Genomic DNA, 56,162 nt, shown 5'->3' with positions numbered 1-56,162 from the left:
GATCGAGGGCGTCAGCCATCCACTGCTGCACGCCATGCATGCTGGCCGCGGAGGTGTCGAGCACCGGTTGCGGGTAAACGCCAAGCAGAATCAGCAGGGCGCCAAGGCCGAGTACCATGGCCAGCTCGCGGGCTTTGAGGCCCGGCAGCGGCGCGTCCTGCTGCACCGGGCCGAAATAGGCGCGGTGGATCATCGCCAGGGCATACACCGAGCCGAGCACCAGGCCGGTGGCGGCCAGCACCACGACCCAGGGCGCGCTGGGGAAGCTGCCGAGCAGAATGAGGAACTCGCCGACGAAGTTGCCGGTACCCGGCAGACCCAGCGCGGCGGCGGCGAAGAACAGGCTGATGGCTGGCAACCAGGGCATGCGCGCCCAGATGCCGCCCATCTGGCGCAGATCACGGGTGTGCACGCGCTCATAGAGCTGGCCGCAGAGGATGAACAGCGCGGCGGCCGACAGGCCGTGGGCGACCATCTGTACCACTGCACCTTGCAGGGCGATCTGGCTGCCCGAATAGATGGCGATCAGCACGAAGCCCATGTGCGAGACGCTGGAGTAGGCCACCAGGCGCTTGATGTCGGTCTGCGCGAACGACAGCAGGGCGCCGTAGAGGATGGCGAACACGCCGAGCCACTGAGCGATCGGCGCGAACTCCGCCGAAGCGTTGGGGAACAGCGGCAGGGCGAAGCGCAGCAGGCCGTAGGCGGCGGTCTTCAGCAGGATGCCGGCCAGGTCGACGGAGCCGGCGGTCGGTGCCTGGGCGTGAGCGTCCGGCAACCAGGAGTGCACCGGCACCACCGGGAACTTCACCGCGAAGGCGACGAAGAAACCGAGCATCAGCAGGTACTCGGTACCCGGCGCCAGCTCGGTCTTCAGCAGGTCGGCGTAGTTGAAGGTCAGCACGCCGGTCTGGTTGAAGTGCACGAACACCAGGGCCAGGATCGACACCAGCATGATCAGGCCGCTGGCCTGAGTGAAGATGAAGAATTTGGTGGCGGCGGTGATGCGGGTACGACCGTCGCTGCCGCTATGACCCCAGAGCGCGATGAGGAAGTACATCGGCACCAGCATCATTTCCCAGAAGAAGAAGAACAGGAACAGGTCGACCGCCAGGAATACGCCGACCACGCCGCCCAGAATCCACATCAGGTTGAGGTGGAAGAAGCCGACGCGGTTCTGGATCTCGTTCCATGAGCAGAGTACCGACAGCACACCGAGCAGGCCGGTTAGCGTCACCATCAGTACCGACAGGCCGTCCATCGCCAGGTGGATGGTGATGCCCAGGCGCGGGATCCAGTCGATGACGAACTCGTGGGCCCAGCGCGGCTCGCTGCCGGGTGCCGGGGCCAGGGTGAAGTCACCGCTGACCCACAGCCACAGGCTCAGGCCGAACAGCAGAGCCATGGTGATCAGGGCGATCCAGCGTGGCAGGACGTGGCCGAAACGCTCGGCTTGCCAGCACAACAGCCCGCCGATGAAGGGAATCAGGATTAGCCAGGGCAGAATCATCAGGCTGTTTTCCTTAACTCAAAAAGAGGATGGCGGCGAGCACCAGTATGGCGCCCCCGGCGATCGAGGCGGCGTACCAGCGCACCTGACCGTTCTCGCTGCGCACCAGCGCGGCATTGCCGCCGCGTGCAAGCAGCGGAATCAGGCCGATGCTGCGGTCGATGGGGTCGCGGCGCAGCAGGTGGCAGAGCGCCAGGTAAGGGCGCACGAACAGCTTGTCGTAGAGCCAGTCGAAGCCCCAGGCGGCGAACCACAAGGCGCTCAGCAGGCGACCCGGCGCGCTCTGCGCCACAGCCGAAGCGACGCGGCGCTGGCCAAGGAAGAGCAGGGCGGCGATGACAATGCCGGACACCGCGATCAGGCCGGAGAGCAGTTCCAGGCTGTGCTTGGCCTCGCCACCGGCGTGGCCGACGCTTTGCGGCAGCACGCCGGCCAGCGGCGGGTTGATCCAGGCACCGATGAAGGTCGACAACACGATCAGCACGATCAGCGGCAGGTTGTGGGCGATGCCATGACCGGCGTGCGCCTCGGTCTTCTGCTCGCCGTGGAAGGCGATGAAGATCAGGCGGAAGGTGTAGATCGAGGTCAGGAAGGCACCGACCAGACCCGCGTAGAGCAGTTCGCTATGGCCGCTGGCGAAGGCTTCCCAGAGAATTTCATCCTTGGAGTAGAAGCCGGCGGTCAGCAGCGGCAGGGCAGCCAGGGCAGCGCCGCCGACGACGAAGCTGGCGTAGGCCAGCGGCAGCTTCTTCCACAGGCCGCCCATCCTGAAGATGTTCTGCTCGTGGTGGCAGGCGTGGATCACCGCACCGGAGGCAAGGAACAGCAGGGCCTTGAAGAAGGCATGGGTCATCAGGTGGAAGATCGCCGCGTCCCAGGCACCGACGCCGATGGCCAGGAACATGTAGCCGATCTGGCTCATGGTCGAGTAGGCGAGGATGCGCTTGATGTCGGTCTGTACCAGCGCAGCGAAACCGGCCAGCACCAGGGTCACGCCGCCGACGATGCCGACCAGCTCGAGAATCTCCGGGGTCAGCAGGAACAGGCCGTGGGTACGGGCGATCAGATAGACGCCGGCGGTGACCATGGTCGCCGCGTGGATCAGCGCCGATACCGGGGTCGGGCCGGCCATGGCGTCGGCCAGCCAGGTCTGCAGCGGCAACTGGGCGGACTTACCCACCGCGCCGCCCAGCAGCATCAGCGTGGCGAGCCACAGCCAGGTGTCGCCGGCCACGTATTTCTGCGGTGCCAGCAGCATCAGTTCCTGAATGTTCAGGGTGCCAAGGTTGAGGAACAGCAGGAACAGGCCAATCATCAGGAACACGTCGCCGATACGGGTGACGATGAACGCCTTGAGCGCCGCGTTACCGTTGGGCACGTGCTTGTAATAGAAACCGATCAGCAGGTACGAGCACAGGCCCACGCCTTCCCAGCCGAAGAACAGCACCAGCAGGTTGTCGCCGAGCACCAGCAGCAACATGCTGAAGATGAACAGGTTGGTGTAGGCGAAGAAGCGCGAATAGCCTTCCTCGCCGCGCATGTACCAGCTGGCGAACAGGTGGATCAGGAAACCCACGCCGGTGACCACGCCAAGCATGGTCGCGGACAGACCGTCCAGGTGCAGGGTGAAGCTCGGTGCCAGGCCTTCGACGCTCATCCACTGCCACAGGGTCAGGCTGTAGGCGCCGCCGGCTGGCGGATTGCCGAGGAACGCGGCGATGACCCAGGCAGCGCTGGCGGCCGCCAGGCCGATGGAGCCGACACCGATCAGCGCACTGGTGTTTTCCGCGAAACGTCCGCGCGAGAAGGCCAGCAGCAACCAGCCGAGCAGCGGGAAGAACAAAGTCAGGGCTAGAAGATTCATCCGCGCATCTCGCTGGCAGCGTCGATATCCAGAGTGTTGAAGCGGCGATACAGCTGCAGCAGGATCGCCAGGCCGATGCTGGCCTCGGCGGCTGCCAGGGTGATCACCAGAATGAACATCACCTGACCGTCAGCCGCGCCCCAGCGGGCACCGGCGACGACGAAGGCAAGCGCAGCGGCGTTCATCATCACTTCCAGGCTCATCAGGATGAACAGGATGTTGCGTCGCACCATCAGACCGACCAGGCCGATGCAGAACAGCACGCCGGCCAGGGCCAGGCCGTGTTCCAGAGGGATGCCGGTCATATGGTTGGCTCCTTGGCGTCATGGCGGCCCAGGTGGTAGGCGGCAACCAGGGCTGCGAGCAGGAGCATGGAGGCCAGCTCCACGGCCAGCAGGTAAGGGCCGAACAGACTGATGCCGACGGCCTTGGCTTCGACCGTGGTGTGGCCGATGTGGGCGTCGCTGACGTGGTTGAGCAGCACATAGAGCAACTGGCCAAGCAGCAGGGCGCTGAGAATCGCCGGGCCGACCCAGATGCCGGGCGTCAGCCACGTGCGCTCCTGCTCGGCGGCTGCCGGGCCGAGGTTGAGCATCATCACCACGAAGACGAACAGCACCATGATGGCGCCGGCGTAGACGATGATTTCCAGCGCGCCGGCAAAGGGTGCACCGAGGGCGAAGAACACCATCGACACCGCCAGCAGCGAGACGATGAGGTAAAGCAAGGCATGCACCGGGTTGGTGTTGGTAACCACCCCGACCGTTGCTGCCACCGCCACACCGGCGGCGAAGTAGAACGCAAATTCCATCAGAAGCTCCTCATGGCGCCCATCTTCCGCTTGCGGGAAAGGGGCTGGGGGAGAGGGTAAGAACGAGTCATGGCAACAGACTCTTGACGTTGATCGGCTCGGCCTCGTTCTGCGCGGCGCCCTTGGGCTTGCCGGCGATGGCCATACCGGCCACGCGGTAGAAGTTGTAGTCCGGGTTCTTGCCGGGGCCGCTGATCAGCAGGTCTTCCTTCTCGTACACCAGGTCCTGGCGCTTGAATTCGCCCATCTCGAAGTCCGGGGTGAGCTGGATCGCGGTGGTCGGGCAGGCTTCCTCGCACAGGCCGCAGAAGATGCAGCGCGAGAAGTTGATGCGGAAGAACTCCGGGTACCAGCGACCGTCGTCGGTCTCGGCCTTCTGCAGCGAGATGCAGCCCACCGGGCAGGCCACGGCGCACAGGTTGCAGGCCACGCAGCGTTCCTCGCCGTCAGGGTCGCGGGTCAGGACGATGCGGCCACGGTAGCGCGGTGGCAGGTAGACCTGCTCTTCCGGGTATTGCAGGGTGTCGCGCTTGCGAAAGCCATGGCTGAAGACCATGGCCAGGCTGCGCAGTTGGGTGGCGGTGCCAACCAGGATGTCCCAGATGTATTTGAACATTGCTTTCTCCTTACTGGGCCGTGGCCAGCACGACGGCACCGGTCACCAGCAGGTTGATCAGGGTCAGCGGCAGGCAGAACTTCCAGCTGAAGGCCATGACCTGGTCATAGCGCGGGCGTGGGATCGACGCGCGCAGCAGGATGAAGAGCATGATGAAGAAGGCCGTTTTCAGCGCGAACCAGAAGAACGGAATCTGCGGCAGGATGCCGAACGGGCCATGCCAGCCACCGAAGAACAGGGTCACCAGCAGCGCGGACACAGTGACGATGGCGACGTATTCGCCAACGAAGAACATGCCCCATTTCATCCCGGCGTATTCGATGTGGTAACCATCGGCCAGCTCCTGCTCGGCTTCCGGCTGGTCGAACGGGTGACGGTGGGTCACGGCGACGGCAGCGATGAAGAAGGTACAGAAGCCGAAGAACTGCGGAATGATGAACCACAGGTTCTGCGCCTGGTAATCGACGATGTCGCGCATGTTGAACGAGCCGACCTGCGCCACCACGCCCATCAGCGCCAGGGCCAGGAACACCTCGTAGGACACCGTCTGCGCCGAAGCCCTCAGAGCGCCGAGCAGGGCGAACTTGTTGTTGCTCGACCAGCCGGCGAACAGCACTGCGTAGACCGACAGGCCAGCCATGGCGAAGAAGAACAGGATGCCGATGTTCAGGTCCGCCACGCCCCAGGTTGGGGTGATCGGGATGATGGCGAAGGCCATCAGCATCGCAGAGAAGGCGATCATCGGCGCCAGGATGAAGATGAACCTGTCGGCGAACGGCGGCGTCCAGTCCTCCTTGAAGAACATCTTGATCATGTCGGCGGCGATCTGGAACATGCCGAACGGCCCTACGCGGTTGGGGCCGTAGCGATCCTGCCACCAACCCAGCAGGCGCCGCTCGACGAAGCTCAGCAGCGCGCCGCAGACCACCACCACCAGCAGGATGACGATGGCCTTGAGTACCGCGACGACGATCTCGATCAGTTCGGGCGTCAGCCAGCTCATTGCGCGGCCTCCTGCAGCAGGGTCACGCTGGCACCGGCGAGCGTCGCCGCAATACCCGGCAGGCCAACCGGCAGGCCGACCAGGCCAACGGCCAGGTCGTCGCGCACCTGCAGCGGCAGACGCAGCGCCTGGCCGTTGACGCGCAGGGTCAGCAGCGCGCCGTCGTTCACGCCCAGGCGTGCAGCTTCATCGCGGGCCAGGGCCACATAGGGCTCGGGCATGCGCTCCTGGATAGGTTTGGCGCGCGCGGAGTTTTCCTCGCTGCCGAACAGGTGGTGCAGCGGCGCCACCTGCCAGGTGCCGGCTGCCGGGTTGAACGCAGCATTCACCGCGAACCAGGGCAGGGCGTTGCCGGCGGCTTCGAGCAGGCGCACACCGGGGTCGCCGGCGCGCAGGTGGCCACCGACTTCATCCTGGAACTTGTTCCAGGCCTGCGGCGAGTTCCAGCCCGGCGACCAGGCGAACGGAATCTGCTGACGGTCTTCCTTGCTGCCGGCGTAGCCTTCCATGGAGAAGGCGAAGGCCGAGTCCTGATCCTGCGGCTGACGCGGCTCGTGCACGCTGATGTTGGCACGCATGGCGGTGCGGCCGCTGTAGCGGTGCGGCTCGCGCGCGAGCTTGAGGCCCTTGATGCGGAACGAGGCGCCCGGCGCAGCGTCCGTGATACCGGCCAACAGCGGGTTGCTGGCGGCGCAGGCTGCGGTGACCTGGTCCAGTTGCGTCCAGTCCAGGGCCTTGCCCTGCAGGGTGCTGTGCAGCGCATGCAGCCAGCGCCAGCCTTCGCGGATCAGGATGCCGGCGTCGTAGTAGCTCGGCTCATAGACCTGGAAGAAACGCTGGGCGCGGCCCTCGAAGCTGACCAGGGTGCCGTCGCCTTCGGCGAAGGAGGCCACTGGCAACAGCAGATGGGCGCGTTCGCTGGTAGCGGTACGCTGGTGATCGGCGACGATCACCGTCTGTGCGGCGCTGAGCGCTGCATCGACCCTGGCGGCATCGGCGCGGCGGTACAGGTCGTTTTCCAGCACGATCACGGCATCGGCCTGGCCATTGCTCAGGGCATCCAGCGCGGCATCGACGGACTTGCCACCGAGCTCTTCACCCAGAAGCAGTGCCAGGCCCAGGCTGTTGGCCTCGGGCACCACCAGGCTCAGCGAACCGTTCTTCTCACGGTTCTTCAGCGCGCTGGCGATATTGGCGGCGGCTTCGATCAGCGCTTTGTCGCCCAGCGAGGCGCCGGAGACGATCAGCGGGCGGTTTGCATTGATCAGGGCATCGGCGATGCGCTGTACCAGCGCTTGCGCCTCGGCGTCCAGGCCGTCGACGGCCGGTGCGCTCGGGTCGATGGCGTGGGCCACGGCGAAACCGATACGGGCCAGGTCCGCAGGGGCGGCATGCACGCTTTCAGCGGCCACTTCGTCCAGGCGGGTTTCACCGACGCTGGCGATGAACAGCGGGTGCAGGGCGTGCTGGGCGACGTTCTGCACGGCCGCCATGTGCCAGTCCTGAATGCGTGCGCCGGCGGCGATCTCGGTGGCCTTGCCCTTGACTGCCTGACGCAGGGCCAGGGCCATGCGCGCAGCGGTCTGGGTCAGGTCCTCGCCGAGGACGAAGATGGCGTCGTGCAGTTCGACGTCGCGCAGGGTCGGCGTCGGCAGCGGGCCGTTCTGCAGGATGTCGCGGATCAGGCCGATGTTGGCCAGTTCGCAGGCAGCGATGCCACTATAGAAGTGCTCGGCACCGACCAGTTCGCGCAGGGCGAAGTTGGATTCGAGGCTGGCACGCGGCGAGCCGATGCCGATCACGCGCTTGCCCTTGAGCAGTTCGGCGGCCTTGTCCAGCGCGGCATCGATGCCGATGGCCTGGCCGGCCAGCAATGGCTGACGCGGGCGATCCTCGCGATTGACGTAGCCATAGCCGAAGCGGCCCCGGTCACAGAGGAAATACTGGTTCACCGAACCGTTGAAGCGGTTTTCGATGCGACGCAGCTCGCCGTAGCGCTCACCGGGGCTGATATTGCAGCCGCTGGAGCAGCCATGGCAGATGCTCGGGGCGAACTGCATGTCCCACTTGCGGTTGTAGCGCTCGGAGTGGGTCTTGTCGGTGAACACGCCGGTGGGGCAGACCTCGACCAGGTTGCCGGAGAACTCGCTTTCCAGCGTGCCGTCCTCGACACGGCCGAAGTAGACGTTGTCATGCGCGCCGAACACACCCAGGTCGGTGCCGCCAGCGTAGTCCTTGTAGTAGCGCACGCAGCGGTAGCAGGCGATGCAGCGGTTCATCTCGTGGCCGATGAACGGGCCGAGTTCCTGGTTCTGGTGGGTGCGCTTGCTGAAGCGATAGCGGCGGGCGTTGTGCCCGGTCATCACCGTCATGTCCTGCAGGTGGCAGTGACCGCCTTCCTCGCACACCGGACAGTCGTGCGGGTGGTTGGTCATCAGCCATTCGACGACGCTGGCGCGGAACGCCTTGGACTCCTCGTCGTCGATGCTGATCCAGGTGTTGTCGGTGGCAGGCGTCATGCAGGACATGACGATACGACCACGGGTGTCGTTCTCGTCGTTGTACTGCTTGACCGCGCACTGCCGGCACGCCCCGACGCTGCCTAGCGCCGGGTGCCAGCAGAAGTAGGGGATATCGAGTCCGAGGGACAGGCAGGCCTGCAGGAGGTTGTCTGCACCATCGACTTCGAAATCTTTGCCGTCTACGTGGATAGTGGCCATTTCTTCAAGTCTTCGTTTACCCGCTTGCTACAGCGGCTGGCTAAGGGAATTCGTCTGTTCAGCTCGCGCTTGCCGGCATGCGGGGCGTGCTCGCCACCTTGGCCACGCCGGCCTCGAACTCTTCACGGAAATATTTGATGGCACTGCCCAATGGCTCCACCGCGCCTGGCGCGTGAGCGCAGAAGGTCTTGCCCGGACCGAGGAAGTTGACCAGGCCGAGCAGGGTGCGGATGTCTTCGGCGGTGCCTTGCCCGCGCTCCAGCGCACGGAGGATCTTCACGCTCCAGGGCAGGCCGTCGCGGCATGGCGTGCACCAGCCGCAGGACTCGCGAGCGAAGAACTCTTCCATATTGCGCAGCAGTGACACCATGTTGATCGAGTCATCGACCGCCAGCGCCAGGCCGGTGCCCATGCGCGTGCCGACCTTGGCGATGCCGCCGGCGTACATCTGTGCGTCGAGGTGCTCAGGCAGCAAAAAACCGGTACCGGCGCCGCCGGGTTGCCAGCATTTGAGCCGGTAGCCGTCGCGCATGCCGCCGGCATGCTCCTCGAACAGTTCACGCGCGCTGATGCCGAACGGCAGTTCCCACAGACCGGGGTTTTTCACCTTGCCGGAGAAGCCCATCAGTTTGGTGCCGTGGTCTTCGCTGCCGGGGCGGGCGAGGCCCTTGTACCAGTCCACACCCTGGCCGACGATGGCCGGCACGTTGCACAGGGTCTCGACGTTGTTGACGCAGGTCGGCTTGCCCCACACGCCGACGGCGGCGGGGAAGGGCGGCTTGGCGCGCGGGTTGGCGCGGCGGCCCTCCAGCGAGTTGATCAGTGCGGTTTCTTCGCCGCAGATATAGCGACCGGCGCCGGTGTGGACGAACAGCTCGAAATCGAAGCCTGAGCCGAAGATGTTCTTGCCGAGCAGGCCGGCGGCCTTGGCCTCATCGATGGCGCGGTTGAGGTTGGCGGCGGCGTCGACGTACTCGCCGCGCAGGAAAATGTAGCCGCGATAGGCCTTGAGCGCACGCGCCGAGATCAGCATGCCTTCCACCAGCAGGTGCGGCAGCTGTTCCATCAGCATGCGGTCTTTCCAGGTATTGGGCTCCATTTCATCCGCATTGCACAGCAGATAGCGGATGTTCATGGATTCGTCGGCCGGCATCAGGCCCCACTTCACCCCCGTGGGGAAGCCCGCGCCGCCACGGCCCTTGAGGCCGGATTCCTTGACGGTCTGCACGATGTCGGCCTGGGCCATCTCGGTCAGCGCCTTGCGCGCGGCAGCGTAGCCGTTCTTGGCCTGGTATTCGGCCAGCCATACCGGCTGGGCGTCGTCACGCAGGCGCCAGGTCAACGGATGAGTTTCTTCGCTGCGGGTAACGCGGTTGGCTGGGCCAATGGAGGTGAGCGCTTTCATTTATAGGCCTCCAGCAATGTGGCGACGTCGGCGGGCTGGATATCGCCGAAGGTGTCGTCGTCGATCATCACCGCCGGGGCCTTGTCGCAGTTGCCCAGGCAGCACACCGGCAGCAGGGTGAAGCGGTTGTCGCTGGTGGTCTGGCCGAGGCCGATGCCAAGCTGCTTGTGCATTTCGGCGATCACGGACTCATGGCCGCCGATGTAGCAGGTCATGCTGTCGCACACGCGGATGATGTGGCGGCCAACCGGCTGGCGGAATATCTGGCTATAGAAGGTGGCCACGCCCTCGACGTCGCTGGCGGGAATGCCGAGGATCGCGCCAATGGCATCGGCGGCGCCGTCCGGCACCCAGCCGCGTGCCTTCTGCACGATCTTCAGCGCTTCGATGCTGGCGGCGCGCGGGTCTTCGTAGTGATGCATCTCGTGCTCGATGGCCGAGCGCTCGCTTTCGCTGAGGGTGAAACGATCGGTCTGAATGAGCGTGCTGCTATTGGTTGTCTGGATCATGTCAGCGGTCCACGTCGGCCATGACGAAGTCGATACTGCCCAGGTAGGCGATCAGGTCCGCCACCATGCTGCCGCGAATCACCGAGGGGATCTGCTGCAGATGGGGGAAGCTGGGGGTGCGAATCCGGGTGCGGTAGCTCATGGTGCTGCCGTCGCTCGTCAGGTAGTAGCTGTTGATGCCCTTGGTCGCCTCGATCATCTGGAAGGCCTCGTTGGCCGGCATGACCGGGCCCCAGGAAACCTGCAGGAAGTGGGTGATCAGGGTTTCGATGTGCTGCAGCGTGCGCTCTTTCGGCGGCGGCGTGGTCAGCGGGTGATCGGCCTTGTAAGGGCCTTCCGGCATGTTCTTCAGGCACTGGTCGATGATGCGGATGCTCTGGCGCATCTCCTCCACGCGCACCATGCAGCGGTCATAGGCATCGCCATTGACGGCCAGCGGCACCTCGAAATCGAAGTGCTCGTAGCCGGAGTAGGGCCGAGCCTTGCGCAGGTCGAAGTCGCAACCGGTGGCGCGCAGGCCGGCACCGGTGGTGCCCCATTCCAGCGCTTCCTTGGTGTTGTACTGCGCAACGCCAATGGTGCGGGCCTTGAGGATGCTGTTCTTCAGTGCCGCTTTCTCGTATTCGTCGAGGCGCTTGGGCAGCCAGTCGACGAATTCCTTGACCAGCCTGTCCCAGCCGCGCGGCAGGTCGTGGGCGACGCCGCCGATGCGATACCAGGCCGGGTGCAGGCGGAAACCGGTGATGGCTTCGATCACCTTGTAGGCGCGCTGGCGGTCGGTGAAGGTGAAGAACACCGGCGTCATGGCGCCGACGTCCTGGATGTAGGTGCCGAGGAACAGCAGGTGGCTGGTGATGCGGAAGAACTCGGCGAGCATGATGCGAATCACGTCGACCTTCTGCGGCACCTTGATGCCAGCGAGCTTCTCCACGGCCAGCACGTAGGGCAGGTTGTTCATCACCCCACCGAGGTAGTCGATACGGTCGGTGTAGGGGATGAAGCTGTGCCAGCTCTGACGCTCGGCCATCTTCTCGGCGCCACGATGGTGGTAGCCGATCTCCGGCACGCAATCGACGATCTCTTCGCCGTCGAGCTGCAGGATGATGCGGAAGGCACCGTGCGCAGAGGGGTGGTTGGGACCGAGGTTGAGGAACATGTAGTCCTCGTGCTCGCCGCCACGCTTCATGCCCCAGTCTTCGGGGCGGAAGCGTGCGGCTTCTTCTTCCAGTTGCTGCTTGGCCAGTGTCAGGCTGAACGGGTCGAATTCGGTGGCGCGCGCCGGGTAGTCCTTGCGCAGCGGATGACCTTCCCAGGTCGGCGGCATCATGATGCGGCTCAGGTGTGGGTGACCGGTGAAGGTGATGCCGTACAGGTCCCAGACTTCGCGCTCGTACCAGTTGGCGTTGGGCCAGATGCTGGTGGCGGTCGGCAGGTTGAGGTCGCGCTCGCTCAGGGCGACCTTGATCATCACGTCGCTGTTACGCTCCAGCGACATCAAGTGATAGAACACCGTGAAGTCGGCGTCCGGCAGGCCGCGACGCTGGGTGCGCAGGCGCTCGTCGACCCCGTGCAGATCAAAGAGCATCACATAGGGGCGCGGCAGGTTGCGCAGGCAGGTGAGCACTTCGATCAGTCGCTCACGGGCGACCCAGAGTACCGGCATGCCGGTGCGGGTCGATTGCAGGGTGAAACTGTCGTCGCCAAAACGGGCGCGCAGTTCGGCGACGACGTCCTGGTCGTCAGCCTTGTAAGGCGGTATGGACACAACGGTGTCTTGAGTCATGGTCTCGGTCGCTGTCGATCAACGTAGAAAGTGGGCGTGACGCTTGCGCAGGCAAGCATCGGCTCAGACTTCGTCGGGGCTACGCAGGTTGGTAACGGCGATTCGCTGCTCGCGCCGCTGTTCCTTCTGCGAAGGCATTTCGGCACGGTAGATGCCTTGATCGCCAACGACCCAGGATAGCGGGCGGCGCTCCTGGCCGATGGATTCCTGCAGCAGCATCAAGCCTTGCAGGAACGCCTCCGGACGGGGCGGGCAGCCGGGAATGTAGACGTCCACGGGGAGGAACTTGTCCACGCCCTGAACGACCGAGTAGATGTCGTACATGCCGCCGGAATTGGCGCATGAACCCATGGAGATGACCCACTTGGGCTCCAGCATCTGCTCATAGAGACGCTGGATGACCGGCGCCATCTTGATGAAGCAGGTGCCAGCGATGACCATGAAGTCGGCCTGGCGGGGTGACGCCCGAATGACTTCCGCGCCGAAGCGCGCAACGTCGTGCGGGGCGGTGAAGGCGGTGGTCATTTCCACATAGCAGCAGGACAGACCGAAGTTGTACGGCCACAAGGAATTCTTGCGCCCCCAGTTGACCGCGCCGTTTAGCGCGTCAGAGAGCTTGCCCATGTAGATGTTCTTGTGAACCTGATCCTCTAGCAGCGGGTCGGAGACGACCTCCCGCTGGCCGATCGGATACGCCTCGTTGGGCGCATTCGGGTCGACCCGAGTAAGTTTGTATTGCATCGCCAAAGCCTCATTGTTTCAGCTTCGCCTGCCGTTCACGACGTCCCTGGGGAGCCCAGTCGAGCGCCCCGATACGCCAAAGATAGACAAGACCTGCCAACAGAATTGCTATGAAAACTGTAGCTTCGATCAGGCCCGCCCAGCCGCTTTCGCGTACCGAGACTGCCCAAGCGAAGAGATAGAGGGCTTCAACGTCGAAGATCACGAAGAGCATCGCGACCAGATAGAACTTGGCTGACAGGCGCAGGCGCGCACTGCCGGTAGGAAGCATGCCCGACTCGAAAGGCTCGTTCTTGCTGCGTCCCCAGGCTTTGCTGCCGAGCAGACTGGAAACGCCGAGCATGAAGGCGATGAGCCCACAGACACCCAGCAAGAACACAGCGAAAGCCCAGTTATGGGACATGGTCGTTACCGCATCAGGCATGCCGGTACTCCTTGAATTAAGGAACGGCTTTTAATCTGGTAGCTGCCAGGCACCGTCAAGGGCGCTGGCGCGAAGTGTGTATACAATACTATGTGCAGACCAACTGTAAGTAAATTTTTCAGAGAAAAATTATTCGCGCAGTTCGATCGTTTCTGTCGAGCTTCTGATTGACTTGTCGCATCGATGCAATTCTGCGTCGAACCCTGTGGCCCGACGTTTCAGGACTATAGCTGACAGCTCTGTTCTGGCAATTTCCAACAGCCATTCATCTGACTAATCTGCCTCATTTCGAGCTCTGATGAGCTTCGGCGAGATAAGCAATTCACTGCCACTTTGGTGTTAAGGCCAAAGCAGCAGGGCCTCGCATTAAATTCCAATAACGCATATCGAAAGACTTGTTCTATCACCAAATTTTATTCATTCAGTGAGGTTGCCTCGCTGATTTTGTACTAGCGTGCATGAATCGCCAGAGCGCGATATGCCATCGATCGAGCAGTGCCCACCATCCGCTGGGTCTGCGCAGTTGCCCCTGCCTGGGTATGCCGACCCTTCGTACGAATAACAACATGAGGGGTTTTGCCATGCCTGTTGTCCAGTCCTTGCCGCGTATTGTCCCCACCGTTCTGTTGCTAGCCCTGAGCGCGCCTGCCAGCGCGGAGCTGGGGGATTACAGTTTCTGGCAGAGCTTGAGCAATCTGGTGGCCCCGCCCAGGGCCGATAATCCGGTGACGCCCGCGCAGCGTGTGGGGCCCTACCCGTTGTTGGCCAATCCGAGTGGTTTCAACAGCGGCTTCAACCCCGGCAATTACTACGGTTGGCAAACGATTCAGATGGCGCCACAGACCGGTGCGGTGTGCGGCAACGGCTCGCCCTACAAGTTCTTCATCAACCGTGTGCCGAACACGCGCAATACCATCGTTTATCTAGAAGGTGGTGGCGCCTGCTGGGACTACGCCAGTTGCAGCGGGCAGAGCGGCATACGTGGCGCGCGCAATCCTGATGGGATTGCCGATGACTACATGTCGCTGCTCAATCCCGGCGCCAGTCTGGTGAGTCCCTTCGTCGTGCGTCTGCACCCCTGGACGCGCGTCAAGACGCAGAACTGGAACATGGTCTACGTGCCGTACTGTACGGGCGATATCTACTCCGGCGACAAGGTGGCGGTCTACGAAGACCCGCAGGGGGAAAATCCCCCGCTGGTGTGGCACCACAACGGCTTGCGCAACATGCGCGCGGTGGTGGGGTGGCTGAAGGACAACCTGCCGCGACCGACCCAGATGCTCACCACGGGCTGCAGTGCCGGCGGCGCGGGCAGCCTGACCAACTACGCCAACCTGCGCCAGGACATTGCGCCGAACCGGGGGTACCTGATCAACGATTCAGGGCCCGTCTATACCGCGCTGGCTGGCGACAACCAGGCTTATCCTTCCTATCCGCTGCAGACGCTGATTCGTCAGGCCTGGGGCCTCGATGCCACTCAGGGGCCATTGCAGTACCTGCAGGCGCGTCTGCCCGGCTTCAATCGCAACGATCTGGGTAGCCTGTATCCGGCGCTTTCGAGCAATCTGCCAGGTGATCGCATGGGGCATGCGCATTTCTGGCAGGACCTGAACTATTCGTCCTATTCCTACGAGCGCTTCTACCCGGAGATCGCCAATGCGCCAAATCAGGCCGCCAAGGAAGCACTGATCAAGCAGCGCTGGGCGACGGACACCACGCGTCTGCGCAGCCAACTGGCCAGCCTGGGCAATGTCGGTGGTTATTTCCCGCAGGTGCGTAACGTCAATGAAAGTCACTGCACCAGCATCATCGAGTTCGCCAACTCCGATATCCAGGAGCAGAATCTGCAACTGGACAACTTCGTCAGCAGCGTTCTCGATGGTAGTGGGCAGGTGCTGGATGCGTCGGAAAGCAGCGATGTGGCCGACCGCAACAAACCATTCAATCTGCTCTATTACCTGCTGGACCAGTTGCTCTGAACAGGCGCGAAAGCAACGCGGCGACAGCTTGGGTTGTCGCCGCGTTCAGCTATCCGGGGCTTGTTGGTAATTACGCTCGCGAGCCTCTTGCAGGCGTTGCCTGAGGTATTGGTCGCGAGTGAGCCCTTCGGGAATGTTCTGCAGGCCGAGCACTTCTTCGACGATATTTTTTTCCTCGGCCTTGTAGCGTTCGAAGTTCGGATCAGATCGTTGCGCCAGTTTGGCCTCACGCTCAGCGCTGATTGCCTGGTAACGCTTGATCAGCGCTTCAGCGCGTCTCTTCTGCTCATCTTCGTCTTCGCTGACTGCCTTGATCAGGGCGATCTGCAGCAACAGGGCCTCGCTCAAGGCCACTTCACCTTGGCGCTGCAGTGCATCGATGCCCTCACTCAGCGTCTGCGCCTGAGCTTCGCGACTGCTGCTGTCGAGTTCCGTGGCGTGCTCGATGAAGTCTCTGTAGCGCTGATGAAAATCCAGGCGCCGTTGCTGTTGCCGGACTTCGGGCCTGGCGAGCAGGTGCAGTTGCTCGGGGCTCAGTTCGACTGGTGCTGGCGGGGCGCTGCCTTGAGTGGGGAGCTGCACTGAAGCTGGCCTTGGCGGCAAGCGTGCAGGTTCTTCGGCGTTGGGGCGTTGCCAGAACCAGGCGAGTGTCACGCTGCCAATCAGGATGCAACTGCCGAGCAGCAGAGTGGAACGGGGCATGGGCAGTCCTTGCGCGAGTCGACTGCCTTCCAGCGTAGAAGCTGCTGCCGCGCCTTGCCTGTCCACGCATCGAATTGGGGGCCTGCATCTTCTCGTCAGGAGCGAGAAGGTGCAGGCGTGTGGATCAGAACAGCGGTTTGCCGTCCTCGCGCGTGACGATCACGGTGGACGAGCGTGGGCGGCGACCGGGGCCGTCCGGCCAGGTGCTGCGAAAGTCCGTCGGGGTCGAGCCTTCGCCCGGGTGCTGGATGTTGACGAACAGCGTGCGGAAGTCCGGCGTGGCGGTGATGCCAGTGACTTCGCAGCCCACGGGGCCGACCAGGAAGCGCTTGACCTCGCCGGTGCTGGGCTCGGCAACCAGCATCTGGTTGTTGCCGAACGGGCCGCTGGCGAGCTGGCTGCCGCTCATGTCGGTCTGGATCCACAGACGGCCATCGTCGTCGAACCACAGGCCGTCCGGGCTGGCCATGCGGTTGTCGGCGGTCAGCGCTCTGCCGTTGGGGTCGAGGCTGTCGTTCTCCGGCCCCGCCAGCAGGAACAGGCTCCAGACGAACTCGCGGCCGCCATAGTCGCGGCTCTGCTCGCGCCAGCGGATGATGTGACCGTAAGCGTTGGCTGGGCGCGGGTTGGTCGCATCGACGACGGTGCGCGAGCTGTTGTTGGTGAGCGTGAAGTAGACGTCGCCATTGTTCGGATTCACTGCCCCCCATTCCGGGCGATCCATCTTGGTGGCGCCCACGATGTCGGCAGCCAGGCGGGTGTTGATCAGCACCTCGCCCTGGTCGGCGAAGCTTACTCCGGCAGCCCTGCAGGCGGCCTGGAACGCCTTGTCCCTGATGTCCAGTGGCAGCCACTGCCCCTTGCCGTTGGCCTTGAAGCGCGCCACGTAGAGCGTGCCTTCATCGAGCAGGCTGCCGTTGCTGCGACCCGGTATGTACCTGCCGCGGCTGACGAATTTGTAGATGTACTCGTTCTGCGAGTCGTCGCCGGAATAGCAGACCACCGGACGACCCGGTTTGACCGGGGCGAACACCAGGCCTTCGTGAGCGAAACGGCCCAGTGCGGTGCGCTTGACCGGCGCGGATTCCGGCGCGAAGGGATCGATCTCGACGATCCAGCCGAAGTGGTTCGGCTCGTTGCGATAGTCGCCTGTGGCCTCGGCGGCCAGGCGGGTGGCGTTGAAGCGTTGGAATTCGTCGCCGGCCAGGTGATCCCAGCCGTAGCGGCTGGCGCTGCCGACACCGTAGCGGGTCATTTCACGCGGGCGCTCGGAATCGCCGCTAGCGAAATAGCCGGCCCAGTTTTCCTCGCAGGTCAGGTAGGTGCCCCAGGGTGTGAAGCCATTGGCGCAGTTGTTCAGCGTGCCGCGAGTGGCAGTGCCGTCGGGACTGTAGCGCGTGCGGAGCAGGGCGTGACCGCGCGCTGGGCCGCTGATCTGCATCGGCGTGGCTGCGGTGATGCGGCGGTTGCGCGCACTGGGCAGCACTTCCCATTGGCCGCGCACGCGGCGTACTTCCACCACCGAAGCGCCGTGGGCATTGATTTCCTTGCGTACTTCATCGGCACTGCTGCGCTTGCCACCGACCAACGTGGGGCCGTTGGGGTGCAGCAGCGGAGCGTCGATGTACTCGTGGTTGAGTACCAGCAGGCCGTGGTCGCTCTTGCGACCGCCGCCGCGCTGGCCGTCGATGGGGAAGAAGTGCATGCCGTCATGGTGCATGCCGATCTGGTCGGCCTGGTCGGCGGCACTGTTGCCGGCGTTGTCGAGAAAGGCCGGGAAGCTGCCGCGGATGGGCGTACCCCAGGGGATGAAGGGGGTGGCTCTGTAACCGGCAGGTACGCTGATGGTGTCGGCGCGAGTCACCGCCACCGGGCTGAACGGCAGACGCTTGCCGCGTCTCTTCAGGCGTTCGAGCAGGTCCTTGAGCGGGTTGTCGGCGGCCTCGGCGCTGCCGGGCATGGCCACGCCGAGAAAGCCCATGACGCCGAGCGCGGCGCCGCCGGCGACCACCTGACGGCGGCTCAGGCCGGCCTCGATCAGGTCGTTTATGTGGGGGTTGCCGGAGGCGTTGCTGAGCGGCTCATCGCCATTGCCGAATAGCACGTCTTGCTCTTGTTCGTTGCGCATGGAGGGCTCCTGATGAGGCTGATCGACGGAGTCATGACGCTAACCAAGGAAAACGACGGAATAGTGACAGTGCCTGTGCGCTGTTGCACAAAACTGCACGGAGGGGGTGATGGCCACCCATCAGGTTGACATCGTTTCATCGGGTGCGGCGAGTCTTTGCAGGCCAGGAGGGTAGGCATTTGCGGCGGTATTGGTGCGCAGGACGCAAGCTGCGGCCAGGCATAAAAAAAGCCCCGGCAAAGCCGGGGCGGATTAGGCAAACAGACTGCTGCGGATGCGTGGTCCGCAGCAGGGGAACCGTTCTTAGTGGAACTGGTTCATGGTGTTGTCTTTACCGCTCGCCTTCAGAGCTGCTTCGCCAGCGAAGTACTCCTTGTGGTTGTCGCCGATGTCGGAGCCCGCCATGTTCTGGTGCTTGACGCAGGCGATACCCTGACGCAGTTCCTGACGCTGCACGCCTTTCACGTAGGCCAGCATGCCCTGGTCGGCGAAGTAGCCCTTGGCCAGGTTGTCGGTGGACAGCGCCGCAGTGTGGTAGGTCGGCAGGGTGATCAGGTGGTGGAAGATGCCTGCCTGAGCCGAGCCGTCGCGCTGGAAGGTGCGGATCTTCTCGTCGGCAACCTGGGCCAGTTCGGTTTCGTCGTACTCGACGCTCATCAGCTTGGCGCGGTCGTAGGCGGAAACGTCCTTGCCTTCGGCAACCATGGCATCGAACACCTGCTGACGGAAGTTCAGGGTCCAGTTGAACGAGGGGCTGTTGTTGTAAACCAGCTTGGCGTTCGGGATGGTCTTGCGGATTTCGTTGACCATGGCGGCGATCTGACCAACGTGCGGCTTCTCGGTTTCGATCCACAGCAGGTCGGCACCGTTCTGCAGGCTGGTGATGCAGTCCAGTACGCAGCGCGCTTCACCGGTGCCAGCACGGAACTGGAACAGGTTGGACGGCAGGCGCTTCGGACGCAGCAGCTTGCCGCCACGGTTGATCACGACGTCACCGTTGCCCAGGTCGGCAGCAGACACTTCTTCGCAATCGAGGAAGCTGTTGTACAGGTCGCCCAGGTCGCCCGGCTCGTTGGTCACGGCGATCTGCTTGGTCAGGCCGGCGCCCAGGGAGTCGGTGCGCGCAACGATCACGCCGTTGTCGATGCCCAGTTCGAGGAAGGCGTAGCGAACGGCAGCGATCTTGGCGAGGAAGTCGGCGTGAGGAACGGTCACTTTACCGTCCTGGTGGCCGCACTGCTTCTCGTCGGAAACCTGGTTCTCGATCTGGATGCAGCACGCACCGGCTTCGATCATGCGCTTGGCCAGCAGGTAGGTGGCTTCCGGGTTACCGAAGCCAGCATCGATGTCGGCAATGATCGGGACGATGTGGGTCTCGAAGTTGTCGATCTGGTTCTGGATTTCGGCAGCCTTGGCCTGATCGCCAGCTGCGCGAGCTGCGTCCAGAGCGGTGAACAGCAGATCCAGTTCGCGGCTGTCGGCCTGACGCAGGAAGGTGTAGAGCTCTTCGATCAGGTCGGAGACGGCAGTCTTCTCGTGCATCGACTGATCCGGCAGCGGGCCGAAGTCGGAACGCAGAGCGGCAACCATCCAGCCGGACAGGTAGAGGTAGCGCTTGTTGGTGGTCTTCAGGTGCTTCTTGATCGAGATCAGCTTCTGCTGACCGATGAAGCCGTGCCAGCAACCCAGCGACTGGGTATAGACGGAGGAGTCGGCGTCGTACTCTTCCATGTCCTTGCGCATGATGTCAGCGGTGTACTGAGCGATTTCCAGACCGGTCTTGAAGCGGTTCTGAGCGCGCATACGGGCGACGGACTCGGGGTTGATAGCGCTCCAGCTGCTGCCGAACTTCTCTTTCAGAGCGGCTACAGCCTTGATGTCGTTTTGATATGCGGACATGGTCAATCCTTCAAGAAATGTGTTGGTTGAGCACCGACTACCCACACAATGCGTGCACGGATGCAGCGGCTGCGGGAGGCTTCCACTTTGACGGCGAGAATACGGCTGGGGCGAGGATTGACCGCGAGGAGGGGGATGTGGCGAACAGTTCGAGAGCATCGCTTGGGCCGGTTGGCTCGTGGAAACCTTGGGCACTTGCTGGGCTTTCGATCTGTCTGACGCTAAACGCTTCCCCGTCCCTCAGGACAACTTCGTTCCAGTCGCAACCTCGTCGTACGGCCTTGTGGGCTGTTGGGACACGGACCGCTGCGAAGTACTTCGCGGGCGGTCTGGAGATCCTTTTCAGGACCCCTGGCTAGCGGGAGCGAGGCCATCATGCCTCTGGGGAAATGCTTCGTCAAACGTTTTGTAGTGCTTTTTTAAAACTACTACATATTCAGTAGGCGACTGACTGGTCACGCTTGGTAGCCCATGGGGCGGGCGTTTCAGGCATTGTGCGGGCTGCGCGAGTTGTCCATCGTTCCTGTGGGGGGAAGGGGTTCGACTTTGGTCGGGGGTGTCAGTCGAGAGCTTCGACTTTGACGCGCAGCGACATGTCTTCGCGACCCTGGGTCGTGTGCCGACGCAACACGTCGCGGCCGCTGGAGCTGGTTTGCTCGCTGACGCCACCCAGGATGATCCACTCGCCGAGACGACCGCTGACGCGCGTATCGGTGCTTTGCACGTCGATCACGCCGGGGCGGCTGTTGCTGACGCGATCACGCTGGCTGCTGATGGAAACATGGACCAGCTCGCCGGAGAGACTGGCGGTCACGTAGAAGCCGCGAGTCACGTCGCGATATTGAGTGTCCTGGTAGACCTGGCCGTACGGCCCGGTGCCGGTGGTGGTCAGCGGTACGCTCTGGCCGACCTGAATCAGTGCCGGATAGCCTTCGGTAGCCTGTACCTGCTGGGTGCCGCCACCACGGCTGTCGGTGCTGCGGCGGATGATGCGCACCTGGTCGCGACCGTTCACTTCGCCGCGGCCGACCTGTACTTCGGCATTGCCGGCACTGAGCGTGCCGTCGACGCGATAGCCACGGTCGTTCTGGTAGTTGCTGTCGGCGCTTTCCACGGTGATCAGCAGGCGACGAGGGCGGGTGTCGAGTTGCTGCAGCAGTACGCGCACCTCACCGATCTTGGCTGGGGACGCATTGACGATCAGCTGATTGCCGTAAGCGCTGACCTTGCCTTCGCTGCCAAGCATCGATTGCACCACGCCGAGCACGTCATCGGCGGTGCGGTAATTCAGCGGGATCACCTCGGTGGCCGCATGCAGCGGCAGGCACAGGCCGAGAAGCAGGGCGGCGAACAGCGTGCGCAGGGTCATAGCAGAAAACTCCGCAGATCAGGGTCGGTAATGCTGGTATCCCAGGCCTGGTCGAACTGGGTCTGGCGTTGGCGCACGCGCGCCGGATCGTTGTACAGGGTGTAGCCGGATTGTTGATCGAGTTCAGGCCGCAGGAACAGGCCTCTGTCGTCGGCGATCAGGTAGGCCTGATCGATGCTGGCGTAGTCCGGGTTGAGTTTGCGGATATGCAGGTTGGAGGGCAATCGGCGTGACAGGGCGAGCAGCCGGTGACCTTCCTTCACGGCACGGGTCGGGTCACGCAGCAGGATGCGCAGGCTCGCCCGTGGGCTGCTCAGCAAGAATCGCGTGCAGGCCTGCTGCACGCTGCTGTGATGATAGAGCCAGGGCTCCAGATCATCGCTGTACAGGCACAGATTGCGCTGGGCCTGCTGGATCAACGCCAGGATGTGGGCGCGAGCCTGCTGAGGCTGGCTGAAACGCTCCAGGTGCTCGTGCTGACCGAGTATGAACGGGGCGGGCTCCCATTGCGCCACATCGGGCGTAGCGGATTCTGGATTGTGCACGGCAAAACGCCCCGGCGACTCGAATTCGATCGCCGCCAGTTCGCTGGGCTCTGGCGTATCGATCGTTTCGACCGGGGCGTGTTTGTCGTTCATCGATGCCTCTACTGGCTGCTGCGCACCATGTCCACGTGCGAAATACCGGCGTCGAGGTACTCGTCGCTGACAATCCTGAAGCCTAGCCTTTCATAGAACGGCGTGGCGTGCACCTGAGCGGTGAGCATTTGCTGATGCAGCCCGCGTTTTTCCGCTTCGGCAATTACCGCCTGCATCAGTTTTTCGCCCACTTTCAGGCCGCGCCAGTCCTTGAGCACCGAAACGCGACCGATATGGCCGTCGGGCAGCAGGCGCGCGGTGCCCACCGGGTAATCGCCTTCCTCGGCAATAAAGTGCACGGCGTCGGTATCCTCGGCGTCCCATTCCAGTTCCGGCGGTACCGATTGCTCGGCGACGAACACGCTGTCGCGGATACGCCGAAGCTCGGCATTGTCCCTATGCCAGTCCGCGACACGGACGGTGATCTCACTCATCGGCAAATCCCAGGCTGCCTTGCTTGACCAGTTCCCACAGCAGGGTACGCCCCTCGTCGTCGGCCAGCCAGGCGCCGAGGTTTTCCACATGTAACGCATCGGCGCTGCAGATCAGTTTCAGCAGTTCGCGCAGGCGGGCCGAGACCAGGCGGCTCTGACCGCTGGCGAACAGCACCAGGTCTTCACCGACCTCCGACCAGGCCATGCGGGCGCTGGGGTTGCGGATGAGGATCGCGCCATCTTCCAGGGCACCGAGGAAATCTTCCTCCTCGATCTCGATGCCGGCAACCAGCTCCGGGTACTTGGGCTCGGTCATGAACTGGCCGAACCAGGTCATCAGCAGGCGCTCGTCGCTCATGTGCTCGTTGAGCAGGGCCTTGAGGCGCTCCAGAGCGTCGCGCTGGATCTGGTTGGGATCCTCGCTCGGCTGGATGTCGGCATCGCTGTAGCGCTGTTCGTCGGGCAGGAACTGGCCGAGAAAATCGGTGAAATGGGTCAGTACTTCAGCGGCGCTCGGCGCGCGAAAGCCCACGGAATAGGTCATGCAATCATCCTCAGCGGTGCCACAGTGGGCGAGGCATGGCGGCAGGTAGAGCATGTCGCCGGGTGCCAGCACCCATTCATCGGTTGGTTCGAATTGAGCCAGGATCTTCAGATCGGCGTGGGGAAGCAGCGGGCTATCGGCATCGCACATCTGGCCAATCTGCCAGCGACGATGGCCGTGAGCCTGCAGCAGGAATACGTCGTAGTTGTCGAAATGCGGGCCGACGCCGCCGCCGGGAGCAGCGAAGCTGATCATCAGGTCGTCGATGCGCCACTTGGGCAGGAACTTGAAATCCTCCAGCAGCTCGGCCACTTCCGGGACGAACTGGTCGACGGCTTGTACCAGCAGCGTCCAGTCGCGCTCGGGCAGGTCCTGGAAGCTGTCCTCGTTGAACGGGCCGCGCTGCAGCTCCCAGGGGCGCTCGCCGTGCTCGATCACCAGGCGCGACTCGATTTCTTCTTCCAGCGCCAGGCCGGCCAGTTCGTCCGGGCTGATCGGGCTTTCGAAGTCGGGGATTGCCTGGCGCACCAGCAGCGGCTTTTTCTGCCAGTAGTCGCGCAGGAATTCACGGGCTGTGAGGCCACCCAGCAATTGCAGCGGAGTATCAGGATTCATCAGTAAGCCCTTGAAATAGATAAAAACCTTAAAACAAAAACGCCCGGCTCAGCCGGGCGTCCTCGAGGCTGATCGCGCTTAAATGCGCTTGGCCTGGGCCACGGCGTTGCCGATGTAGCGCGCCGGGGTCAGTTGCTTGAGCTCTTCCTTGGCGGCGGCCGGCATATCCAGCCCGTCGATGAAGGCCAGCAGGGCCTCGGGGCTGATGCCCTTGCCACGGGTCAGCTCCTTGAGCTTCTCGTACGGGTTCTCGATGGCGTAGCGGCGCATGACGGTCTGGATCGGCTCGGCGAGCACTTCCCAGCAGGCATCCAGGTCTTCAGCGATTTTCTGAGCATTGAGCTCCAACTTGCTGATTCCCTTGAGGCTGGCTTCATACGCGATGACACTGTGAGCGAAGCCGACACCCAGGTTGCGCAGCACGGTGGAGTCGGTCAGGTCGCGCTGCCAGCGGGAGATCGGCAGCTTGCTGGCCAGGTGCTGGAAGATCGCGTTGGCGATGCCCAGGTTGCCTTCGGAGTTCTCGAAGTCGATCGGGTTGACCTTGTGCGGCATGGTCGAGGAGCCGATCTCGCCGGCGACGGTCTTCTGCTTGAAGTAGCCGAGGGAGATATAGCCCCACACATCGCGGTCGAAGTCGATCAGGATGGTGTTGAAGCGGGCGATGGCGTCGAACAGCTCGGCGATGTAGTCGTGCGGCTCGATCTGGGTGGTGTAGGGATTCCAGGTCAGGCCCAGGTCACCTTCGATGAACTGGCGCGCGTTGGCTTCCCAGTCGATGCTCGGGTAGGCGGACAGGTGGGCGTTGTAGTTGCCGACGGCGCCGTTGATCTTGCCCAGCAGCGGCACGGCAGCGACCTGAGCGATCTGGCGCTCCAGGCGGTGGACGACGTTGGCCAGTTCCTTGCCCAGGGTGGTCGGCGAGGCCGGCTGGCCATGGGTGCGCGAGAGCATCGGCACGTCGGCGAACTTCACCGCCAGCTCGCGGATTGCGCCTGCCAGTTGCTTCATCAGCGGCAGCAGCACGCTGTCGCGGCCTTCGCGCAGCATCAGGGCGTGGGACAGGTTGTTGATGTCCTCGCTGGTGCAGGCGAAGTGGATGAACTCGCTGACCTTGTCCAGCTCCGGCAGCTTGGCAGCCTGCTCCTTGAGCAGGTATTCCACGGCCTTGACGTCGTGGTTGGTGGTGCGCTCGATTTCCTTGACGCGCTCGGCGTGCTCGACGGCGAAGTTCTCGGCCAGCTCGTTGAGCAGGGCGTTGGCTTCGGCGGAGAAGGGCGCGACTTCCGGGATGCCTTCGTGGGCAGCCAGGCGCTGCAGCCAGCGCACTTCGACCAGTACACGGCTACGGATCAGGCCGTATTCGCTGAAGATGGGGCGCAGGGCGCTGGTTTTGCCGGCGTAGCGGCCGTCGACGGGGGAAACCGCGGTGAGCGAGGAAAGCTGCATGTAGGCGTTCTCGGGCTGTCGGGCTGAAAAGCCATCCGGGGCGCTGTGCATCGTGCCGGCTTGGATGAAGCGGGCGCTGGCTCAGGTGCCTGGACGACCTCTGACGAAAAGGGCGCACATCATACATGAAAACCAGCGCTTGGCCGCCTATGCCCTGCGTCTTGCGACCGATAACAGACTGGCGGCGAAGATCAATGCCGCACCGAGCAGCGACAGGGTGTCCGGCGTCTCGTCCCAGAGCAGCCAGGCGATGATGCCGGCGAAGACGATGGCCAGGTAGGCGACCGGGCCGATCAGCCCTGGCGGTGCCAGGCCGTAGGCGCGTGACATGATCACCTGGCTGGCGGTGGCCAGCAGGCCGATGCCCAGCAGCCAGCTCAGTTGCGTGGAGTCGAGCGGTTGCCAGCTCCAGGTCAGCGGGATGGCGGAGAACAGCGCGCTGAACAGCGAGAAATAGAAAACGATGCGGGTGGCGGGTTCGCTGTCGCTCATCTCGCGGATGGAGACGAAGGCGAAGGCCGCCAGCAGGCTGGCTGCCAGGCCGAACAGCGCGGGACCCTCGAACAGGGCGGCGCTGGGCTTGGCCACCAGCAGCACGCCGCACAGGCCGATCAGGCTGCAGACCAGCATGCGCCGAGTCAGCGGCTCCTTGAGCCAGAGGTGCGCGATCAGCGGGGTGAATACCGGTGCCGAATAGGTGAACAGCATGGCGTCAGCCAGCGGCAGATGGGCGATGGCGTAGAAAAAGCAGTACATCGCCGCCAGGCCGTAGGTGGTGCGCCAGAGATGGGATTTCAGCCGTGTCGTGCGCAGCGGTCGCACGCCGCGTACCAGCAGCAGCGGCAAAAAGAACAAGACGCCGACCAGGTTGCGAAAGAACACCACCGACTCGTTGTTGACGCTGACGGATATCTCGCGAATGCCGACGCCGGTAAAGGCGAACAGCAAGGCCGACAGTGCCAGCAGCAGGGCACCCTGAAGGGGTTTGACACTGCGGCTGGCGGGTTCCATGGTCAGCTTCGCGTCAGTTCGTAGAGTTCTTTGAGCAGCTTGCTGCGGCTGAACACCAGCTGCCAGCGGTGGCCGCCGAGTTGACGCCACAGGCGCGCCGAGCGGATGCCGGCGAGCAGCAGGGCGCGGATTTTCGCGGCGTTGTTCGGCTGCTGCAGAAAGCGCATGTCGCCATGCACCTGGATGCGCTGACGGAAGGTGCTGATGGTGTCCTGATACAGGCCGCCGCACGCAGCGATGACGTTGTCATGGACCAGGCCGAAATGCTCGACCTGTTGCTGGATCTGATCCAGGCGACTGCCCATGACCTGCATCATGTCGCCGCGCTTGTCCAACTGGCGCTCCAGGCCGATCATCGCCAGCGCATAGCGCAGCGGCTCGCGCTGCAGGGCGGACGGATTGCGCTCCAGCGAACTGATCAGTGCGCGATAGCCGTCGCGCAGGTTGAGGTCGTCGCCGCCGTATACGTCCAGCGTGCTTTTCGGGTCGCGCACCAGCAGGCTGCCGAGCATGCAGCCCATGGAGGCTTCGCTGACCTGACCGGTGCGGGCGATCTTGTCGGCCAGGGAGGCCGCTTCGAAGACGGCGCCGAGGGCCACCAGTTGCTCCTGAATCGGGCTCATCGGGCGTCCTCGTACCAGGCTTCTGCGGTTTCGATCACACCGCCACCCAGGCACACCTCGCCGTCATAGAACACCACGGACTGCCCGGGCGTGACGGCGCGCTGCGGCTCGTCGAACACGGCGCGATAGCCGTTCTCGGTCTTCTCCAGGGTGCAGCGCTGGTCGCTCTGGCGGTAACGCACCTTGGCGGTCAGGCGGCGCGGGCTGCTCAGATCCAGCGGGTTGACCCAGTAGATGTCCGAGGCGAGCAGGGCGCGCGAGAACAGCCAGGGGTGTTCGTTGCCCTGGCCAACGATCAGAACGTTGCGCGTCAGGTCCTTGCGCAGCACGTACCAGGGATCGTCGCTGGCATCCTTGAGGCCGCCGATACCCAGGCCCTGGCGCTGGCCGATGGTGTGGTACATCAGGCCATGATGGCGGCCGATGACCTGACCTTCGGTGGTCTCGATGTCACCCGGCTGCGCCGGCAGGTACTGCTTGAGGAAGTCGCTGAAGCGGCGTTCGCCGATGAAGCAGATACCGGTGGAGTCCTTCTTCTTCGCGGTGGCCAGCTCGTATTTCTCGGCAATGGCGCGCACCTGTGGCTTTTCCAGCTCGCCGACCGGGAACAGGGTTCTGGCGATCTGTTCGCCGCCGACGGCATGCAGGAAGTAGCTCTGGTCCTTGTTCGGGTCCAGGCCCTTGAGCAGTTCGGTGCGTCCATCGATATCACGGCGACGTACGTAGTGGCCGGTGGCTATCAGGTCGGCGCCGAGCGACAGTGCGTAGTCGAGGAAGGCTTTGAACTTGATCTCGCGGTTACACAGGATGTCCGGGTTCGGCGTACGTCCGGCCTGGTATTCGGCCAGGAAATGCTCGAACACGTTATCCCAGTACTCGGCGGCGAAGTTGGCGGTGTGCAGCTTGATGCCGATGCGGTCGCATACGGCCTGTGCGTCGGCCAGATCGTCCATGGCGGTGCAGTATTCGGTGCCGTCGTCTTCGTCCCAGTTCTTCATGAACAGGCCTTCGACCTGGTAGCCCGCCTCGATGAGCAGCAGGGCGGAAACGGACGAATCGACACCGCCGGACATGCCGACGATCACGCGTTGGGTGCTAGGTGCTTGCATGGGAGTCTGCGAGTGAAGCCTGAAAAGTTGCCGAGTCTACCAGAAAGCCTGCCTCAGGTAGGGCGCGCGTGCGCGCCAGGTGGGCGCCGCGGTGCCGATGATGCGCACGGCACACCCTGCGCAAAGGCGTACGCTTGCGATCAATCGCGCACCAACTCCAATGGCCCGCAGATACCGGCGAGGTAGTCGTCGACGCAACGCAGCACCAGCTCGCTGCGCCAGCGCTCGGGCTGTGCGGCCAGTTCATCGCGTGTCAGCCAGATGATGCTGCTGATATCGCTATCGAGCTCGCGCTCTGGATCATGGTGCACGGGACGGGCGCTGAAGCACACGCGTTGATAGGTCACGCCATTGCTCGGCGCGGTATAGAGATAGATGCCAAGCAGGCCAGTGAGCTCCACCTTCCAGCCGGTTTCTTCGAGCGTCTCGCGCAGCGCAGCATCGCGTAGGGTCTCGTCGGCTTCCAGATGCCCGGCCGGCTGGTTGAGTACCAGGCGGCCGGCCTTGAACTCTTCGACGAACAGGAAACGGCCATCATCTTCGATCACCGTGGCCACGGTGATATGGGGTTGCCACACCATCTGAAACTCTCCGGAGTAGGGTGCGCCGCGCGCACCGACTATCACCATCTTTATGTCTGTAACCATCAAGCAAGGGATCTGGCCTAACGAAAAACCCCGGCACAGGGCCGGGGTTCTTTTCACGCACAGGCCTTATCAGGCATTGAGTGCGGCCAGAGCGGCGTTGAAGGTGGCGCTGGGGCGCATCACCTTGCTGGTCAGCTCGGGGTTGGAGCGGTAGTAGCCACCGATTTCGACCGGCTTGCCCTGTACGGCAGCCAGTTCGCCAACGATGGTCGCTTCCTGATCGGTCAGTTGCTTGGCCAGCGGGGCGAAGCGGGCTTTCAGCTCGGCGTCGTCATTCTGCTCGGCCAGGGCTTGTGCCCAGTACAGGGCCAGGTAGAAGTGGCTGCCACGGTTGTCGATCTCGCCGACCTTGCGCGCCGGGGACTTGTTGTTGTCCAGCAGCTTGCCAGTGGCTTGATCCAGGGTCTTGCCCAGTACCTTGGCCTTGGCATTGTTGGTCTTGATGCCGGTTTCTTCCAGCGACACGGCCAGGGCCAGGAACTCGCCCAGGGAATCCCAGCGCAGGTAGTTCTCTTCGACCAGTTGCTGCACGTGCTTGGGTGCCGAGCCGCCGGCGCCGGTTTCGTACATGCCGCCGCCAGCCATCAGCGGAACGATGGACAGCATCTTGGCCGAGGTGCCCAGTTCCATGATCGGGAACAGGTCGGTCAGGTAGTCGCGCAGGACGTTGCCGGTCACCGAGATGGTGTCCTGGCCACGGATCATGCGCTCCATGGATACGCGGATGGCTTCGTTGTAGCCCATCATGCGGATGTCCAGGCCGGTCAGGTCGTAATCCTTGAGGTACAGTTCGACCTTCTTCTGCAGTTCGCGGTCGTGGGCGCGTTCCGGGTCCAGCCAGAAGATGGCCGGGGTTTCGGACTGACGGGCGCGGGTAACGGCCAGCTTGACCCAGTCGCGAATCGGCGCGTCCTTGGTCTGGCAGGCGCGCCAGATGTCGCCGGCTTCGACCTGGTGCTGCATCAGCACGGTGCCGTCGGCAGCCACGACGCGCATGGTGCCGTCGGCGGTCATTTCGAAGGTCTTGTCGTGAGAACCGTACTCTTCGGCCTTCTGCGCCATCAGGCCGACGTTCGGCACGGTGCCCATGGTGGTCGGGTCGAACGCACCGTTGGTTTTGCAGAAATTGATCATTTCCTGATAGATGCGCGCGTAGGTGCTCTCAGGCATGACGGCCTTGGTGTCTTTCTGCTTGCCGTCCTTGCCCCACATCTGGCCGGAGTTGCGGATCATCGCCGGCATCGAGGCGTCGACGATGACGTCGCTCGGGATGTGCAGGTTGGTGATGCCCTTGACCGAGTCGACCATGGCCATTTCCGGGCGATGGGCATAGACCTCGTGGATGTCGTGCAGGATTTCTTCCTGCTGCGAGGCTGGCAGCGACTTGATCTTGTCGTAGACGCTGCTGATACCGTTGTTCGGGTTGACGCCCAGTTCCTTGAACAGATCGCCGTACTTGTCGAACACGTCCTTGTAGTAAACGCTGACAGCGTGGCCGAAGACGATCGGGTGGGAGACCTTCATCATGGTCGCCTTGACGTGCAGGGACCACATCACGCCGGTTTCCTTGCAGTCCTGCAGGGTCTTCTCGAAGAAGTCACGCAGCTTGCGGCAGCTCATGAACATGCTGTCGAACACTTCGCCTTCCTGCAGGGCGAGTTGTTTCTTGACTTCGACCTTGCCGTCCTTGCCGACGAACTCGATACGCACGTCACCGGCCTTGGCCATGGTGATCGATTGCTCGCTGGAGAAGAAGTCGCCGCCGCGCATGTAGTCGGCGTGGGACTGCGAAGCCATGCTCCACTTGCCCATGCTGTGCGGGTGTTTGCGGGCATAGGCCTTGACGGCGGCTGGAGCGCGGCGGTCCGAGTTGCCTTCACGCAGGACCGGGTTCACGGCGCTGCCCAGGATCTTGGCGTAGCGGGCGCGTACTTCCTTGTCTTCGTCGTTCTGCGGATCTTCCGGGAAATCCGGAATGTTGTAGCCCTGAGCCTGCAGCTCGGCGATGGCGGCCTTGAGCTGAGGGACGGAAGCACTGATGTTCGGCAGCTTGATGATGTTGGCGTCGGCTTGCAGAGTCAGCTCGGCCAGTTTGGCCAGGTCGTCATCGATGCGCTTGTCGGCGTCCAGGCGGTCGGCAAAGCTTGCCAGAATCCGTCCAGCAAGAGAGATGTCGCGGGTTTCAACGGAGATGTCAGCCGAGGCGGCAAAGGCTTCTACAATGGGCAGAAGCGAATAGGTAGCGAGGGCCGGAGCTTCGTCGGTGAAGGTGTAGATGATCTTCGAAGGGGTGGACATTTAGGGTTAACTCTCTTCTTTGCTGAGCGCGCATAGAAACTCGACCTGCGCGGGTAGGCGCTTGAGCCCCATGATGGCGGGGCTGGGTCGAGGACTCGCCGCGGTGATGTTGGATGCACCCGTAGAGTGTCGAGCATTTCGAGCCGGCAGACAGTGGTGGCCGTTGACCGGTTTCAAGAGGTTGCTGCCTGGTTCCAGACAGGTCGCCCCTTATGACTCGTTAGTCACCTAAGCAGTATACCACTGCGACACCTCGCCACAGAATGCCCAGTTGCATAAGACCTTTGCACATGTGTCTCCGCGAGCGGTTTGCGCTACTCTCGGGAGTGCCTGTCCAACCACAAGATGGAGTCCAGCATGGGATACCAAAAGATCCAGGTGCCAGCCAGCGGTGACAAAATCACCGTCAACGCCGATATGTCGCTGACTGTTCCGGACAACCCGATCATCCCGTTCATCGAGGGTGATGGAATTGGCGTCGATATTTCTCCGGTGATGATCAAGGTCGTCGACGCTGCCGTCGAAAAAGCCTACGGCGGCGCTCGCAAGATCTCCTGGATGGAAGTTTACGCCGGTGAGAAAGCCACTCAGGTTTACGATCAGGACACCTGGCTGCCGAAAGAAACCCTCGAGGCTGTACGTGATTACGTGGTTTCGATCAAAGGCCCGCTGACCACGCCGGTGGGTGGCGGTATCCGTTCATTGAACGTGGCCTTGCGCCAGGAACTCGACCTCTATGTCTGCCTGCGCCCGGTGCGTTGGTTCGAAGGCGTGCCAAGCCCGGTGAAGAAGCCGGGCGACGTCGATATGGTGATCTTTCGCGAGAACTCCGAGGACATCTACGCCGGTGTCGAGTGGAAAGCTGGCAGCCCCGAGGCCGAGAAGGTCATCAAATTCCTCACCGAGGAAATGGGCGTCAAGAAGATCCGTTTCACCGACATGTGCGGTATCGGCATCAAGCCGGTTTCCGAGGCGGGCACCAAGCGCCTGGTGCGCAAGGCCCTGCAATATGCCGTGGACAACGACCGCAGCTCGGTGACCCTGGTGCATAAAGGCAACATCATGAAGTTCACCGAAGGTGCCTTCAAGGAGTGGGGCTACGAGATCGCTCGCGAAGAGTTTGCTGCCGAGCTGCTCGACGGTGGCCCGTGGATGCAGTTCAAGAATCCGCGCACCGGCAAGAACATCGTGGTCAAGGATGTGATCGCCGACGCCATGCTGCAGCAGATCCTGCTGCGTCCGGCCGAATATGACGTGATCGCCACCCTCAACCTCAATGGCGACTATCTGTCCGATGCCTTGGCGGCCGAAGTCGGCGGCATCGGCATCGCGCCCGGCGCCAACCTGTCCGATTCGGTGGCCATGTTCGAGGCGACTCACGGCACGGCGCCCAAGTATGCCGGTCAGGACAAGGTCAACCCGGGTTCGGTCATTCTCTCCGCCGAGATGATGCTGCGTCACATGGGCTGGGCCGAAGCGGCCGATCTGATCATCAAGGGCACCAACGGCGCCATCGCCGCCAAGACCGTGACCTATGACTTCGAGCGTCTGATGGAGGGTGCGAAGCTGATGTCGTGTTCCGCGTTCGGCGATGCGATGATCAGCCATATGTGACCCGTTCACTGATCGACAGCATGAAAAAAGGCCGGTCATATGACCGGCCTTTTGGTGTTCAGCACCTCCATGTGCTTCAGCCCTTCGGGGCTTGCGCGCAAAAACGCTCCCGGCGTTTTTGTGGCTGCAGCAGACTCAGACTTCGACAGTGCTCGCGATATCTTGCGCCTGGGGTACGGCCACGGGGGCGTCCTGGTTGGCGGTAACCGCGCTGATATTGATGGCATGCAGTCCTTTGGGGCCTTGCACGATCTCGAAGCGGACCGGCTGGCCGGCCTTTAGTGTCTTGTAACCGTCCATCTGGATAGCCGAGTAGTGGGCGAACAGGTCCTCATCTCGGCCGTCGGCCAGGATGAATCCATAGCCTTTGGCGTTGTTGAACCACTTGACCTTACCGCTGAGCATGCTGATATCCCTCTGCAAAGGACTCCATCTCTGGAGTATCATCCACTTCGATTCCGCGCGATAACCGACCAGGCTGGGCGAAGGCGTGGAATCCCTGATACCCACCAGTGGGTATTCATTTGTTGTAACACCCTTTTGCCGTTAGTCAAGGCTATACGGCGGATGGCTGAGAACTCAGTCAAACTCCCTCTAGCATCCCTGTTCGCCCGGCCTTGAACCTCTGATCTCAGCATGCATGCAAGTAGCCAGATTCGACTAACATTCAATCAGGATCACCCGGCAGAGCATGAGGATGACTCCTCTGGTATCGCTGTTCAGGAATCCAAGCCAGCATTGCAGGCACCACCGATGTACAAGGTGGTCTTATTCAATGACGACTACACCCCGATGGATTTCGTCGTCGAAGTGCTCGAAACGTTTTTCGGCATGAACCGGGAGCTGGCGACCAAGATCATGCTGGCCGTCCATACAGAAGGGCGTGCGGTGTGCGGTGTGTACACCCGTGATATTGCGGAGACCAAGGCAATGCAGGTCAACCAGTACGCGCGCGAGTGCCAGCATCCGCTACTCTGTGAAATAGAGAAGGACGGTTAACGCCGGCCACTTGGGTATGAGGTGAAGCTATGTTGAATCGAGAGCTCGAAGTCACCCTCAATCTGGCTTTCAAGGAGGCCCGTGCCAAGCGTCATGAATTCATGACGGTCGAGCATCTGCTGCTCGCCTTGCTGGACAATGAAGCGGCGGCCAGCGTTTTAAGGGCCTGTGGGGCCAACCTCGACAAGCTGCGCCATGATTTGCAGGAGTTCATCGACTCCACCACGCCGCTGATTCCTCAGCATGATGAAGACCGCGAAACGCAGCCAACGCTTGGCTTCCAGCGCGTCCTGCAGCGTGCGGTATTCCATGTGCAGAGCTCCGGCAAGCGTGAAGTGACCGGCGCCAACGTGCTGGTCGCGATCTTCAGCGAGCAGGAAAGCCAGGCCGTGTTCCTGCTCAAGCAGCAGAGTGTGGCCCGTATCGATGTGGTCAACTACATCGCCCACGGCATCTCCAAGGTGCCTGGGCATGGCGATCAGCACGAAAATGATCAGGACATGCAGGATGACGAGGGCGGCGAGTCCTCCGCTTCCGGTAATCCGCTGGATGCCTACGCCAGCAACCTCAATGAGTTGGCTCGTCAGGGGCGTATCGATCCGCTGGTCGGCCGCGAGCACGAGGTCGAGCGCGTTGCGCAGATTCTCGCTCGCCGGCGCAAGAACAACCCATTGCTGGTAGGTGAGGCCGGTGTCGGCAAGACAGCCATCGCCGAAGGCCTGGCCAAGCGCATCGTCGACGAGCAGGTGCCTGACCTGCTGGCTGATAGCGTGGTGTATTCGCTCGATCTCGGTGCATTGCTGGCCGGTACCAAGTACCGCGGCGACTTCGAGAAGCGCTTCAAGGCGCTGCTCAACGAGCTGCGCAAAAGACCGCATGCCATCCTCTTCATCGACGAGATTCACACCATCATCGGTGCGGGTGCTGCATCGGGCGGCGTGATGGATGCATCCAACCTGCTCAAACCAATGCTGTCGTCCGGAGAGATTCGCTGCATAGGTTCGACCACCTTCCAGGAGTTTCGCGGCATCTTCGAGAAGGACCGCGCGCTGGCGCGGCGCTTCCAGAAAGTCGACGTGGTCGAGCCTTCCGTGGAGGATACCGTGGGTATCCTCAGGGGGCTCAAGGCGCGCTTCGAGCAGCACCATCACATCGAATACAGCGACGAAGCCCTGCGTGCAGCGGCCGAGTTGGCTGCGCGCTACATCAACGACCGCCACATGCCGGACAAGGCTATCGACGTGATCGACGAGGCGGGGGCTTACCAGCGCCTGCAGCCGGAAGAAAAGCGTGTGGCGCGTATCGAGGTGGCGCAGGTCGAGGACATCGTGGCCAAGATCGCGCGGATTCCGCCGAAGCACGTGTCCAGTTCCGACAAGGAGCTGCTGCGTAATCTGGAGCGTGACCTCAAGCTCACGGTATTCGGTCAGGACGCCGCCATCGACTCGCTGGCAACCGCGATCAAGCTGTCGCGTGCGGGCCTCAAGGCGCCGGACAAGCCGGTCGGCTCCTTCCTGTTCGCCGGTCCTACTGGTGTGGGCAAGACCGAGGCCGCACGGCAGTTGGCCAAGGCCATGGGTATCGAACTGGTGCGTTTCGACATGTCCGAATACATGGAGCGCCACACCGTGTCGCGCCTGATCGGTGCGCCACCCGGTTACGTTGGTTTCGACCAGGGCGGCCTGCTGACCGAGGCGATCACCAAGCAGCCGCACTGCGTATTGCTGCTCGATGAAATCGAGAAAGCGCACCCGGAAGTCTTCAACCTGCTGCTGCAGGTCATGGACCACGGCACGCTGACTGACAACAACGGGCGCAAGGCGGACTTCCGCAACGTGATCCTGATCATGACCACCAACGCCGGTGCGGAAACCGCCTCGCGTGCGTCGATCGGTTTCACTCAGCAGGATCACTCCACCGATGCCATGGAAGTCATCAAGAAGAGCTTCACGCCGGAGTTCCGCAACCGCCTGGACACCATCATCCAGTTTGGCCGCCTGAGTCACGAGACCATCAAGAGCATCGTCGACAAGTTCCTCACCGAACTGCAGGCGCAGCTGGAAGACAAGCGCGTCACGCTGGAAGTCAGCGATGCGGCGCGTGGCTGGCTGGCCGAGCGTGGTTACGATGTGATGATGGGCGCGCGGCCGATGGCGCGTTTGATCCAGGACAAGATCAAGCGTCCGCTGGCAGAGGAGATCCTCTTTGGCGAACTGGCCGAGCATGGCGGTGTGGTACACATCGACGTCAAGGATGGCGAGCCCAGCTTCGAGTTCGAGACGGCGGCAGAAGTCGCCTGATCGAATGGCCTCAGGTTCACTGAAAGCCCGGGTGGCTTTCAGTGAACCAACGAAAACGCCCGGCATATGCCGGGCGTTTTCGTTTGGTGCTTGGCTTAACGGGCGCGGTAGGTGATGCGGCCCTTGCTCAAGTCATAAGGTGTCAGCTCAACGCGCACCTTGTCACCAGTGAGAATGCGGATGTAGTTCTTGCGCATCTTGCCGGAGATGTGCGCGGTAACGACGTGCCCGTTTTCCAACTCCACGCGGAACATGGTGTTGGGCAGGGTGTCGACGACAGTGCCTTCCATTTCGAAGCTGTCTTCTTTCGACATGCAGTAAAGCCCTCGGTATCCAGGAAATGGCCCGGTGCAACTGGCGCCAGGCAAAAGCGGCGTGCATTGTGCCCGAAAACAGGGGGCTGCGCCAAGTGGCTTGGAGTGTCGAGCTGGCTGGGGGTGGCAGAGGGGCTAGGTAAGCAGTGTCCAGCGCTGATTGACGAAGAGTTCGATGGGGCGGTACTGGGTCTTGTAGTTCATCTTGCGACAATTCTTGATCCAGTAGCCGAGGTAGACGGCCTCCAGCCCCAGGCGCTGGCTCTCGCCGATTTGCCAGAGGATGGCGAATCGCCCCAGGCTGCGGCGTTCTTCGGTGGGGTCATAGAAGGTATAGACCGCCGACAGGCCGTTTGGCAGAACGTCAGTGACTGCGATGGCGGCCAGTCTGCCCTGCAGACGAAACTCATAGAAACGTGAGAACGGCAGATCGCGAATCAGAAAGGTCGAGAACTGGTCGCGGCTCGGTGGATACATGTCACCGTCAGCGTGGCGCTGCTCGATATAGCCCACGTAGAGATCGTAATACTCTTCAGTGAATGCCGGGCGCACGCAGCGAACGACGATGTCTTCATTGCGCTTGAGGATGCGTCGCTGCTGGCGGTTAGGTGTGAAGCGTGCAGCAGGAATGCGCGCAGGAATGCAGGCGCTGCACTGCTGGCAATGCGGTCGGTAGAGATGGTCGCCGCTGCGGCGAAAGCCCATTTCCGAAAGTTCCGCATAAACCAGCACATCCATGGGCTGACTGGGGTCGAGAAACAGGGTGGTGGCCTGCTCTTCCGGCAGATAGCTGCATGGATGGGGTTGAGTGGCATAGAACTTCAGGCGGGCCAGCTCGGTCATGGCGGTGTCTCTGGGAAGCCTGACAAGGAGTGTAAGCCAGGCTGAGAAGATCGACTAGGCGAGCCAGTCTGCTCCGTTGGGCAGATCGAGGTGACGCTGCAGATACGCGGCGAAGCTGGCGCGCGGTATGGCTCTGGCGCCGAAGCTGTGCAGGTGCTGCGTGGGCATCTGGCAATCGATGAGGACGAAGCCCCAGTCTCGCAGCTTGCCGACCAGCGTGGCGAAACCCACCTTGGAGGCATTGTCGGCACGGCTGAACATGGATTCGCCGAAAAACAGCTGGCCCATGGCCAGGCCGTAAAGCCCGCCGACCAGTTCGTCCCCGTGCCAGACTTCCACGGAATGGGCGATGCCGCGCTGGTGCAGCTGCAGGTAAGCCTCCTGCATGTCGCAAGTAATCCAGGTGCCGTCGGCGTAAGTGCGGGGCTCGGCGCAGGCCTGTATGACGGCGGCAAAGTTCTGGTCGAAGGTGACGCGATAGCGCTGCTGGCGCAGCAGTTTGGCCAGGCTTCGGGAAACGTGCAGCTCATCAGGAAGCAGAACGGTGCGCGGATCGGGCGACCACCAGAGAATCGGCTGGCCATCCTGAAACCAGGGGAAGCAGCCGTGCCGATAGGCGCTTATCAGGCGGTCGGCGCTCAGGTCGCCGCCGGCAGCCAGCAGACCGTTGGGTTCACGCATGGCTTTTGCCAGTGGCGGAAACTGCAGTGAGTCACGTTGCAGCCAGGTCAGCATGTGCGCTTGTCCAGCGGAAGAGGGTAGGGCGAGCCTTGGCGCTCGCCCTTGTCCATCAATTACCGTCGAGAAACTTCTCGACATCCAAGGCGGCCATGCAGCCTGCGCCGGCCGAGGTGATGGCCTGGCGATAGATGTGGTCGGCCACGTCGCCAGCGGCGAACACGCCTTCGATGCTGGTGGCAGTGGCATTGCCTTCGCTGCCGCCCTTGATCTTCAGGTAGCCGTCATGCATGTCCAGCTGGCCGACGAACAGCTCGGTGTTGGGTTTGTGGCCGATGGCGATGAACACGCCAGCCAGAGCCAGTTCCTTGGTGCTGCCGTCGAGGGTGCTTTTCAGGCGCATGCCGGTCACGCCGGTCTGGTCGCCCAGCACTTCGTCAAGGGTGTGGTTCCAGTGCAGGCGCATGTTGCCGTTCTCGACCTTGTCGAACAGCTTGTCCTGCAGGATCTTCTCCGAGCGCAGTTTGTCGCGGCGGTGCACCAGGTGCACTTCCTTGGCGATGTTCGACAGATACAGCGCCTCTTCCACAGCGGTGTTGCCGCCACCGATCACGGCGACCACCTGGTTGCGATAGAAGAAGCCATCGCAGGTGGCGCAGGCGGAGACACCCTTGCCGGAGAAGGCTTCTTCCGACGGCAGGCCAAGGTACTGGGCGCTGGCGCCGGTGGCGATGATCAGTGCATCGCAGCTGTAGGTGCCGCTGTCGCCCTTGAGCACGAAGGGGCGGCTCTGCAACTCGGCGGTATGGATGTGGTCGTAGATGATCTCGGTGTCGAAGCGCTCGGCGTGCTTCTGCATGCGCTCCATCAGTGCCGGGCCGGTGAGACCTTCGACGTCACCCGGCCAGTTGTCCACTTCGGTGGTGGTGGTGAGCTGACCGCCAGGCTGGATGCCGGTGATGACCACGGGTTTGAGGTTGGCGCGTGCGGCATAAACGGCGGCGCTGTAACCGGCGGGGCCGGAACCCAGGATGATCAGGCGGGAATGCTTGACTTCGCTCATAAAAAAACCCCATAAGCCTTTGTCACAAAAGAGAATGCGTGCTCCAATTGAGCCGCATGGAAGCTGCTGGCGGCTATGCTACACCGAAGCGGGGTGGCTGCGGGAGCTTGGCAATTGGCCTGGGCGTCAGGCTGGCCCTACAATAGGCCGCTTCGCGGTTAACCCTCAGATGGACGCGCCAAGGGCGCAGGAAATGGCTGTTTTGAAGAATTCCACCACCCAGATTACCGACTGGCGTCAGAAGCTTCAGTATCGTCTGAAGGAAGGCGCATTGATCGCCCTGGGCGCGATGTGCCTGTATCTGCTGATGGCACTGTTGACCTACAACGTCGCCGACCCGGCGTGGGACAACAGTGTGCAGGTCGAGCGCATCATCAATGCCGGCGGCAGCATTGGCGCCTGGCTCTCCAGTGCACTGTTCGGCGCGCTGGGTTATTTCGCCTACATCTTCCCACTCCTGCTGGCCGCCAAGACCTGGCAGGTGTTCCGCACGCGCAATCAACCCTGGCACTGGAACGGCTGGCTATTTTCCTGGCACAGCATCGGTCTGGTATTCCTGATTCTTTCCGGCGCTGCGCTGGGCGACATTCATTTCGCAGCGGATGCCGGCATGCAGGGCTCCGGTGGCGGCATGCTCGGTGCCAGCCTTGGCGATCTGGCCGTGCATGCGCTGAACGTGCAGGGTAGTACGCTGTTGTTCCTGGCGCTGTTCCTGTTCGGTTTGACCGTATTCACCGACCTGTCCTGGTTCCGCGTGATGGACCTGACCGGCAAGATCACCCTCGATCTGATCGAGCTGATCCACGGCGCCATCACCGGCTGGTGGAATGCCCGTAGCGAGCGCAAGCAGATGAAAATTCAGTTGCGCGAGCTGGACGAGCGGGTCACCGAGGTGGCTGCGCCCGTGGTGTCGGATCGTCGTGAGCAGGCCAAGGTCAAGGAGCGCCTGCTCGAGCGCGAAGAGTCGCTGAGCAAGCACATGAGCGAGCGCGAGAAGCGTCCTGCGCCGGTAATCGCGCCGCCGCCTGTGGCCAAGGCGCCAGAGCCGAGCAAGCGCGTGCAGAAGGAAAAGCAGGCGCCACTGTTCGTCGACAGCGCGGTGGAAGGTACCTTGCCGCCGATTTCCCTGCTCGACCCGGCGGAAGCCAAGAAGGTCGAGTACTCGCCTGAATCGCTCAAGGGCGTCGGTCACCTGTTGGAAATCAAGCTCAAGGAGTTTGGCGTCGAGGTCGCGGTGGACTCGATCCATCCTGGCCCGGTGATCACCCGCTACGAAATTCAGCCGGCCGCCGGGGTCAAGGTCAGCCGCATTGCCAACCTGGCCAAGGACCTGGCGCGTTCGCTGGCCGTGACCAGTGTGCGGGTCGTGGAGGTCATTCCAGGCAAGACCACCGTCGGTATCGAGATTCCCAACGAGAACCGCCAGATCGTGCGCTTCTCCGAAGTGCTGTCGACGCCCGAATATGACGATGCCAAGTCGCCGGTCACCCTGGCGCTGGGGCACGATATCGGCGGTAAACCGGTGATCACCGATCTGGCCAAGATGCCGCACCTGCTGGTGGCGGGCACCACCGGTTCCGGTAAGTCGGTGGGCGTGAATGCGATGATTCTGTCGATTCTGTTCAAGTCGAGCCCGGAAGACGCCAAACTGATCATGATCGACCCGAAAATGCTCGAGTTGTCGATCTACGAAGGCATTCCGCACCTGCTTTGCCCGGTCGTCACCGACATGAAGGAGGCGGCCAACGCCCTGCGTTGGAGCGTTGCCGAGATGGAGCGGCGCTACAAGCTGATGTCGAAAATGGGCGTGCGCAACCTGGCGGGCTTCAACCGCAAGGTCAAGGATGCCATCGAGGCCGGCGAGCCGTTGTCCGATCCGCTGTTCCGTCGCGAAAACATGGACGACGAAGCGCCGCTGCTCAAGCCTCTGCCGACCATCGTCGTGGTGGTCGACGAATTCGCCGACATGATGATGATCGTCGGCAAGAAGGTCGAAGAGCTGATTGCCCGTATCGCCCAGAAGGCACGGGCGGCGGGTATTCACCTGATTCTCGCCACCCAGCGCCCGTCCGTGGACGTGATCACGGGTCTGATCAAGGCCAATATCCCGACCCGCATGGCGTTCCAGGTGTCGAGCAAGATCGACTCGCGCACCATCATCGACCAGGGTGGCGCCGAGCAGTTGCTCGGCCACGGTGACATGCTCTACATGCCGCCCGGCACCAGCTTGCCCATTCGTGTTCACGGCGCCTTCGTCTCGGACGATGAAGTGCATCGTGTGGTCGAAGCCTGGAAGCTGCGCGGTGCGCCGGATTACAACGAAGACATTCTCGCCGGCGCCGAAGAGGGTGGCGGCAGCTTCGAAGGTGGCAGTGGTGAAGGCGGCGAGGGCAGCGAGGAAGACCCGTTGTACGACGAAGCGGTCAACTTCGTGCTGGAAAGCCGTCGCGCATCCATTTCCGCCGTGCAGCGCAAGCTGAAGATCGGCTACAACCGCGCCGCACGCATGATCGAGGCGATGGAAATGGCTGGCGTGGTCAGCTCGATGAATACCAACGGATCACGCGAGGTGCTTGCACCCGGCTCATCCCGTGACTGAGTGTTACGCCTCGTGGATAAACCGCTGAATTCGCGGTCTACAGGATTCACGGCAGCCAGGGTGCTGCCGAGCAGTGCGAGGTACGGAGTCGCCTCGCCATTCTCATACGGACTCAAGGGGTTTATATGCGTGTTATTCGCCTGCTGATGCTGGCTGCTTTGAGCTTTACCCTGCTGACCGCCCAGGCTGATGAAGAGGCGGCCACCAAGCGCTTGAGCGAGCTGCTCAGCCAGGCGCAAACCATCAGTGCGCGATTCTCTCAGCTGACCCTCGATGCCAGCGGCACTCAGCTGCAGGAAACCGCAGGGCAACTGGCGCTCAAGCGTCCGGGCATGTTCCGTTGGCACACCGACCAGCCCATGGAGCAACTGCTGGTTTCCAATGGCGAGAAGGTCTGGCTGTACGATCCTGACCTGGAGCAGGTCACCATTCAGACGCTCGATCAGCGCCTGACCCACACTCCGGCGTTGTTGCTCTCCGGCGATGTCTCGCAGATCCGCGAAAACTTCGAGATCGACTACAAGGAAGGCGGTAGCGTGGTCGACTTCATTCTCAAGCCCAAGGCCAAGGACAGCCTGTTCGACAGCCTGCGCCTGTCGTTCCGCAATCGCGTGCTCAACGACATGCAACTGATCGACAGCATCGGCCAGCGCACCAACATCCTTTTCCTCAATGTGAAGATGAACGAGCCGGTCGAAGATCACCTGTTCACCTTCGACATTCCGGAAGGCGCGGACGTCATCCAGGAGTAAGGCGTGGATCTGTTCGGTCGCCAACCCGTCGCGCAGCCTCTGGCTGCGCGTTTGCGTGCTACCAGCCTGGACGAGTACGTCGGCCAGGAGCATGTACTGGCGCCGGGCAAGCCGTTGCGTGAGGCGCTGGAGCAGGGGGCGCTGCACTCGATGATCTTCTGGGGGCCGCCGGGGGTGGGCAAGACCACCCTGGCGCGGCTGCTGGCCAAGGTCACCGACGCCCATTTCGAAACCATTTCTGCCGTGCTCTCCGGGGTCAAGGAGATTCGTCAGGCGGTCGAGGTCGCCCAGCAGCACGCGGCGCAATATGGTCGCCGTACGATTCTCTTCGTCGACGAAGTGCATCGCTTCAACAAGAGCCAGCAGGACGCCTTTCTGCCCTACGTGGAAGACGGCACGCTGATCTTCATCGGCGCCACCACCGAGAACCCTTCATTCGAGCTGAACAATGCGCTGCTGTCGCGTGCGCGCGTCTACGTGCTCAAGAGCCTCGACGAAGCGGCCATGCGCAAGCTGGTCAATCGCGCGTTGACCGACCCGAAAGGCCTGGGAGAACGCCATCTCGGCCTGCCAGACGAGGCCTTTCAGATTCTTCTGGCCGCTGCCGATGGCGACGGCCGGCGCTTGCTCAACTTTCTCGAGAACGCCGCCGACCTGGCCGAGGATGATGACGAGATCGGCGTGGAGTTGCTGCAGAACCTGCTGGGCGATAGCCGGCGCCGCTTCGACAAGGGTGGCGAGGCTTTCTACGACCAGATATCCGCGCTGCACAAGTCGGTACGCGGCTCCAGCCCGGATGGCGCACTGTATTGGTATGCACGCATGCTCGACGGTGGCTGCGACCCGCTGTACATCGCCCGCCGTGTGGTGCGCATGGCCAGCGAGGACATCGGCAACGCCGACCCGCGCGCACTGACCTTGTGCCTCAATGCCTGGGACGTGCAGGAACGGCTGGGCAGTCCGGAAGGCGAGTTGGCCGTCGCCCAGGCCATCGTCTATCTGGCCTGCGCACCGAAGAGCAACGCGGTGTACACGGCGTTCAAGACCGCCATGCGCGATGCCGCTGAGCAGGGTTCCCAGGAAGTGCCGCTGCACCTGCGCAACGCGCCGACCAAGCTGATGAAGCAACTCGGTTACGGCGATGAATACCGCTACGCCCATGATGAGCCGGATGCTTACGCCGCTGGTGAGGATTATTTTCCGGAGAATCTGCAGCCGCGTCAGTATTACGATCCTGTGCCTCGCGGTCTGGAGCTGAAGATCCGCGACAAGTTGCAACATTTGCGCAATCTGGACGCCAGCAGTCCAAGGCAGAGGAGAAAATGATGATTCGTGTGGCGCTTGCCGTCGCCGTGGGCGGCGCGGCTGGTTCGGTTATGCGCTTTCTGGTTGCCAGCTGGGTGGCCGGCAACTGGCCCCGGCATTTTTATCTGGGCACCTTTGCGGTAAATATCATCGGCTGTCTGCTGATTGGTCTGCTGTCCGGTCTGTTCCTCACCCGTACCGACCTGCCGCTGGAGCTGCGTACCGGACTGATCACTGGCGTTCTGGGGGGCTTCACCACCTTTTCGTCTTTCAGTCTGGAAATCATGAAGCTGATGGAGGGCGGTCGCGCCCCCGAAGCGCTCGGCTACCTGGCGCTCAGTATCATGGGTGGTCTGCTGGCCGCCTGGGCCGGCCTGAGCCTGGCCCGATTGGCATCCTGACCCGCTAAAGCTTTACACTCGGCAACCCGCGTCACGCTGGTGGCCGCCATTTTTTTCGTCGATGTATTGAGACCCGAACATGCTCGATTCCAAACTTGTCCGCACGCAACTCACCGAAATCGCCGAGCGCCTCGCCACCCGTGGCTTTGCCCTCGACGTCGCCCGCTTCGAGGCCCTGGAGAGTCAGCGCAAGTTGGTGCAGGTACGCACCGAGCAACTGCAGGCCGAGCGCAACAGCCGGTCCAAGTCCATCGGCCAGGCCAAGGCGCGTGGCGAAGATATCGCTCCGCTGCTGGCAGAGGTCGATCAGATGGGCAGCGAGCTGGAAGCCGGCAAGCGCGAGCTGGACGCGATCCAGAACGAGCTGGATAACCTGCTGCTGAACATCCCCAACCTGCCGCACGAGTCCGTGCCGGTCGGCGCGGATGAAGACGACAACGTCGAGGTGGCGCGCTGGGGTACCCCCCACCGCTTCGATTTCGAGATCAAGGACCACGTCGCCCTCGGCGAGCAGCACGGCTGGCTGGACTTCGAGACCGCCGCCAAGCTCTCCGGCGCGCGCTTTGCCCTGTTGCGCGGCCCCATCGCCCGTCTGCATCGCGCCCTGGCGCAGTTCATGATCAACCTGCACACCGGCGAGCACGGTTACGAGGAAGCCTACACGCCGTACCTGGTACAGGCTCCGGCCCTGCAGGGCACCGGTCAGTTGCCGAAGTTCGAGGAAGACCTGTTCAAGATCGGCCGAGAAGATCAGGCCGATCTGTACCTGATCCCGACTGCCGAAGTGTCGCTGACCAATATCGTCGCGGGTGAAATTCTCGATGCCAAACAACTGCCGCTGAAGTTCGTCGCCCACACGCCGTGCTTCCGCAGCGAGGCGGGCGCATCCGGTCGCGATACGCGCGGCATGATCCGTCAGCATCAGTTCGACAAGGTCGAGATGGTGCAGATCGTCGAGCCGTCCAAGTCCTTCGAGGCCCTGGAAGGCATGACCGCCAACGCCGAGCGTGTGCTGCAATTGCTGGAGCTGCCGTATCGCAAGCTGGCCCTGTGCACCGGTGACATGGGCTTCTCCGCAGTGAAGACCTACGATCTGGAAGTCTGGGTGCCGAGCCAGGACAAGTATCGCGAGATTTCCTCCTGCTCCAACTGCGGCGACTTTCAGGCGCGTCGCATGCAGGCACGTTACCGCAACCCGGAAACCGGCAAGCCGGAGCTGCTGCACACGCTCAACGGCTCCGGCCTGGCGGTCGGCCGTACCTTGGTAGCGGTACTGGAGAATTACCAGCAGGCCGACGGCAGCATCCGTGTGCCCGAGGTTCTGAAGCCCTATATGGGCGGCATCGAAGTGATCGGCTGAGCCGGTGCTAAAAGCGGGGTGGCGGGCCACCCCGTTTTCAGGCGGCACGCCTGACGATGATGACCGCGCGTAGGGTGCGCTGTGCGCACCAAGGCTTTCCACCGTAGCTTGGTGCGCGCGGCGCACCCTACGACCGCCCTCTGATGAGGCTGATCTGATGCAATTCCTTCCGCTGTTCCACAAGCTGCAGGGTCGCCTGGTACTGGTGATCGGCGGTGGTGAGGTCGCGCTGCGCAAGGCGCGCCTGCTAAGCGACGCTGGTGCTGTTTTGCGCGTGGTCGCCCCGCAGATCCGTGGCGAGCTGCAGGAGCTGGCCGGCCCTGGCGGCATCTTCCTGCGTGGCTACGCGAGCAGCGACTTGCAGGGCGTTGCCCTGGTCATTGCCGCGACCGATGACGTGCCGCTCAATGCGCAGATTTCTGCCGAGGCCCAGGCGTTGGGCATCCCCGTCAACGTGGTGGATGCGCCGGCGCTGTGCAGCGTGATCTTTCCCGCCATCGTCGACCGTTCGCCCTTGATCGTCGCGGTCAGCAGTGGCGGCGATGCGCCGGTGCTGGCACGGCTGATCCGCGCCAAGATCGAAACCTGGATTCCGGCTACCTACGGCCAGTTGGCCAATCTGGGCAAGCGCTTCCGTGAGCGGGTCAAGCAGCTGTTTCCCGATGTGCAGCAGCGCCGCGTGTTCTGGGAAGATGTCTTCCAGGGGCAGATCGCCGAGAGCGTGTTTGCCGGCAAGCCGCAGGAGGGTGAGCGCCTGCTGGAGGAGCGCCTGGCCGGCGCGGCGCCGCGCGCGCTGGGTGAGGTCTATCTGGTCGGTGCCGGGCCGGGCGATCCCGACCTGCTGACCTTCCGCGCGCTGCGCCTGATGCAGCAAGCCGATGTGGTGCTGTACGACCGTCTGGTAGCACCCGCCATCATCGAGCTGTGCCGTCGTGATGCCGAGCGCATCTATGTCGGCAAGCGCCGCGCCGATCACGCCGTGCCGCAGGAGCAGATCAACCAGTTGCTGATCGATCTGGCCCGTCAGGGCAAGCGTGTGCTGCGCCTGAAGGGTGGCGATCCGTTCATCTTCGGCCGGGGTGGTGAGGAGATCGAGCAACTGGCGGCGGAAGACATTCCCTTTCAGGTCGTGCCGGGTATCACCGCTGCCTCCGGTTGCGCGGCCTATGCCGGCATCCCGCTGACCCATCGCGATCATGCGCAGTCCGTGCGTTTCGTTACCGGCCACCTCAAGGACGGCAGCAGCAACCTGCCGTGGCAAGATCTGGTGGCGCCCGGGCAAACCCTGGTGTTCTACATGGGCCTGGTCGGCCTGCCGGGTATCTGCGAGCAGCTGATCGCTCACGGCCGTTCAGGCACGACGCCTGCGGCGCTGGTGCAACAGGGCACTACGCAGAACCAGCGGGTGTTTACCGGCACGCTGGAAACCCTGCCGGAGCTGGTCGCCGAGCACGATGTGCACGCACCCACGCTGGTAATCGTCGGGGAAGTGGTCACCCTGCGTGACAAGCTTGCCTGGTTCGAAGGCGCCCAGGGCAGCATCTGATACGTCGGGTGGATCGCGCTTCATTGATCGACCGTCGTCGGGTATTGGTGGATGAAAAAGGTGTCATCCACCCTGCGGTCTTAGCCCTGAGCCTTTTGCCACACGCCTTTGCCCGGCAGGCGCTGGCGATCATGTGGGCTGGTGAAGTCCTGTAGCGGTCCTTTGGGAATCACGCCGGTCGGGTTGATGGTGGCGTGGCTGGCGTAGTAGTGCGATTTGATGTGGGTGAAATCCACGGTCTCGGCGATCCCCGGCCACTGATACAACTCGCGCAGCCAGTTGGACAGGTTCGGGTAGTCCTCGATGCGCCGCAGGTTGCACTTGAAGTGGCCGTGATAGACGGCATCGAAGCGAATCAGCGTGGTGAACAGGCGAATGTCCGCTTCGGTCAGGTATTCGCCGGCCAGATAGCGATTCTCGCCCAGCAGCGCATCCAGTTCATCGAGCATGGCGAACAGCTCGTCGAAGGCCTCTTCATAGGCCTCCTGGGTGGTGGCGAAGCCTGCGCGGTAGACGCCGTTGTTCACCGCCGGGTAGATGCGCTCGTTGAGCTGGTCGATGCGCTCGCGCAGCGGCTCGGGGTAGAAGTCCAGGCCGTTGCCGGTGAGGCCGTCGAATGCGCTGTTGAACATGCGGATGATCTCCGCCGACTCGTTGCTGACGATGCCGCCAGTCTGCTTGTCCCATAGCACGGGCACGGTGACGCGGCCGGTGTAATGAGGATCATCGGCCGTGTAGCGTTGATGCATGTAGCCGAGGTTGTCGAGGTGGTCACTGCTGGAACCGAAGCTGCGGTCGAAGGTCCAGCCCTGTTCGCGCATCAGCCAGCTCACCACCGATACATCGATCAGCGATTCGAGGCCTTTGAGCTTGCGCAGGAGCAAGGTGCGGTGGGCCCAGGGGCAGGCCAGCGAGACGTACAGGTGATAACGCCCGGCCTCGGCATTGAAACCGCCGTCACCACTTGGCCCGGCGCTGCCGTCGGCGGTTACCCAGTTGCGGCGTTGTGCGCTTTCGCGCTGGAAGCGGCCGCTGTCGCCGGTGTCGTACCACTGGTCGTGCCAGCGTCCATCGATCAACAAGCCCATGACGCGTGCCTCCGTTCTGAATGAATCCGGAGTCTAGCGTCATGAGCTCGATTGAACGGTGGAAAAAGCTGGCTTAAATGATCGGCTGGCTAGATTGAAGGCGTGCATCCCAGTACTGCCGGGCCTGCTGGAACGCCGCCTCGCGGCCCAGGCCCAGGCCGCGCAATGCGACGGCCATGGTGGCTATCACTGCCAGGCGACCGTACGCGTCATCATGCTCGCCGCGCCAGAACGCGCCCAACACGGCTGGGTCGAGTCGTTCGGGTTTGACATGCCGCTGCGCCGACAGCGCAGGCCATTCTTCGTCCCAGTCCTCGCCATCGAGGGTGCCATGGAGATGGCACGCACCGTCCGGATTGACCTCGACTTCGCCGCCCTCGCCCTTGATCACGATGGCATGGTCACCCAGCAGGCGACTGGCTTCGCGGTGCACGGCCTGATAACCGGGATGGAAGATGCTCTGCAGCCCGCAGCGGGCGCCGAGCGGGTTGATCACGCGGGCCAGGGAATGAATGGGCGAGCGCAGGCCCAGGGTGTTGCGCAGGTCGATCATGCGTTGCAGCGCCGGCATCCAGTTGCCCAGGTAGCTGTAGGCCAGATTGTCCTTGGCGAGTGCTGCTTCCACTGTCTGCCAGTCGTCGCAGCTGGGGATATCCAGTTGCTCCAGCAATTGCTCGGTATACACGCGGCCTGCGGTATGGGCGCCGCCGCCGTGCATGAAGATGCGCACGCCGCTGGCGGCCAGCGCCTTGGCAGCCAGCAGATACCAGGGCAGGTGGCGTTTCTTGCCGGCATAGCTGGGCCAGTCCAGGTCGACCTGGATGGCGGGTGCGGAGAGCCTTGGGCGTATGGCTTCGGTGAAACCGGCAAGTTCCTCGGCGCTTTCTTCCTTGTGCCGCAGCAGCATCAGAAAGGCGCCTAGCTGGGTGTCCTCGACCTTGCCGTCGAGCAGCATGCCCATGGCTTCGCGGGCTTCCTCGCGAGTCAGGCCGCGCGCACCGCGCTTGCCCTTGCCGAGAATGCGCACGAACTGGGCGAAAGGGTGTTCGGCGGGGGTGATCAGGTTCATAGGCAATTGGTCGGTTTCGGCAGGCCGGCCAGCTTGGCGGCGAGTTTGGCGGGCGTACCCTTGAACAGGCGATTGAGGTGCAGACTGTTACCCTTGTCCGTGCCCAGTTTCAGGGCGGCGTACTTGATCAGCGGACGGTTGGCCGGCGACAGCTGAAACTCGGCGTAGAAGGCGCGCAGCAGTTCGAGAATTTCCCAGTGCTGGTCACTCAGCTGCAACGCTTCCGCCGCGGCCAGCGCCTCGGCTACGGGGCGTGACCAGTCCTTCAGGTCGACCAGGTAGCCGTCCTTGTCCAGAGCGATTTCGCGTCCGGCGACGTTGAGCGTGCTCATAGCCAGCTGTTGACCTTGGCGTAGCGGGTGCATAGCTCGACGAACCCCGGGTAGTCCACGACCTGCGCGCGCTCGGGCGCCTGCAGGGCGCGGGCAGCGAGGTCTTCGTCCATGACGTAGAGCGCAACGCTGGCGGGCATCAATTGCAGTGCCTGCAGGTTGGCCGTGCCGGGCTGCAGCGCGTAGACCGCATCGCCACAGAGCAGCAGGGCGTCAGCAGCGCCCAGCAGGCGCAGGCAGCTGGCCAGACGGCTGTCGGCGAACGGCGAATGGGAAAGCATGTGCAGGGTGGCCATCAGAGGGTGATCACCTGGTCATAGCGGTCGAGGAGGGTGGTCAGCGCGCTGTCGTCCAGCCGCTGTACCGCCAGATTCAGTTCGGCATCGCTCAGGCCGCGCTCGGCCAGGCTGCGCTGGCTGGCGTACAGGTCTTCCACGCCGAACATCGGCAGGGCCTGGAGATTCGCGCCAAGGTCTTTCTGCTGTAGTGCGTCCGATTGCTGGGTTTTGCTCAGCTGGAATACGCCGTCGTCGAGAAACAGCATGCCGATTGGCAGGTCGAAGGCGCCGCCAGCCAGGGCAATATCCAGCGCCTCGCGTGCGCCGGGGCCGCTCCATGGAGCCTGACGGCTGATGATCAGCAGGGACTTGCTCACTATTGGCCTCCGAAGCAGATCAGTCGGTCGGCCTGTTGCGCCGCTTCATGCAATTGGCCTAACCCGGATAGCTCCCAGGGGGCTTCGAGGTTGGCAGCCGGCCTGGCATAACGCTGCGCTTCTTCGGCATTGAGCACGCCGCGACGCAGGGCGGCGGCGATACAGACCACGGCGTCCAGGCCGTTGGCGCTGACGAACTCGCGCCACTCACTGGGTAGATCCAGCTCGTCCTGAGGGCTGACCACGTTGCTGGCGGCGCTGTGCACGCCGTCCTGGTAGAAGAACAGACGAACGATTTCGTGGCCGCCGGCCAGTGTCGCCTGGGCAAAGCGCAGGGCGCGGCGGGAGGCTGGCTGATGAGGTGCGGCGAACAGGGCAATGGCAAACTTCATGGGGCGTCCGGCGAGGTAAAACTGGGCCAATGATAAGGCCAGGACCGCTGGCAAACAAAGAATCACTGCAGTGGAGGCAGGCAGTCGCGCAAGAAAAAGCCCGCCGAAGCGGGCTTGAAGGGGGACGAAAGCTATCAGTCGTCGCCACCCATGATGCCGAAGATCTGCAGCAGGCTGACGAACAGGTTGTAGATCGATACGTACAGGCTGATGGTAGCCATGATGTAGTTGCGCTCACCACCATGGATGATGGCGCTGGTCTGGAACAGGATGCAGACCGAGGAGAACAGCACGAAGCCAGCACTGATCGCCAGTTGCAGACCGCTGATCTGGAAGAAGAAGCTGGCAACCACGGCGCCCAGCAGAACGAAGAAGCCTGCAGTGATGAAGCCGCTGAGGAAGCTCATGTCCTTGCGGGTGGTCAGCACGTAGGCAGACAGGCCGAAGAACACCAGTGCGGTCATGGCAAAGGCGGAGCTGATGACTTCAGCGCCGTTCGCCATGCCCAGGTAGCGGTTGAGGATCGGGCCCAGGGTGTACCCCATGAAACCGGTCAGCGCGAGGGTAGAAAGCAGGCCCCACGAAGAGTTGCGCAGCTTGGCGGTGAGGAAGAACAGACCGTAGAAGCCGATCAGCACAACGAAGATGTTCGGATAAGGAACGTTGGCGCGCTGCGAGATGAAGGCAACCAGGCCGCTGAAGGCCAGGGTGATGGCCAGTAGGCCGTAGGTATTGCGCAGAACGCTGCTGACTTCCTGTTGCTCAACCTGAGAATGGTTGAGTGCATAATCTCGCTCTTGCATGGCGACGCTCCTGTGGCTACGAGGCTTTAAATCCAGATGTATCGGATCATAACAGAGCAGGATTGCCTGCCAAGACTTAGAGTTTGACAGTGTGTTGCGTTCCGGTAAGATTGCCGCCCGCACTGCTGTGGAGGTTTCAGTCTTGGCCTCCACGCTCAGAATTTGGAAGCGTGGCCGAGTGGTTTAAGGCAACGGTCTTGAAAACCGTCGATGGGCAACTATCCGTGAGTTCGAATCTCACCGCTTCCGCCAATTCTCTAAATTGCCACGACGCAATTGCTGATCTTAATCTGGCGCTTGCTTTTTGACTCTCGTGCGCCAAGCTAGGTCAGGCCCTGGCTTTTTGTTAAGGTGACCGGCAAGTTCAATCTCACCGTCGTTGCACGGTGGCTGACAAGGTGCAACGAGGTGGCGATTGATTAGGGTCCTGGTTGTCGATGATCACGATCTGGTCCGCACGGGCATCACCCGTATGCTGTCCGATATCGACGGTCTGCAAGTCGTGGGCGAAGCCTGCACCGGCGAAGAGGCCCTGCTCAAGGTTCGCGAACTCAAGCCCGACGTGGTCCTGATGGACGTCAAAATGCCCGGCATTGGCGGCCTGGAAGCCACCCGTAAGCTGATGCGCAGCCATCCCGATATCAAGGTCGTCGCCGTTACCGTGTGCGAGGAAGATCCTTTCCCGACGCGCCTGCTACAGGCGGGCGCTGCCGGTTATCTGACCAAGGGTGCGGCGCTGGATGAGATGGTGCAAGCCATCCGCCTGGTGTTCGCCGGCCAGCGCTACATCGACCCGCAGATCGCCCAGCAACTGGCGCTGAAATCTTTCCAGCCGCAGACCAATAGCTCGCCATTCGATCTGTTGTCCGAGCGCGAAATCCAGATCGCTCTGATGATCGCCAACTGCCACAAGGTGCAGAACATCTCGGACAAGCTGTGCCTGTCGCCGAAGACGGTCAACACCTACCGCTACCGCATTTTCGAGAAGCTTTCCATCACCAGCGACGTCGAGTTGGCTCTGCTCGCGGTTCGCCACGGCATGGTCGACGCCGTCAACTGATAATGTCCGCCCCATTCGATTCGAGCGCCTTCCTGGCGACCTGCAGTGGTCGCCCTGGTGTCTATCGCATGTTCGATGACGAGGCCCGCCTGCTCTACGTCGGCAAGGCGAAGAACCTCAAGAAGCGTCTCTCCAGTTATTTTCGCAAGACCGGCCAGGCGCCCAAGACCGCAGCGCTGGTGGCACGCATCGCGCAGATCGAAACCACTATCACCGCCAACGAGACCGAGGCGCTGCTGCTCGAGCAGACGCTGATCAAGGAGTGGCGGCCGCCGTACAACATCCTGCTGCGCGACGATAAGTCCTACCCCTACGTATTTCTCTCCGACGGCGAATTTCCGCGTCTCGGCATTCACCGTGGCGCGAAGAAGGCCAAGGGCCGCTATTTCGGCCCTTATCCCAGCGCCCTGGCGATTCGCGAGAGTCTGAGCCTGTTGCAGAAGACTTTTCTGGTTCGCCAGTGCGAGGACAGCTACTACAAGAACCGCACGCGCCCTTGTCTGCAATATCAGATCAAACGCTGCAAAGGCCCTTGCGTCGGCCTGGTCAGCCCACAAGAGTACGCCGAGGACGTGCGTCACTCGGTGATGTTTCTCGATGGTCGCAGCAATGCACTGAGTGAGGAGCTCTCCGCCAACATGGAGAAGGCCTCCATGGCGCTGGAGTTCGAGCGCGCCGCTGAGCTGCGCGATCAGATCGCCTTGCTGCGCCGCGTGCAGGATCAGCAGAGCATGGAAGGTGGTACCGGCGACGTCGACGTGGTGGCGGTGATGCTCACCCCGGGCGGTGCCTGCGTGCACCTGATCAGCGTGCGTGGTGGACGGGTACTGGGCAGCAAGAATTTCTTCCCGCAGGTGGCGATCGAAGAGGAGGGCGGCGAGGTGCTGATGGCCTTCCTCGCCCAGTACTACCTGGGCAATGCCGAGCGCGATCTACCCAGCGAGCTGATCGTCAATGTGCAGCATGAAGACTTCGCCACGCTGATCGAGGCCATCGAATCGCTACGCGGCCGTAGCCTCAGCATCAGTTTGCGCGTGCGCGGTACGCGCGCGCGCTGGCAGCAGCTCGCCGTGACCAATGCCGAGCAGGCGCTGGCCGCGCGCCTGGCCAATCGACAGCACCTGGCCGAGCGCTTCGACGCGCTGGCCGCCGTGCTGGAAATGGACGAGCCGCCGCAGCGCATGGAGTGCTTCGATATCAGTCACTCCAGCGGTGAGGCGACGGTCGCCTCCTGCGTGGTATTCGGTCCCGAAGGCCCGCTGAAATCCGATTACCGTCGCTTCAATATCGAAGGCGTCACCGCTGGCGACGACTACGCCGCCATGCATCAGGCGCTGACCCGGCGCTTCAGCAAGATCAAGGATGGCGAAGGCAAGTTGCCCGATGTGCTGCTGGTGGATGGTGGCAAGGGGCAGTTGGCCATGGCGCGTGAGGTGCTGCAGGAATTGGCCGTGCCGGATCTGATCCTGCTTGGCGTGGCCAAGGGCACGACGCGCAAGCCTGGCCTCGAAGTGCTTTACCTGAACGACGCCGAGCATGAGTTCACCTTGCCCGGCAATTCGCCGGCGCTGCATCTGATCCAGCAGATCCGTGATGAGTCGCACCGTTTTGCGATTACCGGGCATCGTGCGCGCCGCGGCAAGACGCGGCGCACCTCGACGCTGGAAGAAGTGGCAGGCATCGGCCCGAAGCGGCGGCGCGAGCTACTCAATCACTTTGGCGGGCTGCAAGAGCTGTCCCGTGCCAGCGCCGAAGAAATCGCCAAAGCGCCCGGAATCAGTAAAAAGCTCGCCGAGTTGATTTATGACACTCTGCACAGCGAGTAGAATGCCCGCTCACCTCGCAGCCCAGTTGTGCCGATGAACATCCCCAACTTGCTTACCGTGCTCCGGGTCGCACTGATCCCGGTCTTCATCCTGCTGTTCTATTTACCGTTCTCCTGGAGCTATTGGGCTGCCAGCGGCGTCTTCGCCGTTGCTGCCGTGACCGACTGGCTCGATGGCTACCTGGCCCGCCGTTGGGAGCAGGGCACGCCTTTCGGCGCCTTCCTCGACCCGGTCGCAGACAAATTGATGGTGGCGGTGGCATTGGTGCTGCTAGCCGCCGAACACGCCAATCTCTGGCTGACCCTGGCTGCCGCGACCATCATCGGGCGCGAGATCGTCGTGTCTGCATTGCGTGAATGGATGGCCGAACTCGGTGCTCGTGCGCATGTCGCGGTGTCCAACCTTGGCAAGTGGAAAACCGCAGCGCAGATGCTGGCGCTGGTCATCCTGCTGGGCAATCCACCGGTATTCACCTTCTGGGTCGTGCTCGGATACATCCTGCTGGTGGTCGCAGCCGTGCTGACATTGTGGTCGATGCTGCAGTACCTGTTGGCCGCCTGGCCGCACCTCAGCACCACCTCGGAAAAGAAATAAGTATTTTTGAATCAAAGGGTTGACGGCACGATTCGATTCTATAGAATGGCGCCCGTCGACAAGACAAGCGGGAATAGCTCAGTTGGTAGAGCACGACCTTGCCAAGGTCGGGGTCGCGAGTTCGAGTCTCGTTTCCCGCTCCAGTTTTACACGAGTCGCCAAGGCGGCTCGTTTGCTTCATGGCTGAGTTGCAGAGTGGTTATGCACCGGATTGCAAATCCGTGAACGCCGGTTCGATTCCGACCTCAGCCTCCAATCTGAAAGGCCTCGTAGATCCATGATTTACGAGGCCTTTTTCATTCTCCCTGATGTGCTTTTACATGGCTTGCGGGGGGCAGGGAGGGCTGTATATAGTCCGGTCCTTCGCACAGCGCTACCGCCCGAATGGCGAAATCGGTAGACGCAGGAGACTTAAAATCTCTCGCTCGCAAGGGCGTGCCGGTTCGAGTCCGGCTTCGGGCACCATTTAAAATCAAGCACTTACAGATATCGGCTCTCTTCCCACTTTTTCCGCAATTCCAGTTTTTTTCCGCAATTACCTTGTTGGCGACACTTTTTTTCCTCGCCGCTCCCTGATGTAATGCTCCGTCATGACTACCGTGGTGTGGCCAAGCTGGTCTCTAGCTTTCAGGATGTCTCCGCTTGATTCAGCCGTGTCGGTGCCTGCTTTGGCCCGTAGATCACGTAGCTGAAACTCTGCTTTTTCGATACCTGCCGCCTTTCTAGCCTTGTCGAACCGGGAGCGGAGCATTGCCGGAGTCATAGAGGTTCCATCCTCCGCCACTACCAGTCTGGTCGAGCGCACTTTGTGGCCTGCTTTTCGAGCTTTGATCCTTTCCAGTAGCAGGCGAAGTTCGCCTGTAACCTCAATGCGGCGTTTGGTGCCAGTTTTTGACTGCTTTACATGCAGATGTCCGTCTCTGATGTCTCGCTCGTCCATACGCAAGGTATCTCCAGGACGTTGTCCTGTCAGATAAACCAAGTCCATCGCATCGCGTAAGCCAGAATCCGCTTCTGAGTAAACGGCATGGAAGAGGCTGTCTTCGATGTAGACGTCGCGTCCCTTTTCCTTGTTGCCTTTCACTCCCGCGCACGGATTAGCAAGAGCGGTGTAACCCATCTCTCGTGCATAGTTCCAGATTGCTGAGAGAAGAGCCTTCTCCCTGTTCGCGCTAATCGGAGCGGTTTGCCGCCAGCGTAGATACTGGCGAATGTGTTGAGGCTGGATCGCTTCAAGTGGGGCTGGCGGGTCGTCGAAAAACTCTAGTAGCTTGCGTAGTTCTTGGCGATTTTTCGTTTGGGTACCGGGGGCCTTGGTAGGAATAATCTCTACTTGGTATTTCCCTGCCACATACCCGAACGTAATGACTTTCTGTTGTAGCTCTGTAGCTGTTCTATCGCGCTCAAGTTCAGCGTACTTCATTATTGCCAGACCGTAATCTCGACCAAGGGGAATCTCCTTCCTTGGTCGACCTCCGGTGTCATAGAAGTAGTATGTCGTGCTCCCGCGTTTTCGCTCACGCAGGCGCGGAATTGCCCCTAGGTTTGTTGGTCTTCGTCCCATCTATCCTGCCTTCCTCGACCTCCAGGTCACTTCTCGCTCAACGCTAACCTTCGACACTGGCAATAGATTGGCCGCAATCACACATGGCCAGCCATTTGCTTTGATCGTATGGGGTATGCCGTTTCTGCGTAGGACCTCGATTTGCTTCGCTCTTATCTTGGCGCCAGTCAACTC

52 protein-coding genes and 4 tRNA genes (1 of these 56 running past the window's edge) are annotated in these 56,162 nt (G+C 62.3%); 17 read left to right on the top strand and 39 right to left on the bottom strand.

Annotation, left to right across the window (positions count from 1 at the left end):
• From nuoM to ACN0X6_RS22460, 12 genes are all read right to left on the bottom strand, one after another.
• Positions 1-1,510: the 5' portion of an NADH-quinone oxidoreductase subunit M gene (gene nuoM / locus ACN0X6_RS22515; RefSeq protein ID WP_417707398.1), read on the bottom strand. Its footprint begins 20 nt before the window's first position; the window shows 1,510 of its 1,530 coding nt (coding positions 1-1,510); its start codon is at positions 1,508-1,510; its stop codon lies beyond the left edge, outside the window.
• Positions 1,511-1,523: 13 nt separating this feature from the next.
• Positions 1,524-3,374: an NADH-quinone oxidoreductase subunit L gene (gene nuoL, locus ACN0X6_RS22510; RefSeq protein ID WP_417707396.1), complete on the bottom strand. Its 1,851-nt coding sequence runs from the start codon at positions 3,372-3,374 to the stop codon at positions 1,524-1,526.
• A complete protein-coding gene (gene nuoK, locus ACN0X6_RS22505) occupies positions 3,371-3,679 on the bottom strand; it encodes an NADH-quinone oxidoreductase subunit NuoK (RefSeq protein WP_003460477.1) in 309 nt (102 codons plus the stop codon). Before nuoK ends, nuoL begins: the two co-directional genes overlap by 4 nt.
• A complete protein-coding gene (gene nuoJ, locus ACN0X6_RS22500; protein ID WP_417707394.1) occupies positions 3,676-4,185 on the bottom strand; it encodes an NADH-quinone oxidoreductase subunit J in 510 nt (169 codons plus the stop codon). The genes nuoK and nuoJ overlap by 4 nt, the downstream gene beginning before the upstream one ends.
• Positions 4,186-4,252: 67 nt before the next feature.
• Positions 4,253-4,801 (bottom strand): NADH-quinone oxidoreductase subunit NuoI, encoded by a 549-nt coding sequence (gene nuoI / locus ACN0X6_RS22495; RefSeq protein ID WP_160018136.1) that lies wholly within the window; start codon positions 4,799-4,801, stop codon positions 4,253-4,255.
• A 10-nt stretch (positions 4,802-4,811) separates the two neighbouring features.
• Positions 4,812-5,804 carry an NADH-quinone oxidoreductase subunit NuoH gene (gene nuoH / locus ACN0X6_RS22490; protein WP_417707391.1) on the bottom strand — a complete coding sequence of 331 codons (993 nt, stop codon included), beginning with the start codon at positions 5,802-5,804 and terminating at the stop codon, positions 4,812-4,814.
• Positions 5,801-8,524: an NADH-quinone oxidoreductase subunit NuoG gene (nuoG, locus tag ACN0X6_RS22485; RefSeq protein ID WP_417707390.1), complete on the bottom strand. Its 2,724-nt coding sequence runs from the start codon at positions 8,522-8,524 to the stop codon at positions 5,801-5,803. The genes nuoH and nuoG overlap by 4 nt, the downstream gene beginning before the upstream one ends.
• A 58-nt stretch (positions 8,525-8,582) precedes the next feature.
• The gene (nuoF, locus tag ACN0X6_RS22480) at positions 8,583-9,929 is read right to left on the bottom strand and encodes an NADH-quinone oxidoreductase subunit NuoF (RefSeq protein ID WP_417707388.1); all 1,347 of its coding nucleotides are present in this window, start codon (positions 9,927-9,929) and stop codon (positions 8,583-8,585) included.
• Positions 9,926-10,438, bottom strand: a complete 513-nt coding sequence (gene nuoE / locus ACN0X6_RS22475) for an NADH-quinone oxidoreductase subunit NuoE (protein WP_417707386.1) — start codon at positions 10,436-10,438, stop codon at positions 9,926-9,928. Before nuoE ends, nuoF begins: the two co-directional genes overlap by 4 nt.
• 1 nt (position 10,439) lies before the next feature.
• Entirely contained in the window at positions 10,440-12,221 is a 1,782-nt protein-coding gene (gene nuoC, locus ACN0X6_RS22470) for an NADH-quinone oxidoreductase subunit C/D (RefSeq protein ID WP_417707384.1), read from the bottom strand.
• Between the two features lie 63 nt (positions 12,222-12,284).
• A complete protein-coding gene (locus ACN0X6_RS22465; RefSeq protein WP_143500506.1) occupies positions 12,285-12,962 on the bottom strand; it encodes a NuoB/complex I 20 kDa subunit family protein in 678 nt (225 codons plus the stop codon).
• 10 nt (positions 12,963-12,972) lie between these two features.
• Positions 12,973-13,386 carry an NADH-quinone oxidoreductase subunit A gene (locus ACN0X6_RS22460; protein WP_013715479.1) on the bottom strand — a complete coding sequence of 138 codons (414 nt, stop codon included), beginning with the start codon at positions 13,384-13,386 and terminating at the stop codon, positions 12,973-12,975.
• Positions 13,387-13,967: 581 nt separating this feature from the next.
• Between ACN0X6_RS22460 and ACN0X6_RS22455 the strand changes: the two genes are divergently transcribed.
• The gene (locus ACN0X6_RS22455) at positions 13,968-15,365 is read left to right on the top strand and encodes a pectin acetylesterase-family hydrolase (protein WP_417707381.1); all 1,398 of its coding nucleotides are present in this window, start codon (positions 13,968-13,970) and stop codon (positions 15,363-15,365) included.
• A gap of 45 nt (positions 15,366-15,410) precedes the next feature.
• On the opposite strand, the gene ACN0X6_RS22450 is transcribed toward ACN0X6_RS22455, so the two are convergent.
• The 13 genes from ACN0X6_RS22450 to ACN0X6_RS22390 all read right to left on the bottom strand — a co-directional run bounded on the left by ACN0X6_RS22450 (position 15,411) and on the right by ACN0X6_RS22390 (position 30,831).
• The gene (locus ACN0X6_RS22450; protein ID WP_417707379.1) at positions 15,411-16,067 is read right to left on the bottom strand and encodes a hypothetical protein; all 657 of its coding nucleotides are present in this window, start codon (positions 16,065-16,067) and stop codon (positions 15,411-15,413) included.
• A 124-nt stretch (positions 16,068-16,191) separates the two neighbouring features.
• On the bottom strand, positions 16,192-18,195 hold the full coding sequence (locus tag ACN0X6_RS22445; protein WP_417707377.1) for a PhoX family protein: 2,004 nt from the start codon (positions 18,193-18,195) through the stop codon (positions 16,192-16,194).
• 303 nt (positions 18,196-18,498) lie between these two features.
• Positions 18,499-20,094: an isocitrate lyase gene (locus ACN0X6_RS22440; RefSeq protein WP_417707375.1), complete on the bottom strand. Its 1,596-nt coding sequence runs from the start codon at positions 20,092-20,094 to the stop codon at positions 18,499-18,501.
• Between the two features lie 559 nt (positions 20,095-20,653).
• A complete protein-coding gene (locus tag ACN0X6_RS22435) occupies positions 20,654-21,463 on the bottom strand; it encodes a secretin N-terminal domain-containing protein (RefSeq protein ID WP_417707373.1) in 810 nt (269 codons plus the stop codon).
• Positions 21,460-22,101, bottom strand: coding sequence for a histone acetyltransferase HPA2 (locus ACN0X6_RS22430; protein ID WP_417707371.1), 642 nt, complete (start codon positions 22,099-22,101; stop codon positions 21,460-21,462). Before ACN0X6_RS22430 ends, ACN0X6_RS22435 begins: the two co-directional genes overlap by 4 nt.
• Before the next feature lie 8 nt (positions 22,102-22,109).
• Positions 22,110-22,535 (bottom strand): GNAT family N-acetyltransferase, encoded by a 426-nt coding sequence (locus ACN0X6_RS22425; protein WP_160018124.1) that lies wholly within the window; start codon positions 22,533-22,535, stop codon positions 22,110-22,112.
• Entirely contained in the window at positions 22,528-23,694 is a 1,167-nt protein-coding gene (locus ACN0X6_RS22420) for a JmjC domain-containing protein (protein ID WP_417707368.1), read from the bottom strand. The genes ACN0X6_RS22425 and ACN0X6_RS22420 overlap by 8 nt, the downstream gene beginning before the upstream one ends.
• 78 nt (positions 23,695-23,772) lie before the next feature.
• Positions 23,773-25,143: an adenylosuccinate lyase gene (purB, locus tag ACN0X6_RS22415; protein WP_143503831.1), complete on the bottom strand. Its 1,371-nt coding sequence runs from the start codon at positions 25,141-25,143 to the stop codon at positions 23,773-23,775.
• Positions 25,144-25,290: 147 nt separating this feature from the next.
• Positions 25,291-26,154 carry a DMT family transporter gene (locus ACN0X6_RS22410; RefSeq protein ID WP_417707366.1) on the bottom strand — a complete coding sequence of 288 codons (864 nt, stop codon included), beginning with the start codon at positions 26,152-26,154 and terminating at the stop codon, positions 25,291-25,293.
• A 2-nt stretch (positions 26,155-26,156) separates the two neighbouring features.
• A complete protein-coding gene (gene hflD, locus ACN0X6_RS22405; RefSeq protein WP_417707364.1) occupies positions 26,157-26,777 on the bottom strand; it encodes a high frequency lysogenization protein HflD in 621 nt (206 codons plus the stop codon).
• Complete coding sequence (mnmA, locus tag ACN0X6_RS22400; RefSeq protein WP_417707362.1) at positions 26,774-27,886, bottom strand: tRNA 2-thiouridine(34) synthase MnmA; 1,113 nt, start codon at positions 27,884-27,886, stop codon at positions 26,774-26,776. Before mnmA ends, hflD begins: the two co-directional genes overlap by 4 nt.
• Before the next feature lie 140 nt (positions 27,887-28,026).
• The gene (locus tag ACN0X6_RS22395; RefSeq protein ID WP_417707360.1) at positions 28,027-28,467 is read right to left on the bottom strand and encodes an NUDIX hydrolase; all 441 of its coding nucleotides are present in this window, start codon (positions 28,465-28,467) and stop codon (positions 28,027-28,029) included.
• Positions 28,468-28,602: 135 nt separating this feature from the next.
• On the bottom strand, positions 28,603-30,831 hold the full coding sequence (locus tag ACN0X6_RS22390; RefSeq protein WP_417707358.1) for an NADP-dependent isocitrate dehydrogenase: 2,229 nt from the start codon (positions 30,829-30,831) through the stop codon (positions 28,603-28,605).
• A 357-nt stretch (positions 30,832-31,188) separates the two neighbouring features.
• Here ACN0X6_RS22390 and icd point away from each other — a divergent pair, with 357 nt between their 5' ends.
• Positions 31,189-32,445 carry an NADP-dependent isocitrate dehydrogenase gene (icd, locus tag ACN0X6_RS22385; RefSeq protein WP_417707357.1) on the top strand — a complete coding sequence of 419 codons (1,257 nt, stop codon included), beginning with the start codon at positions 31,189-31,191 and terminating at the stop codon, positions 32,443-32,445.
• Positions 32,446-32,580: 135 nt separating this feature from the next.
• On the opposite strand, the gene cspD is transcribed toward icd, so the two are convergent.
• Positions 32,581-32,850, bottom strand: coding sequence for a cold shock domain-containing protein CspD (cspD, locus tag ACN0X6_RS22380; RefSeq protein ID WP_417707355.1), 270 nt, complete (start codon positions 32,848-32,850; stop codon positions 32,581-32,583).
• A gap of 231 nt (positions 32,851-33,081) precedes the next feature.
• Here cspD and clpS point away from each other — a divergent pair, with 231 nt between their 5' ends.
• On the top strand, positions 33,082-33,444 hold the full coding sequence (gene clpS / locus ACN0X6_RS22375; protein ID WP_147810860.1) for an ATP-dependent Clp protease adapter ClpS: 363 nt from the start codon (positions 33,082-33,084) through the stop codon (positions 33,442-33,444).
• 29 nt (positions 33,445-33,473) lie between these two features.
• Positions 33,474-35,744, top strand: coding sequence for an ATP-dependent Clp protease ATP-binding subunit ClpA (gene clpA, locus ACN0X6_RS22370; RefSeq protein ID WP_074678625.1), 2,271 nt, complete (start codon positions 33,474-33,476; stop codon positions 35,742-35,744).
• Positions 35,745-35,839: 95 nt separating this feature from the next.
• Here the strand turns inward: clpA and infA are convergent, their stop codons facing one another.
• The 4 genes from infA to trxB all read right to left on the bottom strand — a co-directional run bounded on the left by infA (position 35,840) and on the right by trxB (position 38,642).
• Positions 35,840-36,058 carry a translation initiation factor IF-1 gene (infA, locus tag ACN0X6_RS22365; RefSeq protein ID WP_002553999.1) on the bottom strand — a complete coding sequence of 73 codons (219 nt, stop codon included), beginning with the start codon at positions 36,056-36,058 and terminating at the stop codon, positions 35,840-35,842.
• 135 nt (positions 36,059-36,193) lie between these two features.
• Positions 36,194-36,901, bottom strand: coding sequence for an arginyltransferase (locus ACN0X6_RS22360; RefSeq protein WP_417707352.1), 708 nt, complete (start codon positions 36,899-36,901; stop codon positions 36,194-36,196).
• Between the two features lie 54 nt (positions 36,902-36,955).
• The gene (aat, locus tag ACN0X6_RS22355; protein ID WP_417707350.1) at positions 36,956-37,636 is read right to left on the bottom strand and encodes a leucyl/phenylalanyl-tRNA--protein transferase; all 681 of its coding nucleotides are present in this window, start codon (positions 37,634-37,636) and stop codon (positions 36,956-36,958) included.
• A gap of 55 nt (positions 37,637-37,691) precedes the next feature.
• The gene (gene trxB, locus ACN0X6_RS22350) at positions 37,692-38,642 is read right to left on the bottom strand and encodes a thioredoxin-disulfide reductase (RefSeq protein ID WP_021489176.1); all 951 of its coding nucleotides are present in this window, start codon (positions 38,640-38,642) and stop codon (positions 37,692-37,694) included.
• A 193-nt stretch (positions 38,643-38,835) separates the two neighbouring features.
• Here trxB and ftsK point away from each other — a divergent pair, with 193 nt between their 5' ends.
• From ftsK to cysG, 6 genes are all read left to right on the top strand, one after another.
• Complete coding sequence (gene ftsK, locus ACN0X6_RS22345; protein ID WP_417707348.1) at positions 38,836-41,241, top strand: DNA translocase FtsK; 2,406 nt, start codon at positions 38,836-38,838, stop codon at positions 41,239-41,241.
• 125 nt (positions 41,242-41,366) lie between these two features.
• Complete coding sequence (gene lolA, locus ACN0X6_RS22340; protein ID WP_017677060.1) at positions 41,367-41,993, top strand: outer membrane lipoprotein chaperone LolA; 627 nt, start codon at positions 41,367-41,369, stop codon at positions 41,991-41,993.
• A 3-nt stretch (positions 41,994-41,996) separates the two neighbouring features.
• Positions 41,997-43,319, top strand: a complete 1,323-nt coding sequence (locus ACN0X6_RS22335; protein WP_417707346.1) for a replication-associated recombination protein A — start codon at positions 41,997-41,999, stop codon at positions 43,317-43,319.
• On the top strand, positions 43,319-43,699 hold the full coding sequence (gene crcB / locus ACN0X6_RS22330; protein WP_192985663.1) for a fluoride efflux transporter CrcB: 381 nt from the start codon (positions 43,319-43,321) through the stop codon (positions 43,697-43,699). The genes ACN0X6_RS22335 and crcB overlap by 1 nt, the downstream gene beginning before the upstream one ends.
• Positions 43,700-43,778: 79 nt before the next feature.
• Complete coding sequence (gene serS, locus ACN0X6_RS22325) at positions 43,779-45,059, top strand: serine--tRNA ligase (RefSeq protein WP_417707344.1); 1,281 nt, start codon at positions 43,779-43,781, stop codon at positions 45,057-45,059.
• A gap of 157 nt (positions 45,060-45,216) precedes the next feature.
• Positions 45,217-46,605 carry a siroheme synthase CysG gene (gene cysG, locus ACN0X6_RS22320; protein WP_417707343.1) on the top strand — a complete coding sequence of 463 codons (1,389 nt, stop codon included), beginning with the start codon at positions 45,217-45,219 and terminating at the stop codon, positions 46,603-46,605.
• An 80-nt stretch (positions 46,606-46,685) separates the two neighbouring features.
• Here cysG and ACN0X6_RS22315 read toward each other — a convergent pair whose 3' ends face one another.
• The 7 genes from ACN0X6_RS22315 to ACN0X6_RS22285 all read right to left on the bottom strand — a co-directional run bounded on the left by ACN0X6_RS22315 (position 46,686) and on the right by ACN0X6_RS22285 (position 50,944).
• A complete protein-coding gene (locus tag ACN0X6_RS22315) occupies positions 46,686-47,693 on the bottom strand; it encodes a glutathione S-transferase family protein (protein WP_417707341.1) in 1,008 nt (335 codons plus the stop codon).
• Positions 47,694-47,766: 73 nt separating this feature from the next.
• The gene (locus ACN0X6_RS22310) at positions 47,767-48,762 is read right to left on the bottom strand and encodes a glycosyl transferase family protein (RefSeq protein WP_417707339.1); all 996 of its coding nucleotides are present in this window, start codon (positions 48,760-48,762) and stop codon (positions 47,767-47,769) included.
• A complete protein-coding gene (locus ACN0X6_RS22305) occupies positions 48,759-49,094 on the bottom strand; it encodes a TusE/DsrC/DsvC family sulfur relay protein (protein ID WP_417707337.1) in 336 nt (111 codons plus the stop codon). Before ACN0X6_RS22305 ends, ACN0X6_RS22310 begins: the two co-directional genes overlap by 4 nt.
• A complete protein-coding gene (tusB, locus tag ACN0X6_RS22300) occupies positions 49,091-49,390 on the bottom strand; it encodes a sulfurtransferase complex subunit TusB (protein WP_417707335.1) in 300 nt (99 codons plus the stop codon). The genes ACN0X6_RS22305 and tusB overlap by 4 nt, the downstream gene beginning before the upstream one ends.
• A complete protein-coding gene (gene tusC, locus ACN0X6_RS22295) occupies positions 49,390-49,749 on the bottom strand; it encodes a sulfurtransferase complex subunit TusC (RefSeq protein ID WP_417707333.1) in 360 nt (119 codons plus the stop codon). The genes tusB and tusC overlap by 1 nt, the downstream gene beginning before the upstream one ends.
• Entirely contained in the window at positions 49,749-50,141 is a 393-nt protein-coding gene (gene tusD / locus ACN0X6_RS22290) for a sulfurtransferase complex subunit TusD (protein WP_417707331.1), read from the bottom strand. Before tusD ends, tusC begins: the two co-directional genes overlap by 1 nt.
• A gap of 134 nt (positions 50,142-50,275) precedes the next feature.
• Positions 50,276-50,944 (bottom strand): Bax inhibitor-1/YccA family protein, encoded by a 669-nt coding sequence (locus ACN0X6_RS22285; RefSeq protein ID WP_417707330.1) that lies wholly within the window; start codon positions 50,942-50,944, stop codon positions 50,276-50,278.
• Between the two features lie 164 nt (positions 50,945-51,108).
• Here ACN0X6_RS22285 and ACN0X6_RS22280 point away from each other — a divergent pair.
• From ACN0X6_RS22280 to ACN0X6_RS22250, 7 genes are all read left to right on the top strand, one after another.
• A tRNA-Ser gene (locus ACN0X6_RS22280) sits at positions 51,109-51,196 on the top strand.
• 163 nt (positions 51,197-51,359) lie between these two features.
• Positions 51,360-52,004 carry a UvrY/SirA/GacA family response regulator transcription factor gene (gene uvrY, locus ACN0X6_RS22275; protein ID WP_417707328.1) on the top strand — a complete coding sequence of 215 codons (645 nt, stop codon included), beginning with the start codon at positions 51,360-51,362 and terminating at the stop codon, positions 52,002-52,004.
• A gap of 2 nt (positions 52,005-52,006) precedes the next feature.
• Positions 52,007-53,830 (top strand): excinuclease ABC subunit UvrC, encoded by a 1,824-nt coding sequence (gene uvrC / locus ACN0X6_RS22270; RefSeq protein ID WP_417707326.1) that lies wholly within the window; start codon positions 52,007-52,009, stop codon positions 53,828-53,830.
• 33 nt (positions 53,831-53,863) lie between these two features.
• Complete coding sequence (gene pgsA / locus ACN0X6_RS22265; protein WP_417707324.1) at positions 53,864-54,424, top strand: CDP-diacylglycerol--glycerol-3-phosphate 3-phosphatidyltransferase; 561 nt, start codon at positions 53,864-53,866, stop codon at positions 54,422-54,424.
• Between the two features lie 67 nt (positions 54,425-54,491).
• Positions 54,492-54,567, top strand: a tRNA-Gly gene (locus ACN0X6_RS22260).
• Positions 54,568-54,605: 38 nt separating this feature from the next.
• Positions 54,606-54,679, top strand: a tRNA-Cys gene (locus ACN0X6_RS22255).
• Between the two features lie 123 nt (positions 54,680-54,802).
• Positions 54,803-54,889: transfer RNA gene (locus ACN0X6_RS22250), tRNA-Leu, on the top strand.
• A gap of 70 nt (positions 54,890-54,959) precedes the next feature.
• On the opposite strand, the gene ACN0X6_RS22245 is transcribed toward ACN0X6_RS22250, so the two are convergent.
• Together ACN0X6_RS22245 and ACN0X6_RS22240 are read right to left on the bottom strand one after the other, a co-directional pair.
• A complete protein-coding gene (locus ACN0X6_RS22245; RefSeq protein WP_090336330.1) occupies positions 54,960-55,988 on the bottom strand; it encodes a tyrosine-type recombinase/integrase in 1,029 nt (342 codons plus the stop codon).
• A complete protein-coding gene (locus ACN0X6_RS22240) occupies positions 55,989-56,159 on the bottom strand; it encodes a DUF4224 domain-containing protein (protein WP_417707407.1) in 171 nt (56 codons plus the stop codon). It abuts the gene before it with no gap.
• Positions 56,160-56,162: the final 3 nt, after the last annotated feature.

It is taken from the genome of Pseudomonas sp., assembly GCF_048269965.1.
Classification (GTDB): Bacteria; Pseudomonadota; Gammaproteobacteria; order Pseudomonadales; family Pseudomonadaceae; genus Aquipseudomonas.
Note: the sequence above shows the minus strand (reverse complement) of the source record. Positions and strands in the feature narration are given on the sequence as shown.

Coding starts and splice junctions, on each gene's coding strand:
- nuoL (WP_417707396.1), bottom strand. CDS start 3,374: ATGAATCTTCTAGCCCTGACTTTGTTCTTCCCGCTGCTCGGCTGGTTG.
- nuoK (WP_003460477.1), bottom strand. CDS start 3,679: ATGACCGGCATCCCTCTGGAACACGGCCTGGCCCTGGCCGGCGTGCTG.
- nuoJ (WP_417707394.1), bottom strand. CDS start 4,185: ATGGAATTTGCGTTCTACTTCGCCGCCGGTGTGGCGGTGGCAGCAACG.
- nuoI (WP_160018136.1), bottom strand. CDS start 4,801: ATGTTCAAATACATCTGGGACATCCTGGTTGGCACCGCCACCCAACTG.
- nuoH (WP_417707391.1), bottom strand. CDS start 5,804: ATGAGCTGGCTGACGCCCGAACTGATCGAGATCGTCGTCGCGGTACTC.
- nuoG (WP_417707390.1), bottom strand. CDS start 8,524: ATGGCCACTATCCACGTAGACGGCAAAGATTTCGAAGTCGATGGTGCA.
- nuoF (WP_417707388.1), bottom strand. CDS start 9,929: ATGAAAGCGCTCACCTCCATTGGCCCAGCCAACCGCGTTACCCGCAGC.
- nuoE (WP_417707386.1), bottom strand. CDS start 10,438: ATGATCCAGACAACCAATAGCAGCACGCTCATTCAGACCGATCGTTTC.
- nuoC (WP_417707384.1), bottom strand. CDS start 12,221: ATGACTCAAGACACCGTTGTGTCCATACCGCCTTACAAGGCTGACGAC.
- ACN0X6_RS22465 (WP_143500506.1), bottom strand. CDS start 12,962: ATGCAATACAAACTTACTCGGGTCGACCCGAATGCGCCCAACGAGGCG.
- ACN0X6_RS22460 (WP_013715479.1), bottom strand. CDS start 13,386: ATGCCTGATGCGGTAACGACCATGTCCCATAACTGGGCTTTCGCTGTG.
- ACN0X6_RS22455 (WP_417707381.1), top strand. CDS start 13,968: ATGCCTGTTGTCCAGTCCTTGCCGCGTATTGTCCCCACCGTTCTGTTG.
- ACN0X6_RS22450 (WP_417707379.1), bottom strand. CDS start 16,067: ATGCCCCGTTCCACTCTGCTGCTCGGCAGTTGCATCCTGATTGGCAGC.
- ACN0X6_RS22445 (WP_417707377.1), bottom strand. CDS start 18,195: ATGCGCAACGAACAAGAGCAAGACGTGCTATTCGGCAATGGCGATGAG.
- ACN0X6_RS22440 (WP_417707375.1), bottom strand. CDS start 20,094: ATGTCCGCATATCAAAACGACATCAAGGCTGTAGCCGCTCTGAAAGAG.
- ACN0X6_RS22435 (WP_417707373.1), bottom strand. CDS start 21,463: ATGACCCTGCGCACGCTGTTCGCCGCCCTGCTTCTCGGCCTGTGCCTG.
- ACN0X6_RS22430 (WP_417707371.1), bottom strand. CDS start 22,101: ATGAACGACAAACACGCCCCGGTCGAAACGATCGATACGCCAGAGCCC.
- ACN0X6_RS22425 (WP_160018124.1), bottom strand. CDS start 22,535: ATGAGTGAGATCACCGTCCGTGTCGCGGACTGGCATAGGGACAATGCC.
- ACN0X6_RS22420 (WP_417707368.1), bottom strand. CDS start 23,694: ATGAATCCTGATACTCCGCTGCAATTGCTGGGTGGCCTCACAGCCCGT.
- purB (WP_143503831.1), bottom strand. CDS start 25,143: ATGCAGCTTTCCTCGCTCACCGCGGTTTCCCCCGTCGACGGCCGCTAC.
- ACN0X6_RS22410 (WP_417707366.1), bottom strand. CDS start 26,154: ATGGAACCCGCCAGCCGCAGTGTCAAACCCCTTCAGGGTGCCCTGCTG.
- hflD (WP_417707364.1), bottom strand. CDS start 26,777: ATGAGCCCGATTCAGGAGCAACTGGTGGCCCTCGGCGCCGTCTTCGAA.
- mnmA (WP_417707362.1), bottom strand. CDS start 27,886: ATGCAAGCACCTAGCACCCAACGCGTGATCGTCGGCATGTCCGGCGGT.
- ACN0X6_RS22395 (WP_417707360.1), bottom strand. CDS start 28,467: ATGGTGTGGCAACCCCATATCACCGTGGCCACGGTGATCGAAGATGAT.
- ACN0X6_RS22390 (WP_417707358.1), bottom strand. CDS start 30,831: ATGTCCACCCCTTCGAAGATCATCTACACCTTCACCGACGAAGCTCCG.
- icd (WP_417707357.1), top strand. CDS start 31,189: ATGGGATACCAAAAGATCCAGGTGCCAGCCAGCGGTGACAAAATCACC.
- cspD (WP_417707355.1), bottom strand. CDS start 32,850: ATGCTCAGCGGTAAGGTCAAGTGGTTCAACAACGCCAAAGGCTATGGA.
- clpS (WP_147810860.1), top strand. CDS start 33,082: ATGCATGCAAGTAGCCAGATTCGACTAACATTCAATCAGGATCACCCG.
- clpA (WP_074678625.1), top strand. CDS start 33,474: ATGTTGAATCGAGAGCTCGAAGTCACCCTCAATCTGGCTTTCAAGGAG.
- infA (WP_002553999.1), bottom strand. CDS start 36,058: ATGTCGAAAGAAGACAGCTTCGAAATGGAAGGCACTGTCGTCGACACC.
- ACN0X6_RS22360 (WP_417707352.1), bottom strand. CDS start 36,901: ATGACCGAGCTGGCCCGCCTGAAGTTCTATGCCACTCAACCCCATCCA.
- aat (WP_417707350.1), bottom strand. CDS start 37,636: ATGCTGACCTGGCTGCAACGTGACTCACTGCAGTTTCCGCCACTGGCA.
- trxB (WP_021489176.1), bottom strand. CDS start 38,642: ATGAGCGAAGTCAAGCATTCCCGCCTGATCATCCTGGGTTCCGGCCCC.
- ftsK (WP_417707348.1), top strand. CDS start 38,836: ATGGCTGTTTTGAAGAATTCCACCACCCAGATTACCGACTGGCGTCAG.
- lolA (WP_017677060.1), top strand. CDS start 41,367: ATGCGTGTTATTCGCCTGCTGATGCTGGCTGCTTTGAGCTTTACCCTG.
- crcB (WP_192985663.1), top strand. CDS start 43,319: ATGATTCGTGTGGCGCTTGCCGTCGCCGTGGGCGGCGCGGCTGGTTCG.
- serS (WP_417707344.1), top strand. CDS start 43,779: ATGCTCGATTCCAAACTTGTCCGCACGCAACTCACCGAAATCGCCGAG.
- cysG (WP_417707343.1), top strand. CDS start 45,217: ATGCAATTCCTTCCGCTGTTCCACAAGCTGCAGGGTCGCCTGGTACTG.
- ACN0X6_RS22315 (WP_417707341.1), bottom strand. CDS start 47,693: ATGGGCTTGTTGATCGATGGACGCTGGCACGACCAGTGGTACGACACC.
- ACN0X6_RS22310 (WP_417707339.1), bottom strand. CDS start 48,762: ATGAACCTGATCACCCCCGCCGAACACCCTTTCGCCCAGTTCGTGCGC.
- ACN0X6_RS22305 (WP_417707337.1), bottom strand. CDS start 49,094: ATGAGCACGCTCAACGTCGCCGGACGCGAAATCGCTCTGGACAAGGAC.
- tusB (WP_417707335.1), bottom strand. CDS start 49,390: ATGGCCACCCTGCACATGCTTTCCCATTCGCCGTTCGCCGACAGCCGT.
- tusD (WP_417707331.1), bottom strand. CDS start 50,141: ATGAAGTTTGCCATTGCCCTGTTCGCCGCACCTCATCAGCCAGCCTCC.
- ACN0X6_RS22285 (WP_417707330.1), bottom strand. CDS start 50,944: ATGCAAGAGCGAGATTATGCACTCAACCATTCTCAGGTTGAGCAACAG.
- uvrC (WP_417707326.1), top strand. CDS start 52,007: ATGTCCGCCCCATTCGATTCGAGCGCCTTCCTGGCGACCTGCAGTGGT.
- pgsA (WP_417707324.1), top strand. CDS start 53,864: ATGAACATCCCCAACTTGCTTACCGTGCTCCGGGTCGCACTGATCCCG.
- ACN0X6_RS22245 (WP_090336330.1), bottom strand. CDS start 55,988: ATGGGACGAAGACCAACAAACCTAGGGGCAATTCCGCGCCTGCGTGAG.